The following is a 57,671-nucleotide window of genomic DNA, read 5'->3' on the forward strand; positions in this document are numbered from 1 at the left end:
GCCGTTCAAGCATAATATCATTAGCAGCGTTACTTCCAAACCGGCTGATATGTAATCTTACCTTGTCTATCCCCTCACGGTCTATTACCGCAATCCGCCAGTCAAGCATTTCAACCGGTCCGCCTGCCCGCTCAGTATGGTAGTTCCGTCCGCTGAATTTCCCTTTGGCATTGGTTTCACCATAAGGGCTGCTGAGCATAATATATACCGGCTTTAGCCCGCTGCCGTCAGGGAATACCAGAATGAAATCCGTAAAGGAGATATCATCCGGTAACGGGAAACCCGTATTCATCGGTATTACCGGTATTTCCAGCGATGTTCCTGTATGGAAAGGAAATTTCAGCTCAGGAATGGCGATCCCACCCGGAAATCCGGGCGGGACCGGCGGGTTAACCGGGTTAATAAGAATCGTTTCGGAAGATGGCAGAGACGCTTTATATACTCCGGTAACACTATCTTTTACTGCGTTAATAACCGGGATCTTCCCGTGACGATGCTGACGAACATCAAAAACGACTACCAGTTTTTCTGTGTTTTTGTCACGAACCCATAAGCCACGACAATTTCTTTCGGCAAAGCCATTCGATATTTTTATATTACCGGCAGGAACGACCACCGCCATTTGCCCTGCAATACTGTTCGTCTGTATTATTCCGGCGGAATGATAATCCGAAACATCATCTATCGAATCATTCCCGACCGTTTTTATCCCCATCAAAAAATCATGGAGCAAAAAAATTTCTTTATTTTGTTGCGGGATAATCCCACTGCCTTTCACAGAAATCTGAAGTTGCCCGGTTTTATTTCCGTTAACCAAAAAAGTATCCGAATTTTCAGTCAGTGATATCAGTCTGTTTTCAAAATTACGGATACGATGCAACCAGTCCGGCCTGGCAACAATCATTGCCAGATGTCGTTCAGCTCTGTTCTTTTGTATCTCTGCCCGCATAAAATTACGTTCCGCGCTTTTATGCTGGTTAATAACATCAAAGTGTTTATCAATGCTTTGCTGAATTTGCTCTGCATATTTTCTTTCCAAATATCCTGAACGTGACGCTATTCTCCGATAATACACAAGATTTTTTATCTGATATCCCAGATCGATTTCCCGGTGGTTCTTGCGATCAGATATGGCTTTGTTCCATAATTCCGTGGTGTTATTCAGTTCAGTTTCTGCTGATTGATATGCTCTCCGTGCCGCCTCAACCGGAAACTGTTCCTGCCAGATACGGATGGTATTTTCAGATTCAATGTCTTCAAATAGTGGCAGTTGCGTCAGGAACAGATAGACAGCTTCATGCTCACCAGAAAAATCAATAATTGCATGGTGTGTTTTAATCTCCGGATTTGCCGGAATATAATGATCTACAGGGGGTGTCAGGTTAGTTTGTTCCGTTTTGGCGATAGTATTTCGGGTATTATTTATTACTGTTATACGGACAGGAGGCATATCCGGAATTATATTGACCTGATACATTCCGGGAATATCTGTTTTCTCTGCTTTAACGACCGGAATCATTTTATCTTTTACCGGTGTAATTATTGTAGTGTGCTTCCCTTCCCGCTCACTAACAGCCAAAGACACAATCACATCTGCCGGTACAGATTTTGTTCCTGTGGATATTTCCGCTGAAGCGCCCGTGACAAGTAATGCCGGTAGTGTTGTCAGAATATAAGGGTCGTCGTCACCCTCACCATAGCTATTATCATGGTAGTATATAACCAGAGGCTCTCTTGCGATTGATGATGGCATTAATATTCCGGCAATTCCCAGCGTCCTGCCCGCGACGGGAAGCACGGTTTCCAGTGCCAGTAATAAATAGTTTTTTATCGGAATAACAATAGCGGAGATATTACGTATATCGAGAGTAAATTTCAGGGTGCTGTGATGCGGATACATTAATACTGCAAAACCGGCATGTGCCGTATGTAAATAAGGCTCGCTTGTATCCGGTTCATCCGTTCCCGTTAATTCCGTATCCGGATAATCTGGATTTACGGTTATTTCTCCTAAGTCAATTACATTTCCCGGATACGGATAAATATCCGGGGAATGCGTTATCGGAGGCAGATCAGAGAATGGGTCACCTCCGGTTCTTCTGCCACCGAACCTGCCGGGATCATAATGATAAATATCTCCGTATGGTGTATGGCTGATCCCCCAATCATGTTCAAATTCAGAAAATCTCAGATAATCCCGTTTTTCGTAATAAGTATGACTTATTTTATCAATGCCCCGTTTTTTTCTCATCATTCCTTTTTCCTTTAATAATTCGCTTATGTTCCTGCTGAGCATGCCGGTTCTGATGAGTTTACGACGTGATTTATCCGCTGTAATTTCGTTAAAAAAAACAGAGATCTGTTAATTCTGATAACCGTTATTTTACTGAATTTCAGGAAAATGGTTCCGGAATGGATAAAACTGATTATTTGATTGTCTGGTTGCCTGAATGGAATAAGTTCCTTACCATCGGAATAAATTAATCAGGATTTATGATTTTCCGGAGAAATCGTGAAAAAAATACACCTCTGTGGTTCACTGCTGTTGTTGTCTGTCTCAGTCACACCGGCTTATGCCGCTGATGACTGTAAACCCATGTCCGCGCAAACACAGCTTAACCATTACCGCCTGATGGGAATCCCCTACCTGCGCGGTCCGGTTAAATCTGTTTCGATGACGACCGAAAGAAATCCGCAAAGTGATATCCGCCTATCCTCATTCAACCGGATACACCTGAGCCCCTGCGGACACATCATCAGTTATGATTTTATGCGCAAAAATCAGGAATACGGCACGCTGACGACCACAACTGTTACCGGCGCTGAAGATGATACCGCCATCAATCTGGAATACACTTACTCAACCGGTTATATCACACAGAAAAAACCACGCCCGATGGTTTCCCGTATAACACTGGCAAAAGACGCGCAACAAGTCGTCACCGGTTACCGGACAGAGAATTTCATTAAAGGAAACAGTACGGTTCTGTCCGAAAAAGGGGAACTGAATTACCGCAACGGCGATATCGATAACATCGTGATTAACAGCGAATTGTTCGCACAAACCTACACCATGAAATATGACTATAATGATAACGGTGATATCTCACGGATTTACACAGGCACGTCGCCCATGATCGAATACACCTTTACATACAATGATAAAGGCGGGCTTGTCACCGGCTCAGACAAAACGGATATCGCCGGTATCACTGTCACCAATCACATTGAATGCACTGAGTGGGATGCACGGCAAAACTGTACATCGGGGATCTGGACAAAAACAAACAGCAACAACCAGCCCGGCATGACTGATGTTCAGGGGCAGACGATTTTTCATACAGCTTATGTATATTATGGTGATAAGTAATGAGGCCATTTACATTGTGCACGGTCATTACACTGTTAACCGCAACCGGCACGGTTCCGCTTTATGCAGCAGAAACCTGTAAAACCGCTGATGCATTAATCCTGCAAAATAACCGGATTATCCTCGGCGCCCCGCTGCTTACCGGAGCAGTAAAATCGCTCAGAGCGGTATCACTGCCTGATCCGGAAGATTTCCGGCAGTTTAGTACCACAACAGATATTGATTTCGATCCTTGCGGACAAATAACCCATTTTAAATTTATGCGCAGTGAAATCCGCAATAAGATGCAGATAACGCGGATACTGACCGCATCGGAAACAGCGGACAATGCGCTTTATACACTCAAGAACTACAGACACCGTCCGGGCAAAAAAGATCTGTATCCGATGGTTATTGATACTGTGTTTACCAAAGATGCCCGCCAACAGATAACCGGCGGTGCAGGAAAAATGTATGTTGAGAATAACGACACCGTGATGCCGGGTAATGTTCAGGTACAATTTGATAATGCACGGCTTTCAGATATCCTCACTCACTGGCCGCACCTGAAAACGGATCAGCATTTCTCATTCGGTTATGATGAAAATAACCGCCTGGCCTCAGTGAAATCAGATAACCTCTCTCTCCTGACACAAACTTATACCTATACCCAAAAAGGTTATCCGTCCACACAGGAAGAGGCATTTGATAGTGATATCGTCAGTAACCATTACCTTACGAAATGCAATGATTGGGACAATCACGGAAACTGCACCAAAGAACAGATCACACAACAGGTTATTTATGGCAACCCTGACGGGCTGAAAACAGAATCATCTGTGATTGTTCATAAAACTATCCGTTATTATCCGTAACCCGGTTATCTGATTTTAATTAAATACCGGTACTGCGGATTTTTCGCTGTTGCCGGAAGCGATGAAGGTATGCCGAAATAATCAGCACCAAATAAAAAACCGGCTCCGGTGTGTTCGTTTTCACTGACAGAATATAATGCAGGATAGCAATCAGCAGCAACGGATAAAGTAAACTGTGGATACGTTTCCACCTATCGCCCAGCCGGATGCGAACCGGGTTAAATGAACTGGCCGCCATCAGAAATAAAATAATCCAACCGGTGGTGCCCAGCATCAGATAAAATCGGGATATAATTTCACTGAAAAAAAGAGCAATGTTATTGACACCAATTTCAAAAAACAGATAGCTCGTCAGATGTAATGTTGCCCAGACAAAGCACCATAATCCGAGTAATTTCCTGGTCTGATATAAACTATTCCATTTCAGGTAATGCGCGACTGCGGGTATTACAGCAATCAGGATTAACAAACGCAGTGCGGTTATTCCCGTAAAGTGCTGAATATCTTTTGCCGGATCTGCGCTTAACTTATCAAAATTAAGTGCGTAAACCAGCCATACCAATGGCAGTAATGCCATCAGATGAAAAAATACATTAATAACCGGATAGTGGCGTAATCTGATCATCAGAAATATCTCCGCAGATCCATCCCCTTATATAAATCAGCAACCTCATCGGCGTAACCATTAAATAATAACGTCGGCTGCCTGGTTGTCCGTCCTAATCCCTCTGAGCCGATAAAACGCTCTGTCGCCTGCGACCAGCGCGGGTGATCTACCTGCGGGTTTACATTGGCATAAAAGCCATATTCACCGGGAGCTGAAAGATTCCACGTTGTTGGCGGAACAGATTCGGTTAAACGAATTTTAACTATCGATTTAATACCCTTAAAGCCATATTTCCACGGAACAACCAATCTGACAGGCGCCCCGTTTTGTTTTGGCAGTTCTTTTCCGTAAACACCGGTCGCCATAAATGTCAGGGGATGTAATGCTTCATCCAGACGTAATCCTTCAATATACGGATACGCAAGTCCGCCGCCGGTAAAACGACTTTTCTGTCCGGGCATTTGTTCCGGTGCATATAATGTTTCAAACGCTACATATTTTGCCCGGCTGTTCGGCTCTGCGGCTGCTAATAATGCAGCCAGCGGAAAACCGACCCAGGGAATAACCATTGACCATGCTTCAACACAGCGCATCCGGTAAATACGCTCTTCTGCTGTAAATTTATTACGAATATCATCGGCATTTAATATCAGCGGCCGGTTCACTTCCCCTTCAATCGTCAGCGTCCATTCATCCGTTTTCATCGTATGTGCATTTTCAGCAGGATCAGATTTATTTAAACCAAACTCATAAAAATTGTTATATCCGGTCACTTTATTTTCCGGTGTTAACACCAAGTCAGACTGATATGCAACAGGTCGTGTGAAATTCAGTTCTTTTAATATTGCATCCGGCACCGCAGGTTTTTCATCAGCAGAAAACCATGAAAGAATTCCGGCATTTACGCCGGGGCTGACCATCATTCCGGCGGCACCCGCGCCTAATAGCCGGAGCAGGTTTCTGCGCTTCATCATAAAAACAGATTCCGGCGTAATATCAGATGGTCGTATTATTTTTTTCATAGTATGTCCCTTTATTCAGAAAATCAGCAGAGCGTTTCTGTTTAATCCGTTATACCGCAGACTCTGAATTTAAAGCTGACAAGATGATGACAATTTTGTCATGTTCATACGATTTTGACCGGCAATACCAGGGTCACAACATTACGGGACTCAATACGTTCAAATCTGACTTCACCGGTATGTAATTCCATAATTGCCTGAACTATGGATAACCCCAGCCCGCTTCCTTCTGAAGTACGGGCATTGTCACCCCGCCAGAACCGTGTAAATACATCATCACTGTTTTCTATTACATCCCCTTCATTCATAACAGAAATCAGAATATTACTATCTCTGATAACCGCACGGGAAATTATTGTGGTATTAACATGTGCGTACTTGATAGCATTTGATACGATATTTATCAGTGCCCGCATTAATAGCATCCGGTCGGCGCTGACGCTGACATCTGATATTTCATTGACTAATGTTGACCCGTTCTCTTCTGCATAAGGCGATAACAGCTCATAAACATCATCCATAAGTTCAGTAACAGATACACTTTCCTGCTTCAAATTAATATTTTTATTTTCGGCTCTGGCAATAAAAAGAACGCTCCGGATTATTTGTGCCAGTTTATCCAGCTCTTCTGTATTACTGATAATAATAGCTTTATATTCATCGGCAGTACGTGATTTTTGTAATGTGATTTCATTCTGTACTTTAATCGCATGAATGGGTGTTCTTAACTCATGTGCTAAATCATCTGCTAATTGTGTCAGTCTGGTAAAATCATTTTTCAGTCTCGAGCGCATTATATTTAATGAATCCCCGAGGCTTTTCAGTTCATCCGGTAATGTGCTTATATCCACAAGCTTACCAAGGGAATGAACGCCGGTTTTCGCCGTGATCTGACTAAGCCGTGTAATATCCTGCAACCCCCGCCTGATCAGCCAGAGACTAAGAATAACCATAAATATAATGGCGATAGCAGAAACCGCTATGCTTTTTTGCAGATATCCGGTCAGAACACTATTACGATCAACTGATAGCTTTGCGATAGTGACATGTAATTTCCCGGTGGCTGATTGTATTTCAAAATTAACTGAAGAAAGGGGTATTCCGTCAGCTGTATTCTGATGTGAAATTGATTGTAAACTCAGATCTTCCGGGCTGACCGGGGAATATTGATTCTCCGGTATTATTTCCGGGTTGGTATCAACAATGATGGTGTTTTCTGCATCTGTTATTTTAATAACATCCTGGCGGACATCCATCATGCGCTGAAAATAGATTGGCAGTGATTTTATATCAATACCGCTGACAATTAATTTTGCCAGTTGATCTGCCCGGTTAACCAATAAATTATCATCCCGGGATACTAATTCATTTTTTAATGAGTGATAGAGTATCAGTGTTACAAATCCTGCATTAATGATCATCAGCAGGATAAATAATGACATGATTTTAAACCGTAATGACTGTATTTTCATGTTTCCGGCCTGTTTAAACGATATCCCATTCCGCGGACAGTTTCGATTAATTTGGTATCATAGTCACTATCTATTTTTTTTTCTCAGACGCCGTATAGCCACATCGACAATATTAGTATCACTTTCAAAATCAATTCCCCATACTTCACCGGCAATCAGGGTTCTCGGTAAAATATCGCCCGCATGCAGAGCAAAAAAGAGCAACAATGAATATTCCTGGCGTGTCAGTGTTATTTTTATTCCGCCCCGCTGTACTTCATGACGGGTAAGGTCAATCTTCAGATCAGCAATATCAATTACTGCCGATACAGATTGATGGACACGTAATTGATTTTTTACTCTTGCCAGCAGCTCAGAAAATGAAAATGGCTTAACTAAATAATCATTAGCACCCAGCTCCAGCCCTTTCACTCTGTCCGCTACCGCGTCCCGGGCGGTCAGGCAAATAACCGGTACCATTTTGGATGTACGCAGTGTTTTCAGGACTTCCCAGCCATCCATCCCCGGCAGCATAATATCTAAAATAATCAGCCGGTAGTCATTTTCAAGCGCGAGATAAAGACCATCCCTGCCGTCTGTGGTGATATCAACAATAAACCCGGTTTCTTCCAGTCCTTTTTTAACCCAGCTACCGGTTTTCTCATGATCTTCAATCAGTAATATTTTCATTTTTGCTACCCGAAAATTGTACTTATGGTATCTGTCTGTCAGTTTATTTTAATTTTGGACATAAAAAAACCGCAGACGACGAAAAGTTGTCTGCGGTTTTCAGTATCAGCGTAATTACGCGAACTTAATCATCACCATACCCAGCAGAAGCAGAACAATACCGCCCCAGCCTTTATAATTAAGTCGCTGATTAAACAAGATCCAGCCCGCAGCGACAGTTGCCACAATCCCGAATGCACCCCAGAGTGCATACGCCACGGATAACTCAATACCGCGGACCGCCAGTGCCAGGCAACTGAATGCACCTAATACTGCCAGCAGTGATAATATCCCCAGCCACACGCGTTTAAAGCCGTTTGACATCTTCAGCAGGATATTGGCCATAATCTCCAACACTACAGCCAGCAGTAAAAATGCCCCGTGCCACCATTCAAATGTCGACAACATATTACGCCCCTTTCATCATCTCGTTCAGTGGCGCATAAGACGGTTTTGCAACAGGCTGTTTTTTCTGTACTGCTTTTTTGGTACCGTACTTAATCAGGGTTATCCCTGCAATTAACAGCGCCAGACCGCCCAGTTTCATTGGCGAAAGTGATTCCTGGAACCACATCACACTGAATGTGGTAATGATGAGGATCCCAATTCCTTCCCACAGCGCATATGCCACGCCGAGAGCCACTTTTTTAACCGCCATGGACAGTAAGATATAAGATGCAGCGATCATGATATACATCACAACCATTCCTGCGGTGTCGCCTGAAACACTTGCGTATTTCATCGACAATGTTCCGATGACCTCAGTCACAATGGCTAAGCCTAAAAACATCCAGTAAATCATAGTTATTTTTCCTGATGTACAACGCATACAGGTTCACGACACACCATAAAGAAGGTGCGTGAGCGGTCGCGTTTAACGCTAAACGAAAATGTTAAATATAACAGTGCAACCAAAAGCGCAGTGGCGTTTGGCTCGTCAGACGGAAAGAGAAATAGCTATAATTCGCTGTACCAATAGTGCTCGCTTGATACGATAGCGGAAAGGAAAAGTACGTGGGTAGAACGTCGGATTTTAATCCTGCTACTACTGTCGCTTTGCATGATGTCTTTATTCTTTTGTTTGTACCCGGTCGGGTCACAACAATGAAAGAATCCTCCGGTTATTAATATTGACATCATTTTTATCACAACTAACAGCGTTCAGCAATGCCGGTGTGCATTATTTCGCAGTAAATAATTTTATTTTTTAGGTAGTTACAAAAATGGCCAGCTTCTTATTCAGAAGATGACCATATTTAAGCAGGCTCAAACCCGCCGTTCACGGGTTTTTATGCGACCAGCTGTATAATTATTCCAGTTCGTTCCATGAACGCCCGTCACGGGCCATCATGGCAATGGAGGCTATCGGTCCCCAGCTTCCCGCCTGATATGGCTTAGGCGGTTCATTGTCCAGTGACCACGCATGCATAATGGAATCCACCCACTTCCAGGCTTCCTCCACTTCGTCACGGCGGACAAACAGCGCCTGAATGCCGCGCATAGCTTCCAGCAGCAAACGTTCGTATGCATCGGCAATATGGGTCTGATTAAAAGTTTCCGAGAAACTCAGATCCAGCTTGGTCGTTTGCAGACGATGTTTATGATCCAGTCCCGGTGCCTTGTTCAGCACTTCAATATCGATACCCTCATCCGGCTGTAAACGAATAGTCAGTTTATTCGGCGGCAGATGCTGGTATGTCTCATTAAAGATATTCAGGGACGGCTGTTTGAAATACACCACCACTTCAGAGCATTTTGACGGCATACGCTTACCGGTACGCAGGTAGAACGGTACACCGGACCAGCGCCAGTCATCAATATCCGCGCGGATCGCCACAAAGGTTTCTGTCTGACTGACGGTATTCGCACCCTCTTCATCCAGATAGCCCGGCACTTTTGTGCCATGAACAAACCCGCCCGTATACTGCCCGCGAACGGTTTTCTCCCGGACATTACTGATGTCAATGGTTCGCAGCGAGCGCAGAACTTTCACTTTCTCATCACGGATGCGGTCACTGCTCAGATCATCCGGCGGCGACATCGCAATCATGGTCAGAATTTGCAGTAAATGGCTCTGCACCATATCGCGCATCTGACCGGCTTTATCGAAATAGCCCCAGCGCCCTTCAATACCCACTTCTTCCGCCACTGTTATCTGGACATGATCGATTGTCCGGTTATCCCAGTTATTCACAAACAACGAGTTGGCAAAGCGCAGCGCCAGCAGATTCAGTACCGTTTCTTTTCCGAGATAATGGTCGATGCGGTAAATCTGGCTCTCTTTAAAGTATTTTGCCACTTCGGTATTGATAGCCTGAGAAGACTCAAGATCATTACCCAGCGGTTTTTCCATCACCACACGGCTTGGCTCTTTATTCAGATGCGCTTCGCCCAGTCCTCTGCACATCGCACTGAATGTGCTTGGTGGCATGGCAAAATAATAAACAGCGGTATTTTTATTTTCCGCAATAATATTTGCCAGACTTTTAAAATGGGATAAATCATTCACATCAAGATTGCAGAATCCCAGACGGGCACTGAAACGCGCCCACAGTTCCGGGTCCAGCGGTTCATTCAGAAAGGTATTAAACGCCTCTTCCACGAACTGCTGATATTCCTCACGGGACCATTCTGCACGACCTGCGCCGATAATACGGGTTTCAGGGTGAATATTGCCTGCTTTTTCAAGCTGATATAAGGATGGAAGTAACTTGCGGCGTGCGAGATCGCCTTTGGTGCCAAAAATGACTAAATCACAAGCGGGAGCCGTTGCTGTCAACGCCATAAAAAACCTCTCCTCGTGGCAGTGGAATTGTAATTTTGTTACAGAGATAACGAATAATGTACTCGTTTGCGCCCGGTCAGTAAACATAAATGCGGGTTACAGCACATTTTTGCTGCCTTCCCGGCAGGTACAGGTCTGTGGCCACATCACAATGTGATTTTCAGCAATATGTAATAAAATTACTTTTTTGATGCAAATTTACCGGAATGAAAGTCAGACACAGCTCAAACTTTCAAAAAAAAAGCCCTGTTCTCCGCCGGTTATCCCCTGCTCTGTCCCGGTTTACGTAGTATATTTTCAGGAAATGATGACAGCCTGTTGTGTCACACAGATCAATATAAAAGGCAAAGTGGTATGAATATTTTAGACCGGCTGCGTAACAGTCTGGATTATCTGAGTAAATCTGAAAAAAAAGTGGCGGAAACAATCCTTGGTGCGCCGCAGATAGCCATCCATTCCAGCATTGCCACTCTTGCCAAAATGTCGGATGTCAGTGAACCGACGGTTAATCGTTTCTGCCGCCGTCTGGATACCAAAGGATTTCCGGATTTCAAACTGCTGCTGGCACAAAGCCTGGCTAACGGCACGCCCTATGTCAGCCGCAATGTCGATGAAAATGACTCTGTTGATGCCTATACCAGTAAGATATTTGAATCCGCTATGGCGGGGTTGGATGCGGTCAGAAGCACACTCGATATGCTGACCATTAACCGCGCTGTGGATTGCCTGACCCAGGCACGGAAAATTTCGTTTTTTGGGCTGGGGGCATCCGCTGCCGTTGCTCATGATGCCATGAATAAATTTTTCCGCTTTAACATCCCCGTTATTTATTCTGATGATATTGTCATACAGCGCATGAGTTGTATCAATAGTACCGAAGGCGATGTGGTCGTGCTGATTTCCCATACCGGGCGCACCAAAAACCTGGTTGAAATAGCCCGCATTGCCCGTGAAAATGATGCCACTGTGCTGGCAATCACATCAGAAAACTCGCCGCTTGCCGCAGAAGCCTCTGTAACTATCATACTGAATGTCCCGGAAGACACCGATATTTATATGCCGATGGTGTCACGCCTGGCACAACTGACCATTATTGATGTTCTCGCCACCGGGTTTACCCTGCGCCGTGGTCCGAAATTCCGCGATAACCTGAAACGTGTCAAAGATGCACTGAAAGACTCCCGCATTGACAAACTCTGTTAGTTTTTAATCATTTGTGTCGTTTTGACACATTTACTGCCGCTGACTGTAATTAATGTCACGAATTAGTAACATGGTGAATGATACGATATACCTGACTCACTGTTTTACGTTTGCTGACTCGATTTTTATTTTAATTACGCGATAATCAGACAGGAGTAAATCGATTTTACACTTACCAGCCGGTGAAATTATCCACCGGACGGAAGAGTGTTTTATTAACACCATTTTTACCTTATTCAGGTCAACGGAGAAATCTATGTCAACACGTCTCAGAAGAACAAAAATTGTGACGACCCTGGGTCCGGCTACGGATCGTGATAATAATCTCGAAAAAATTATTCAGGCGGGAGCAAACGTTGTCCGCATGAACTTCTCTCACGGCAGCCCGGAAGATCACGTTGAACGTGCGGTAAAAGTCCGTGAAATTGCTGCCCGCCTCGGCGTTCAGGTAGCGATTTTAGGTGACCTTCAGGGCCCGAAAATCCGCGTATCCACCTTTAAAGATAATAAAGTTTTGCTGAATGTGGGCGATAAATTCACCCTTGATGCTGAACTGGGTAAAGGTGAAGGCACCAATGAGCACGTCGGTATTGATTACAAAAAATTGCCGGAAGATGTGGTTCCCGGCGATATTCTGTTACTTGATGATGGCCGCGTTCAGCTGAAAGTGCTGGATGTAAAAGGCGCAAAAATCATGACGGAAGTGACTGTTGGTGGTTTACTTTCTAATAACAAAGGGATTAATAAACAGGGCGGCGGGCTGTCTGCTGATGCACTGACTGAAAAAGACAAAGAAGACATCAAAACAGCCGCCAGAATCAATGTTGATTACCTTGCTGTCTCCTTCCCGCGCTGCGCGGAAGATTTACATCTTGCACGCCGCCTCGCCCGTGATGCCGGTTGTGAAGCACAGATTGTCTCCAAAGTGGAGCGCGCAGAAGCGGTTGCCACTGATCAGGTAATGGATGAGATTATCCTCGCCTCTGATGTGGTGATGGTTGCCCGTGGTGATCTCGGCGTGGAAATCGGTGACCCTGAGCTTGTCGGTGTCCAGAAAAAACTGATTCGCCGCAGCCGTCAACTGAATCGTGTCGTTATCACCGCAACGCAAATGATGGAATCAATGATAACGAATCCGATGCCGACCCGCGCAGAAGTCATGGATGTGGCCAATGCCGTTCTTGATGGTACGGATGCCGTAATGCTGTCTGCTGAAACGGCGGCGGGTCAGTATCCGGCTGAAACGGTTGAAGCGATGGCGCGCGTCTGCCTGGGTGCGGAGAAAATGCCTAACGTCAATATCTCCAAACACCGCATGGACAAGACATTCGACAACCCGGAAGAAGCGATTGCGATGTCAACCATGTATGCGGCGAATCATCTCAACGGGGTGAAAGCGATTATCGCCATGACCGAGTCCGGTCGTACCGCCCGTATGATGTCCCGCATCAGTTCCGGTCTGCCAATCTTTGCTATGTCGCGTCATGAAAAAACCCTGAACCAGACAGCGCTTTACCGTGGTGTAACTCCGGTATTTTGCAGCACACACACTGACGGTCTTGCCGCAGTAACTGAAGCGGTCAGCCGTTTGCGTGAAAAAGGCTATCTTTTCCCCGGGGATCTTGTGATGGTCACTCAGGGGGATCAGATGGGTCTGGTCGGCAGCACCAATACCAGCCGTATTCTTGAAGTGAAATAATCACCTGAGATTACAAACAAAACCGCCGGTCATCTGACCGGCGGTTTTTTTATGATGTAATGAAGGCTCTGTCAGGGCAATTCTTTTCTCTTGAACCGCTGATATGGCTCTTCTTCGCCATCACGACGGGTTTTCAGCAGTTTCAGAATCCAGGTGTACTGCTCAATATTCGGGCGTACAAGTGCTTCCACTTCTTCATTCATGCGCCTTGCGATATACGGATCATCCTGCCCGTCAATATCATCCATCGGCGGACGCACATGAATATGAAACTGATGATTTTTATGATCGTACACCGGAAACAGCGGAACAATCGCGGCTTTGCAGACTTTCATCAGCCGCCCGATAGCCGGCAGTGTTGCTTTGTAAGTGCTGAAGAACGGCACAAACTCACTGTGCTCTGCACCATGATCCTGATCCGGCAGATAATAACCACTGTAACCATTACGGACACTGGCAATAAATGGCTTAATTCCGGCTTCCCGTGAATGCAGACGCCCACCGAAATGCACCCGCGCTTTGTTCCATAAATAGTCTGCAACCGGGTTTTTCTGATGGTGGAACATGCCCGCGACTTTATTTCCCTGTGCAGCAAACAACATTGCCGGTAAGTCTATCGCCCAGCCATGCGGCACCATAAAGATAATATTGCGCCCCTGCGCCTGTAAGCCATCAATAATGTCCTGCCCATGGACTTGTGTGCGGGAAATAACCCGCTGAGGATTACGCAGACAGAGCTCTGCCAGCATCACAAACGCATGAGGCGCACTGGCAAACATGTTATCCGCCAATTCCTCCCGCTCTGCCGCAGGCATGTCAGGAAAGCAGTAATAAAGATTAATCAGTGCCCTGCGACGGGCACTTTTGGCTAAGCGTCCGGCAATTTTACCAATACCGGCCAGCATAGGATCACGTAATTTAACCGGCAAAAACGTCAGCCCCGCCAGAGCGCCTGCCGCCGCCCACATTCCCCAGTATTTCGGGTGCAGATAGTGGCGGTGAAATGTCGGGATATATCCCGCTTTGCTGTCTGTATCGGTTTCTTTATACACAGATGGACACCAATATTGAATTAAACATATATATCATAGTGTTATAACTATTTTAACGTATCATTATTAATTATTTATTCACAGATGTATACCCTTATTCATTCAAACTGCAGGTTCGTTGGCCACACTCAGCCAGCCGGGTCACATACTGATGTATGCTCCCCGTCTATCTTCCCTTGCCGCCTGCCTGCATCTCGAATGACGTTGGGTATATACCTTTATTATTCATTCAAACTGCAGGTTCGTTGGGTACAATTAAAGGTACAATTAAAGGTACAATTAAAATTAGCTACAGCGGATGAACAGAACGCGGATACCTGAGTACCCGCGTTCGCAGAAGAAGATATTAATTGAAGGTCAGTTGCGGGCGCTGCTGTTTCACCACAGACAGGTAATTCGCACGATCCTTGCCGGACAATCCGCCGGAGCGTGGTAATTTAGCCGTTAACGGGTTCACAGCCTGCTCACCGTTCCAGACTTCAAAATGCAGATGCGGACCGGTTGAACGCCCGGTATTGCCGGATAATCCGACCTTGTCACCCCGTTTCACTTTCTGACCCGGCTTGACTAATAATTTACGCATGTGCATATAGCGGGTCGTGAACTGGCGTCCGTGACGGATTGCCACAAAGTTTCCGGCTGCACCGCTGAATTTCGCAACGACCACTTCCCCGTCACCGACTGCCAGCACCGGTGTACCGACCGGCATCGCGAAATCGACGCCTTTATGCGGCGCAATACGCCCGGTTACCGGGTTTACGCGACGCGGATTAAAGTGAGAAGAAACGCGGAACTGTTTGCCTGTAGGGAAACGCAGGAAACCGCGTTCCAGTCCGTCACCTTTGGCATCATAAAAACGACCATCTTCTGCACGGAATGCATAATAATCACGTCCGTTAGTATGCAGACGGATAGCCAGCATCTGGCTCTGCTCCTGTTTGCCGTCCAGCATTTCGCGGGAGGTTAACACCGTAAAGCTATCGCCGTTTTTCACCCGGCGGACATCCACCTGCCATTGTAATGCTTTTGCGATATCCCGCACTTCACTTCGGCTTAAACCGGCTTTACTGACACTGGCATTCAGGCTGCCGCTGACTTTTCCGCTGATGCGTTTTGTCTGCCATTCACCTTCACGGGTTTCTTTGGTTTCTTTAAATCCGTTACCGCTGCGGACATACGTCCTGGTTTCACGGCGGTTAACCGTCCAGTTCAGGGATTTCAGTTCACCGTCTTCGTTCAGTTCCCAGGCAAGGGTCTGCCCGATCTGAAGATTACGCAAACCTTTGTATTTATTTGATAATAATGCAACATCAGACGAATCGATACCGTATTGCGTCAGAATGGCGGACAAGCTGTCGCCATTTGCAACGGTATATTCCAGCGATGTCGGGATGACGGTATCGGTCGGTGATGACTCATCAACATCATCAGACTCTTTTGCCAGACCTTCGTCCGGTAACTGGTCGCTGCTGTCCGTAATGATATCATCGGTATCCGCATCCACCTGAATAGTGCTGAGATCCGCAGGTGGTGCAAAATCTGATTCAATATACTGTTCGTTATCGGATGTCCGCTCGTGATATACAGCAAACGGGTGCCAGACAGCGACACCCAGAGTTGCGGCAGTTAACATTCCCAGCATCATACGATGCGCTTTCGGTAACTGGTTGTATATCAGAACGGCGGATTTTGCCATTTGCTGCAATTGCACGCGTTCTGTTCCTTATTTATTGCTCCAGGCAGGATGCGTACTGCGTCGATAACCGGGAAAGGAACTGTGTATAACCGTCCCTGCCCACTGCAATTCCGCTGCCCAGCGGGTCAAGTACGCCCATCTTCGCGTTCGTACCTTTGGCTACCGCTGTAATGACTGCCGGCCTGAATTGTGGCTCAGCAAACACACATAATGTGTCTTGCTCAGCCAGCTTTAATTTGATGTTGCTGAGTGTCTGTGCACCCGGTGAAATCTCAGGATTGATCGTAAAATGCCCTGAAGGCGACAGATCGAAGCGTTTTTCAAAATAACCGTAAGCATCATGAAAAACAAAATATCCCTTATTTTTTACCGGTGCCAGCTGCTGAGTAATATTCTTCTCAGTTTCAGTAAGTTGTCCATTGAATTTACGCAGGTTTACGTCCAACGCGGATTTTTTATCCGGATAACTCTCAAGGAGTTTATTATAGACAACCAGAGCCGTTTGCCGTGCAATATCCGGCGATAACCACAGGTGCATATTATATACTCCGTGGTGATGATGTCCGTCGTCGTCGTGGTCATCATCTTCGTTGTTTTTCAGCAAAAACGGCCTGACTTGCTCAAGCTCACTGATAACAATCTGTTTTTGCACCGGAACAACCGCTAACGGCTTTTGCAAAAAGGTTTCCAGCTCCGGTCCGACCCATATAACCAAATCCGCCGACCGGATTTTTTTCAGATCAGAGGGTTTCAGTGCATAATCATGGGGCGATGCGCCATCAGGCAGTAAAATCTGTGTGTCCGTTACGCCATCCGCGATAGCGGCTGCGATTAATCCGACAGGACGTAATGATGTTAACACATCCGCACTGGCGGTTTGTGCGCTCAGACTCAAAAAAGTGGCGATAAACACCGTTTTTATACCGCGCCGTGACTGATGTAACATAATTTAAACTCCGTGACATGATTTTAGTAATGTTATATTATAACGTTTCACTCATTCTGCAAGATAACAATTTCCCATGTCAACACTTATCGCGGTAAATGATGTATCCGTTACTTTCGGCAGCAATACCGTGCTGGAAGACATTTCATTTGCATTAACACCGGGTAAAATCATCACCCTTCTCGGCCCCAACGGCGCGGGAAAATCCACGATCGTCCGTGTTGTTCTCGGGCTTATCGCGCCGTCATCAGGGTCAGTAACCCGTACACCCGGGTTAACCGTCGGCTATGTTCCGCAAAAACTGTACCTTGACCCGACTATGCCCCTGACAGTTGCCCGTTTTCTGCATCTCAAACGCGGTGTCAGCAAAGCAGATTGCCTGACGGCACTCGGACGGGTAAACGCCGCACATCTGACGGACAAACCGATGCAGCGCCTCTCGGGCGGTGAAATGCAGCGTGTACTACTGGCACGGGCACTGTTAGCCCGCCCGCAGTTGCTGGTACTGGATGAGCCGACTCAGGGTGTGGATGTGAATGGCCAGGTGGTATTGTATGATTTAATCACACAACTGCGTGATGAACTAAACTGTGCCGTATTAATGGTTTCCCACGATCTGCATCTGGTGATGGCAAAAACAGATACCGTGCTCTGTATTAACCGCCATATCTGCTGCTCAGGTGAGCCGGATATTGTTGCGGCACATCCGGAATTTACGGCGATGTTCGGCACCCGCGCCGCCACACAAATCGGCGTTTACCGTCATCATCATAACCACAGTCATGAAAATGCCGCAGCGGTTTTATCCCCTTCAGCGCCCTGCTGCGGCAACCATTCACCTGTAAGCGGGTCACCGGATACTGCCACGGAGTGCCGTCATGATTGAGTTACTGTTACCCGGCTGGCTCGCCGGCATGTTACTGGCTATTGCTGCCGGTCCGCTCGGCTCCTTTGTGGTCTGGCGGCGGATGTCCTACTTCGGGGACACTCTGGCACATGCGTCTCTGCTGGGCGTTGCGTTCGGTTTATTGCTCAATGTCAGTCCGTTTTATGCGGTGATCGCCGTCACGCTGATCCTGGCGCTGCTGCTCGCCTGGCTGGAGCGCCGCCCGCAACTGGCTGTTGATACCCTGCTGGGCATTATGGCGCACAGTGCGCTGTCACTCGGTCTGGTGGTGGTCAGTCTGATGTCGGATGTTCGTGTGGATTTGATGGCTTATCTGTTCGGTGATCTGCTGTCAGTCACTTATGAAGATCTGCTGCCGATAGCCGTCGGTGTGGTAATTGTCACCGGTTTGCTGTTATGGCAGTGGCGGAATCTACTGTCAGTAACGATCAGTCCTGAACTGGCGTTTGTTGATGGTATACAGCCCGGTCGCCTGCGGATGATGCTGATGTTAGTCACAGCACTGACTATCGGGCTGGCAATGAAGTTTGTCGGGGCTCTGATTATCACATCATTACTGATAATCCCTGCTGCTGCCGCCCGCCGTTTTGCGCGGACACCGGAACAGATGGCAGCAGGAGCAGTAATTATCGGTATAATTGCCATTACCGGCGGGTTAGCGCTTTCTGCCGTTTATGACACCCCGGCAGGTCCGTCAGTTGTACTGTCTGCAGCATGCTGTTTTATTCTGAGCCTGCTGGTTAAACCTAAAAACTAAGACACTGTATACCCTTATTCATTCAAACTGCAGGTTCGTTGGCCGCACTCAGCCTGCCTGCAGCCTGAATGACGTTGGGTATATATATAAATAAAAACCCCCGTCAGTACACACTGCGGGGGTTTTTGTTAATAACCAACGGGATGATTACAGGCCGGTCACCGGATGGATGGACCGGCGTTTTTTCGTCTTCGCCATCGGGCGGTGAACTTTCTTTTCTTCTGTTTTTTCTGTTTTGCCACTGCGGCTGACAGTGTAGCCCTGAGCTAACTTATCGAGAAATTCAATAAGCTTCTCATTCATTTCACTGTAGCTGTGACGGCGGATAGCACTCGGCGTATCAACAAAACGGAAGGTCGACGCTGATTTCAGGTCATCTTCGCTATTGAGGATCAGATATTCAACCACATCGCGGGTAAATTCCATGTGGCACTGGAAACCAAACACCTGATTGCTGTAGGCAACAATCTGTCGCGGACATCCGGCACTGAAGGCAATAATCTGCGCATTTTCAGTAAGTCCCGGCATATCATTGTGCCAGTGACCAACACCCAGAGAATCCCCGAAATTCGAGAAAAGCTGGCTGCGTTTTCCGGCATTAGTGATATGCATCGTAAACTTGCCTATCTCTTTGTCAGGGCTTTGCTCATACGGTGCCCCTAATGCCTCACCGATAAGCTGTGCGCCAAGGCAGACACCAATGACGGCTTTATTTGCCGCAATGGCGTTGGCAATAAACGCCTGCTCTTTTTTCGAATCAAAATAAGAGCATTCAGCTGTTGTTGTTGCCGGGCTTTGCGGGCCGCCCATTACAATCAGAAAATCAATACCGCTGACACTGTCAGGCAGCTTATCACCTTCATAAAGACGGGTGAATGTGACGTTGAATTTGTTCTTCCGTGCCCAATATTCGTAAGCGCCCGGCGCTTCAAAATAGTCATGAATGATAAAATGAACGCGCATAGTCAGTTCCTTTTCACTATATAGAAATTATCCTTTCTACAGTACAGGGTTACGACTGCGCATGCCAATTTTAAAATATCGAATAATCACCAATTACAGGGGATTACTCCCGGAATAATCCCCGGAAAAACCATTTAATTATCATGAATATAAAAAGGTAAGCATATAATGTTTAATTGATTAATTATCAACTAGCCCGGTTTCGTTATCCTGCTTATTGGTTTCCGTGATGTTCAATCCCGAAATGACGATAAGCGTGTATTGTTGCCAGTCGTCCGCGCGGCGTCCGCTGGATAAAACCCTGCTGAATTAAGAACGGCTCAATCACATCTTCTATGGTTTCCCGCTCTTCGCCAATGGCTGCCGCCAGGTTATCCAGCCCGACCGGACCGCCCATAAATTTATCAATAATAGTGACTAATAACTTACGGTCGAGATAGTCAAATCCGGCGGCATCCACACTCAGCATATCCAGCGCCAGCCCGGCGGTAGATTCGTCTATCGACCCGTCGCCTTTCACCTGGGCAAAATCCCGCACCCGGCGTAACAGCCGGTTGGTGATACGCGGTGTTCCGCGTGAGCGCATCGCTATCTGGCGGGCACCTTCAGCGGACATATCTACGCCCATAAAATGAGCACTGCGGCTGACAATGTGTTGTAAATCATCCACATTATAAAACTCAAGCCGCTGGACAATACCAAAACGATCACGCAGCGGAGAGGTCAGGGAGCCGGCTCTGGTTGTCGCACCAATCAGAGTAAACGGCGGCAAATCAATTTTAATCGAACGGGCAGCCGGACCTTCGCCGATCATAATATCCAGCTGGTAATCTTCCATTGCCGGATACAAAATTTCTTCGACCACCGGCGATAAGCGATGAATTTCATCGATAAATAAGACATCGTGAGGTTCGAGGTTGGTCAGCATTGCCGCCAGATCACCGGCTTTTTCCAGCACCGGACCTGATGTTGTGCGCAGATTAACACCCATTTCATTGGCAACAATGTTTGCCAGCGTGGTTTTCCCGAGTCCGGGCGGACCGAAAATCAACAGATGATCGAGGGCATCTCCACGCTGACGTGCCGCTTCGATAAAAATTTCCATCTGTGAACAGACCTGCGGCTGACCCACATATTCCGCCAGGAATTTCGGACGGATTGCGCGATCCACCACTTCATCATCCGGTAATGTTTCTGCCGTAATCAGTCTGTCTGCTTCAATCATGACCTGTCACCCCGTTCTGCCGTCATCGTCTTTTCGTTATATTTACAGCGCAGCGCGCAGTGCTTCGCGGATCAGTGTTTCACTGTCAGCACCCGGTTTGGTTACTTTCGCAATCATCCGGCTGGCTTCCTGCGGTTTATACCCCAGGGAAATCAGTGCTTCAACGGCTTCAGATTCCGCATCTGCCTGCGTATTACCCGCCTGCTGACTTGCCGGCAGTGACATTTCCGCATCGCGGAACAGGTCGCCGTTAAGCCCTTTAAAGCGGTCTTTCATTTCAACAACCAGGCGCTCGGCAATTTTTTTACCGACTCCCGGTAATTTAACAAGCTGTGCCACAGCACCCTGCTCAATCGCCGCAACAAATTGCTGCGCAGACATTCCGGAGAGGATAGCCAGCGCCAGTTTGGGTCCGACGCCGTTGACTTTGATTAACTCGCGGAACAACGCGCGTTCCTGTTTATCATTAAACCCGTACAGCAACTGTGCATCTTCGCGCACAATAAACTGGGTAAACAGGATGGCTTCCTGTCCCACGTCCGGCAGTTCATAAAAGCAGGTCATCGGCATGTGGACTTCATAGCCCACACCATTCGTTTCTAATAATACGATAGGTGGCTGTTTTTCCAGCACAATACCTCTAAGTCGTCCGATCACGCGCGTTTCCTTTATAATTACCGGCAGTGCCCGTTTATAACATAAAAAAAAGCTGGACGTATATCCAGCTATCAGAAAATTCAGTTTACCACGCACGGATACCCGGAGGTTACTCTTTCAGTCGTCCGCGCGCCATCACCAGGCGTGGTTGCCCCATCTGTATTAAATTCTGATTGAAATGACAGTGAGTAATAGCAATCGCCAGCGCATCGGCGGCATCAGCCTGCGGCGCTGCCGAGAGTTTGAGGATAGAGCGCACCATATGCTGCACCTGCGCTTTCTCTGCGGCACCCGTACCGGTAACGGACTGTTTGACCTGGCGGGCGGCATATTCAAATACCGGGATACTATTATTAACTGCGGCGAGAATAGCCACACCACGCGCCTGCCCGAGTTTCAGGGCAGAATCGGCATTTTTAGCCATAAAGACCTGCTCAATGGCAAAATTGTCAGGCTGATACTGTGTGATGATTTCGCTGACACCGGCGTAAATTTTTCCGAGCCGGGACGGGAGGTCTGCGACCTGCGTGCGGATACAGCCGCTGCCGATATACAGCAACCGGCGGCCCTGCTGGCGGATAACACCATAACCGGTCACCCGGGAACCGGGGTCAATACCCAGAATAATGGACATAGGAGAACCGCGTATTTGCAGAAAGATGACAGAGAGATACACCATGTGCATCCCTCTGTAAAGGGAAGACGATTACAGCAGCGCTGCGATTTCGTCAGAGATTTCGCCGTTGTGGTAGACTTCCTGAACATCGTCAGAGTCTTCCAGCATATCAATCAGGCGCATCAGTTTTGGTGCCGTTTCTTCGTCAAGATCTGCTTTGGTGGACGGGATCATAGATACTTCAGCTGATTCCGCGGTAAACCCGGCGGCATCCATCGCATCCTTCACATCACCAAGAGATTCCCATGCGGTATACACATCGATAGCACCGTCATCAAAGGCTTCAACATCTTCGGCACCTGATTCCAGAGCAGCTTCCATCACAGCATCTTCATCCAGACCCGGTGCATACGAAATCACACCTTTACGGGTGAAGAGATAAGCCACAGAGCCGTCAGTACCTAAGTTACCACCGGTTTTGGTGAACGCGTGACGCACATCAGAAACAGTACGTTTGCGGTTGTCAGTCAGACATTCCACCATTACCGCTGTACCACCCGGGCCGTAACCTTCGTACACAATGGATTCCATGTTATCGTTTTCATCGTTACCCGCCCCGCGTGCAACTGCACGGTTCAGGGTATCGCGGGTCATATTATTTGATAACGCTTTATCCACTGCCGCGCGCAGACGTGGGTTAGATGCAGGATCAGGACCACCAATGCGGGACGCCGTGACTAATTCACGAATAATTTTCGTGAAAATTTTACCGCGCTTAGAATCCTGAGCTGCTTTGCGGTGTTTGGTGTTGGCCCATTTACTATGACCTGCCATTCTCTAATCTCCAAATTAAGTCTTTACGACGTTCATTCATATTTATCCGCTGCCATTGCGGGAGGTTACACTGTGTGTACCCCGCCCGTCCCTGACTGACAGACGAATTCTTCAATTGCATCCCCGTTACTGGGTGAAATGGTTTTCCCTGCGGCATTTTCCGCCGGTAACCATTCATACGCCAGATGCTCCGTTAAAGGAACCGCTCTCGGCGCGGGTAAGCGTAACATAAACCAATGTTCCGTATTGTGAGTCACCGCAGGTGCATAGCGATGGCGAAAATGCGGAAAAATGGTATAGCAGACAGTGCGCTGACAATCCGTCAGCAGTAACTGCTCTGCAATAATATCAATGCCGGTTTCTTCTTTTACTTCCCGGACTGCGGCCTGCCGGGGAGTTTCTGCCGCTTCCAGACTGCCGGTGACGGACTGCCAGAAAGCAGGGTCATCACGGCGCTGTAACATCAGAACACGCCCCGTTTCCTGCTCATAAATAACCACCAGCACGGATTCAGGGCGTTTATAAGCCATCAGATTCAGTCGCTTTCTTTCTGCGTAACGGTAATCGCCAGTTCTTTCAGCGAATCCGCCGCGGCAAAGCTCGGGGCATCCGTCATCAGACAGGCTGCTGCCGTAGTTTTAGGGAATGCGATAACATCACGGATATTTTCAGTCCCGGTCAGCAGCATCACCAGGCGGTCAAGACCAAAGGCCAGACCTGCGTGTGGTGGTGTGCCGTATTGCAGTGCATCCAGCAGGAAGCCGAACTTCTGGCGCTGCTCTTCCTGAGTGATCCCCAGAATGCCGAATACAACCTGCTGCATTTCATTGCGGTGAATACGCACTGAACCGCCACCCACTTCATAGCCGTTAATGACCATGTCGTATGCATTGGCGATTGCCTCTTCCGGTGCATCTTTCAGCTCTTGCGCTGACATATCACGCGGGGACGTAAACGGATGGTGCATCGCGGTCAGACCGCCTTCACTCGTTTCTTCAAACATCGGGAAGTCAATCACCCACAGCGGACGCCAACTGTTCAGGTCAGTGATACCAAGGTCGCGGCCGGTTTTCAGACGCAGCGCACCCATTGCATCCGTCACCATTGATTTGGCACCGGCACCAAAGAAAATAATATCGCCGGACTGCGCATCAGTACGATCCAGAATCGCTTCAGCGGTATCAGCGGTCAGGAACTTGGCAACCGGAGACTGAACGCCTTCAAGACCGAGTGAGCGATCGTTGACTTTCATCCACGCCAGCCCTTTCGCGCCATAAATACCGACAAATTTGCCGTATTCATCAATCTGTTTGCGGGTCATTTCTGCCCCGCCGGTGACACACAGTGCCACAACGCGGCCTTTCGGATTGTTGGCAGCATCGGCAAAAACAGAGAATTCAGACTCTTTTACCAGATCCGCAATATCAGTTAACTCTAACGGGTTACGTAAATCCGGCTTATCAGAACCGAAACGACGCATCGCTTCCCCGAATGTCATCACAGGGAAATCACCGAGGTCGACATTAATAATGTCATTCCACAATTCGCGGATCATTTTTTCCATGACGCCACGAACCTGGTCTGCGCTCATAAAGGAGGTTTCGACATCGATCTGGGTAAATTCAGGCTGGCGGTCAGCACGTAAATCTTCATCGCGGAAACATTTCACAATCTGATAATAACGGTCAAACCCGGACATCATCAGTAATTGTTTAAAAAGCTGCGGAGACTGCGGCAACGCATAGAATTTGCCTTTATGCACACGGCTCGGTACCAGATAGTCACGCGCACCTTCCGGTGTCGCTTTGGTCAGCATCGGGGTTTCGATATCGAGGAACCCTTCGCCATCCATAAACCGGCGGACAAACCCGGTTACCCGCGCACGGGTTTTCAGGCGGGTTGCCATTTCAGTGCGGCGCAGATCCAGATAACGGTACTTCAGACGCATCTCTTCAGTATTGGTCTGATTGCTGTCGAGCGGTAATGGCTCAGACTTATTAAAAATGGTCAGACCATCTGCATGCACTTCCACACTGCCGGTCGCCATTTCTTTATTAATTTGATTTTCAGGTCGCGCGCGGACAATGCCGGTAATCTGAATACAGAATTCATTACGTAATTCTGATGCCGCGGCAAATGCGTCTTTTTGCTCAGGATCGAAAAAAACCTGAACGATGCCTTCGCGGTCACGCATATCGATAAAAATCAAACCCCCGAGATCACGACGACGGTTTACCCAACCACTAAGGGTTACTTTTTGACCGATGTGAGCACTGTTGAGCTGCCCGCAATAATTAGTACGCATACGATATCCTTTTGTCCGCTATTGTGCGTTTCTGCAAAATTTTGGCATGGTTCTTTTATGAAGAAATGTCAAAAAGGTCATCATTATAGTGGAAAACTCCTGATGAGATAAGAGCAAACCGCACATCTGCCGCAGAGAATTCTCTCACTAATTGATAATTTTCAAATAATTCACTATATACCCAACGTCATTCAGAATGCAGGCAGGTTTTACGCCGCCAACGAACCTGCAGTTTGCATGGATAAGGTATATACCCAACGTCATTCAGAATGCAGGCAGGCGGCAAGTGAAGATAAACGGGGAGCATACATCAGTATGTGACCCGGTTAGCTGAGCGTAGCCAACGAACCTGCAGTTTGAATGAATAAGGGTACAGATTAATATTATTTATTGTGACCTTATCTGCTTTGAGGTTTATCATTGTTTTGCTGTTTCAATTGACCATGAGGGAAAAAATGGTTAGTTCTCTTTACATTATACTGGGTGCGCTGTTAATTATTAAGCTGTCACTCGATGTCATAAAGTTACGGACACTTTACCGCGTTGCCTACGGCGACGGCGGGTTTTATGAATTACAGACCGCGATTCGCGTACAGGGCAATGCGATTGAATACATCCCTGTTGCGCTGCTTTTGTTACTGGTGATGGAACAAAACGGCGCACAGGTCTGGATGGTACATGTCTGCGGTATTATTTTGATCCTCGGGCGTCTTTTTCATTCATACGGATTAAAGCACCGTGAATACCGCTGGCGGCGCTCCGGAATGGTCGCCACCTTTACCTCAATGATACTGATGGTTCTGGCAAATATCTGGTATCTGCCCTGGCAGCAAATTTTTTCACCCTACATGTGAGCCGCCGGCCCGGACATAACACTTTCTGCACCGGGGCGGCTCTGTTAGAATACGCGCATCTTTTTGTACTGCAGACCCGTATTATGTCCAAAGAAATTCCGGATTTGCCGCAGGATATATTATTTGCGGCCCCCATTGCCCAGCTTGGTGACTGGACGTTTGATGAAAAAGTTGCGGATGTATTTCCCGACATGATCAAACGCTCAATTCCCGGGTATTCCAATATTATTGCGATGATCGGTATGCTTGCTGATCGTTTTGTCACGCCCGGCTCTCAGGTGTACGATCTCGGTTGCTCACGGGCTGCCGCGACGCTCTCCATCCGCCGTAACATCACAGATAAAACCGGCTGTCGTATCATCGCCGTGGATAACTCCGCGCCGATGGTTGAACATGCCCGCCGCCATATCGACGGCTATAAATCCCCTGTCCCGGTTGAGGTGATTGAGGGGGATATCCGTGATATTGCCATTGAAAATGCCTCAATGGTGGTACTCAATTTTACCCTGCAATTTCTCGCCCCGGCTGATCGCGAAACACTGTTGCATAAAATTTATCAGGGATTATTGCCCGGCGGTGTGCTCGTGCTGTCAGAGAAATTCAGCTTTGAAGATACACAGATTGGCGGATTGCTGTTCAGCATGCACCATGATTTTAAACGGGCAAACGGCTACAGTGAGCTGGAAATCAGCCAGAAACGCACCATGCTGGAAGATGTCATGCTGACCGACAGCGTGGAAACCCACAAAGCACGGCTGAAACAGGCAGGATTTGAACATTGTGAAGTCTGGTTCCAGTGCTTTAATTTCGGGTCGCTGCTGGCAGTAAAAGAGAAATAACATGATTGATTTCAGTGATTTTTATCAGTTAATTGCAAAAAATGAACGTCTGAGCTGCTGGCTGGAAACCCTCCCGGCGCAGTTGGCACAATGGCAGCGGGAGTCTCTGCACGGCTACTATCCGGGCTGGGTCAAATCCATTGAAAACCTGCCGGACATGACACCCCACACACTTGATCTCAAAAACAGCGTCACCGCAACACGCGACCCTGTGCTGAATGAGGGCGAAACCCGGCGGATAACGAATATCCTGCGTAACCTGATGCCGTGGCGCAAAGGCCCGTTCTCTCTCTATGGCGTGGAAATTGATACAGAATGGCGCTCGGATTGGAAGTGGGAACGTGTGCTGCCGCACCTCTCACCGCTGGCGGGACGCACCGTACTGGATGTCGGCTGCGGCAGTGGTTATCACATGTGGCGCATGGTAGGTGTTGGTGCGGAACTGGTGGTCGGTGTCGATCCGACACAGCTTTTTCTCTGTCAGTTTGAAGCAGTGCGTAAGCTGCTCGGCAATGATCAGCGCGCACATCTGCTGCCGCTGGGTATTCAGGAGCTTCCTGCCCTGAAAGCCTTTGATACTGTCTTCTCCATGGGTGTTCTGTACCACCGCCGTTCCCCGCTCGACCACCTCTGGCAGTTAAAAGACCAGTTGGTCAGCGGCGGTGAACTGGTGCTGGAAAGCATTGTTATTGAAGGTGATGAACACCAGTGCCTTATCCCGGGTGACCGCTACGCGCAGATGAGTAATGTGTATTTTATTCCGTCCGCGAAAATGCTCGCCGTCTGGCTGGAAAAATGCGGCTTTGTCAATGTGCGGATTGTTGATGAGTCCGTCACCGGCACAGATGAACAGCGCCGGACAGAATGGATGATCAATGAATCACTGGCGGATTATCTTGATCCTGAGAATAAACTGCTGACCGTTGAAGGTTATCCGGCTCCCCGCCGGGCGGTTCTGATCGCACAAAAACAGGAATAATCCACCGGTATCGTCATTTTATTCTGAGATACCCTGCTTTGCGGGGTATCTTATATCTGTCAAAAAAGTATCACCCCGCCCTTTATTTCGCTACTCTTTATATTCATATATACCCTTATTCATTCAAACCGCGGGTTCGTTGGCGGCATGAAGCCAGCCTTCCTGCATCTTGAATGACGTTGGGTATAATAATCAATAAAAGAAAAAATGAATGATGAAGAAAACAAAACTCCCGCTGCTGCTGAGTATCTTATTCTTTGCGCCATATGCCTCTGCAACCCTGCTTAGTGACAATAAGACACAGGTTTTTATTGATCCCGAAACACTGCTGATCACGGTCGCAGGCACCACGGTTAATCAGGGAACAGAAAAACAACCTGTTGATAAATTGACAGAAAATAATTCACACGCCACCTGGGTCTGGCCGGATAAACAGATGCAGGTGTCTGCCGAATTTACCAATGCAGAGCTGACCCTGACATTCCGGACAGGCAAAGCGCAGAGCCTTCAATGGTTCAGCCTTCCTGACTCAGGTGTATCCCAGCTGTATATGCCTCTGGGCGAAGGCAGCCGGATCCCCCTTAATAATACACAGTGGCGCAGGTATCTTGTCACTGAACAAAACAGTATTGATACCAACTGGGATCTTAAATTACCGCTCTGGAGCCAACAGCAGGATCGGGTATTCAGCTGGATTTTATTAACGCCTTTTAATAACCGGATCCGCTTTTCTGAAGATAAAAATACGCTGAAAATGACCGGGGAACACCAGTTCAGTTCGTTTAATCAGCAGCAGCCTTTTTCTGTCATATTGCATACCGGAGATACCCCTCTGGATGGTGCGTTACGTTACCGCCGCTGGTTACAGGACACACAGCAATTCTTCCCGTTACAGGATAAATTTGCACTTATACCGGACGGAAAGAAACTGATCGGTGCGACCCATATTTATCTGTGGGGAAAAGGCGTTATTGATCAGCAGGATATTAAAGACTGGACAGGTCTGAACCAGTATCTTCAGTCACCGGAAGGACAGGTTTTATGGCAGGCACTTGACCGCGACAGTCAAAAGGCTTTTCAGAAACTGAGCGGAAAAATACCGGAAAAATGGCAGCAGCCTTATCTGACAGAGTCACTGAATCAGGCACTGAAAAAGATAATACCATTGCGCGGTACCCCGGATGACACTGATTTTATGACCGCACAACGGGACCAGGCGCAGGATATAAAGCAGTGGGTAAAACAAAATACAGGCCGCTGGTTACAACCTGAATCAGAATGGGGGCAAGGTCTTTCTCTGTCGCTGCTTAACGCGCTTTCTGCCGCCGGACTGAACAAACTCTGGCTGGGTGTGGATAACTGGACAGTGACCTATTATCAGCCACAGGCCGTTAACCGGGCGAAAGAGCTGGGCTATCTTATCGGCAGTTATGACTCTTATGATACCGGGATCCCCGCTGGGAAAAACAGCGAATGGCTTACTGCACAAGTCCCCTCTTTATTACGGGAAAAATGTGCAATCGTCACCGAAAAAGCAGAAAAACTGCCGGGATTTGGCGGGGATGGTTATTACCTGAATCCGGGCTGTATGCAGCGCTATTCAGAACAGCGTATCCGGGAGTTAGTCCGCTTATCCGGGATAAACAGCTTATTTCTGGATGTCGACGGTACCGGAATGGTGTCTGATGATTATAATCCGTCCGCACGGATGAGCGCGGAAGAAATGGCGGGTGCCAGAAATAACAGGCTCCGTTGGGTGACACAGACAATGCAGATCCCGGCAGGCTCTGAAGATGGCAACGCAGTCACCGCTAAGTACCTGATGTTTGCTCACGGAATGGAAACCTGGGGATTCGGCTGGGGTGATAAAGACATTCACCGGAACAAACAGTCGCCTTATTATCTGGGCGCATGGTGGCCTGAAAGCAAACCGGCAACATTTTTTCAGCCTGCAAAACTTAAACAACCGTATCTGACAACGGAGTTTGATCCCCGCTGGAGACTACCGTTATATCAGGCGGTATTTCATGATGCGATTATCAGCACACATCACTGGACGTATGATAATTTAAAATTCCCTGAGGTGAGAATTACCAGGGAACTGCTCAGCCAACTCTATAACACGGCTCCGCTCTATAATCTCAGCCGTAATACCGTGCAGAAGCGTCTCCCGGCACTGATTCAGTCTGACCGCACATTCCGTCCGCTGCATGAGCATCTCTGGAACAAAGCACTCACAGATTTCCGCTGGCTGGATAACGCAGGATGGGTACAACAAACGCAATTCAGTGACGGAACAACCATCACCGTTAACTTTGCCGCAGATGTCCTGCTTGGTTATCCGCCACATTCTGTTAACGCAATATTGCCGGATGGACAAAATATCAATACATTATTTTGATTTATCTGTTTCCGCGTACAAATACTGTATAGGCTAAAAATGACCTCACTATACCCAACGTCATTCAAGATGCAGCCAACGAACCTGCCGTTTGAATAAACAAGGGCATATACTGAGGTCATTTTACTGCCGCCCTGTCAGTGCATAACAACACAGTGCAGATCCAGCACGCCCTTCATGGCTTCCACGGTATCCCCGTCCACGCAGGTATGTGAAAACTCATCCGTTTCACTGTCACTGCCCATCGCCACCCCGACTTTACGGTAACGCATGGTGGACGGTTTAATTTTAGAGGCGGAGCTGTGAACTTCCTGCAAACCAATATCCAGAAATTTCTGCACATTCGCCAGTCTCACACCAGCGCCCGCCATAATCAGCGGTCCCTGACTGGCTTTTTGCAGCTCTTTCAACAGAGGCAAGCCCAGTTCGGCACTCAGTTGCTGCCCGGATGTCAGGATCCGGCTGACCCCGAGATCGGTAAGCTGTTGCAGCGCCAGTAACGGGTTAGCACACATATCAAAGGCCCTGTGGAAAGTGACTGCCATATCTCCCGCCAATTTACACAGCATCTTCATCCGCGGCAGATCCACATGCCCGTCTTCATCCAGCAGCCCTGTCACCACGCCGGGAAAACCTAATTCACGGATTTTGATAATATCATTTTTCATCACGGCAAATTCGGATGTGGTATAGCAAAAATCTCCGCTGCGCGGGCGGACAATCGGGTGAACAGGGATCCGCAGACGATCAATAGTTTGTTTTAACATTCCCCAGCTGGGTGTCAATCCGCCTTCTGAGGGCGCAGCACACAATTCAATCCGGTCAGCGCCGGACTTTTCCGCAGTGAGGGCACATTCCACGCTGTAGCAACAAATTTCCAGTTTCGCCATTGATTAGCCTCATTACATAGTTACGCAGGTAAATATCGATTTAAAACGATTCAGTTATCTTGCGATACACTATTACACGCAATATAGATTAATGAATTGTTAAATATCACAAGATGCAAAATATCCGGAAGATAATCGCCCGCAAATGTCAGAATTGCAGGTCAGCGCTCACTTTCAACAATTTCCTGCAACGTAAACGGATGAAATTTAATCGTTATATTATCTCTGCTGACCGCCAGGGTCGGGTTCGGTAACCGCTCATTATCTGCATCTGCGCGCGGATGACTCTCTTTGATTATCACCCCGGACGGCAGCGGAGACGGCAGTAATGCCGCCGCGCGTTCAGTCAGTGTGGCAGGCTCTCCCGGCAGTACCAGTTCAACATGCTCCCATCCCTGATGTGCATACTGTTTGCCTTTCGGAAACGGCAGTTCAATCACCGGAATCTGCCAGTGCAACAGCGCGAGGGGCTGATGAAGCAAGAACAGATACACCGGGCGTCCGTTGATATTATTATCCGATAATACCGTTGCACACTGACGCAACCCTGCCACCCAGTGCTCTGCCAATTCAGTATCATGTGTGCGCAGTGAGATATGGTCTGCCTCATACGCGCTCAGATCTAACTGCAAATCATCAGCAAGCTGCTGTAATTTCCCGGCAAAAACCGGCAATTCCGCCACCAGCGCGGCAAGTGCCGTAATCTGTTCTGTGCTTTTCATTATGCTCACCTGTGAGAATTTACCACCCCGGAAAGGCGCTGATGGTAGCATGAGACCCCCTTTTTATGGTATAAAACCTCCCAAATTTCCCGACAACATCCCGCCCGGACGAGCCTGCTCATCCTCCGCTGTATCCGGTGTGTCATGTTGTTTTCTATATTAAGGTAATCCGGTGAATATTCAGGCAATTCTTTCCGATAAGATCCAACAGGCTCTTATCAGCGCGGGCGCACCACTTGATTGTGATGCCATCGTTAAGCAGTCTGCCAAAGTGCAGTTTGGTGACTACCAGGCCAATGGTGTCATGGCTGCGGCGAAAAAAATGGGCATGCAGCCCCGACAGCTCGCTGAGAAAGTAGTTGAACTGCTGGATCTGAACGGAATTGCTGACAAAACAGAGATTGCCGGACCCGGGTTTATCAATATTTTTCTCTCTCCTGCCTGGCTCTCGGCACAGCTTGAGGTTGCACTGGCAGATGAAAAACTGGGGCTGACCCCGGTTAAGCCGATGACCATTGCTATCGACTACTCTGCCCCGAACGTTGCCAAGCAGATGCACGTCGGTCACCTGCGCTCCACCATTATCGGTGACGCTGCGGCACGCACCCAGGAATACCTGGGTCATAATGTGATCCGCTGTAACCACGTCGGAGACTGGGGCACGCAGTTTGGTATGCTCATCGCTTACCTGGAAAAAATGCAGAATGAAGATGCCGCGGATATGGCGCTGGCTGATCTCGAAGTGTTTTACCGCGAAGCAAAAAAAATATTACGACGAAGATGAAGACTTTGCCGTACGCGCCCGTGGTTATGTGGTGAAATTACAGGGCGGCGATGAATACTGCCGTACTATGTGGCGCAAGCTGGTGGATATCACCATGCAGCAGAATCAGGAAACCTACAACCGTCTGAATGTCACTCTGACAGAAGATGATGTGATGGGTGAAAGTCTCTATAACGATATGCTGCCGGGCATCGTCAGTGACCTGATGGCACGCAAAATCGCGCAGGAAAGCGAAGGCGCGATCGTCGTTTATCTGGATGAATTTAAAAACAAAGAAGGCGACCCGATGGGGGTGATTATCCGCAAAAAAGACGGCGGATACCTCTACACCACCACTGATATTGCCTGCGCAAAATACCGCCACGATGTGCTGCACGCAGATCGCGTTCTCTATTATATCGACTCCCGCCAGCACCAGCATCTGATGCAGGCATGGACGATTGTCCGCAAAGCCGGCTATATCCCTCAGAGTATGACGCTGGAACACCACATGTTCGGGATGATGCTCGGCAAAGACGGCAAACCGTTCAAAACCCGTGCAGGTGGCACTATCCGTCTTTCTGATCTGCTGGATGAAGCGGTTGAACGCGCCGGAAAACTTATCCGCGAAAAGAACAGTGATATGGCAGAAGATGAACTGAAGCAGCTTGCGGAAGTCGTCGGTATTGGTGCGGTGAAATACGCTGACCTGTCAAAAAGCCGGACCACGGACTATATTTTCGACTGGGATAACATGCTCGCCTTTGAAGGTAATACCGCGCCCTATATGCAATATGCGTATACCCGCGTGGCATCCGTCTTTAAACGCGCCGGTATTGACAGTGCCTCACTGACACTGCCGATAATCCTCAATGATGACCGCGAGCGCCAACTTGCTGCGCGCCTGCTGCAATTTGAGGAAACCATTACCTCTGTTGCCCGTGAAGGTATGCCACACATGATGTGCAGCTACCTTTATGAACTGGCGTGTCTGTTCTCCGGCTTCTACGAGCATTGCCCTATTCTGGCAGCAGAAACAGAAGAACTGCGTCAGAGCCGCCTTAAACTGGCACTGCTGACTCAGAAAACCCTGAAAGCCGGGCTGGATACACTGGGTATCGGTACTGTCGAAAAGATGTAATATCATCCATACTGAAAAAGGGACCATCGCGGTCCCTTTTCTGTTTTTACTGCTCCGCTGCCACCGCACATTTACAGCAATACAATACACCCCGACTGCCGCAGTTTCTCAGCGACCGGAGGCTCCTTTGAAAATGCATTCCAGCGTAAATCCAGTTTTCGCAGGTTTGGTAAATCCGCCAGGCTGTCCGGCAGTGTACTCAGTTGATTAGCCCGTAAATCCAGGTGAGTCAGTGATGATAACCCGCTGAGATCGGCCGGTAATTCTGTTAATTTATTGAAGCGCAGATTGAGTGTCGTCAGATTATTCAGTGCACCGATTAACGGCGTAATGTAACTGACTTTATTATTGTTCAGATCGAGTATTTCCAGCGCAGACAGCGCTGCGATATCATCCGGTATTGATGTCACCGAATTATTCATCAGGTGAATTTCACGCGCCTTTTTCAGCCCGCTGACCGCCGCTGATAATTCTTTTATTTGATTGTTATATAGCCGGATTTCAATCAGTTCTGGCATCTGTAAGAACCACTCCGGCAGCGCCGTCAGTTTGTTGTCAGTCGCATTAAAATAAGTCAGTTTATGCAGCCCGGAAAAATCCGCCGGTAATGCAGAAAAACCATTCTCACTAAGATACAAAAACCGCAATTCATTCAGCGCACCAATTTCAGGTGCAACCTCCACGATATGGTTATGCCCCAAATCCAGCATTTCACAGCGGGTAAGCTGCGCAATCTGTGCCCGTATCTGTGTTATCTGATTACAGGAAAGGTTCAGCACCCGCAGATGATGATTCAGACACACCCCTGCCGGAAATTCACTGAGTTGATTATTATACGCACTGAGCGCCCGCAAGGCATAAGGTGGTGTGATAAAGGCATCTATTGACAGATGCCCGCCATTATCAAGGTTCAGTTCAGTATCAGACGTAATATTTTGGTGCAACATCAGGGAAGATCTCCGGCGTCAACAGGTACGGATTAGTTTTACAGATTAGTTTTCTGCTTCATGGTAACACTGTTGTCGCACGTCTATTTTATTTTGATATCCCGGACGCGAGATAGCCAGTGTTATCCTCCGCCTGACAAATAACAGGAGGTGTTATGATCGACGACAAGATATATTTTTCTGATGTAAAAATGAGCGGCGATATTGAGCTGACCACGGCGGCGGATAAATCAGTATATGGTTTTACCGGTGATAATGAGGCTGATACCAGCGCGCTGTTAACCAGTTTATTCCAGCTGCGTTATTTTTCTAACCGGGTTATTTATAATCAGCCGCGTACTGATGATATTCATCTGACGTTTAAACACTGTACTGAATATTCGCCGGTTGCACGGCAATTACACACCGACAATTATATTATCCCCGCCGGTGATGTCAAAAGTCGCTTTTTACCCTTTGTTCATGACGAAGCTGTAGTGTATCTCGCGCCTCCGGGTGATGGCATGTCTGTAACGATAAGAGATCCTGACCCGGATACTCAGATGCATTTATTACAACATTACGGCAATACGTCAGATCCGGGATTTATCTCCATGCCTATCTTAATTAATCGTATCAAAGACGGCTACAGTGAGTTTACGGATACCGAAAATCTGGCCGTGGTAGACGGTACGGTGTTTATCTGTATGCTGGAAAATCACCTGAATGCAGAATGGCTGGAACGTTGTATGTCATTACTGCAAGCTGTTTTCCCGAACACTATTTTTTATCTCACGACACAATCACCGGTTGTATTGTCACAACTGGAGGACGGTGAGGCATACCGCTTATTCCGTGATACGGATAATGTTGTCCGTTCGCAAAAACAGGTATAGAGACTCCCGCTTATTCCGGCGGTATCCTGACCGGACAAAGAGTATGGCTCGTCGGGAAATTGCCGGAATAACAGCCTGATGATAATTAGTTACACAAGTTTCCACCGGGATCTGCGTTCCCGGTGGAAACTGACGGTAGCACCCGTGAGTTTATCCCGGGCGATTTTCTGGTTTAATACAATACTGCCGTCAGTCATCCTGATACAAATCTGAAATAGGAGTGTCCATCAGCGCACTACAGGTCGCAATAATCTGACTGTCGGTAAAATAGGATTTTTTAATTGGAATTCCCCGATTCGGGTTACGGAAAAATACTACTTACACTTAACTTACATTTATATATTCTAAATAATTCGGGATGCATGTAGGCGACAAGCGAAGATAGACGAGTATACATACCGTTATTTTTCGGAGGAATTACCATCACGCTTGCTTATCAAAAAATCAATAAAAACTCTGAGGCGTAAAGGCATGAGTTTGTTACCCGGATACAAAATTGTATAAGGTCTGGTTGCACCACTGTAATCCTTTAATACTTCCACCAGGCGACCTGCTTTGATGTCCTCTTCGGCAAACAAGCGGTAAGATTGAAACAGCCCTGCTCCGTTAACAGCCAATGTTACTCCTGCCACCAAGTCTTCACTGCATCGGAAACTCCCTTTAGTATTGACCTCGCACAGACCTTCAGCAGTATTGAAAACCCAGGGTATGTTTATTCCGGTACTTGGTAATTTAAATTGAATGCAATCATGATATGCAAGGTCTTCTAATACCTGGGGGATCGGGCGGGAAGATAAATACTTTGGGGAAGCGATAATGATTAAGTCCAGATCCTCAAAATGCCTCGCAATTAATGATGAATCTGGTTGCTGTCGTACTCTGATGCTCATATCGTAACCTTCGCCAATAAAATCAACATTACGATTGCTTAGGTTTACGTCAAATAAAACATCCGGATATAAAGCCTTAAACTCGGTAAGTAACGGAAATATCCTGATATGACCATAAGTAACAGGCAGACTGATGCGTATTAATCCGGCTGGCTTATTTTGTCTTCCCATTACGCACTGTTCGGCATCAATTAATTGTGCCAGGGCTTGACTACACTGTTCAAAATACTGTTGCCCGGCATCGGTCAGGTTTACACGCCGGGTAGTGCGTGAAAATAGTTTTACCCCCATCCGGCTCTCCAGTCGTCCGATTGAACGACTCACGGCTGTTGGTGTTACACCTGCTTCAGCCGCAGCAATTGTAAAACTTTTATGCTCAGCTGCCAGACAGAACAGCTCGATGCTGCCTATCTGCATATCATTAAAATGTCTTTTCATTTATTACACCGTGTAATCATTTATGTTACATAAGTGCTATTTTTCTTACCTAATGTACCAAATATACTTAGCTTATTCCAGCCGCAGTAACACGGCTCAGTCACAACACATTTTATATAACGATTGGAGAAAAAAAATGCACGGAAACAAAGTTGCTATTGTAACAGGCGCATCTCAGGGTATCGGCAAATCAATAGTCACCGCATATCTCAATAAAGGGTATTCCGTCGTGGCGACATCCAGAAGTATTGAGCCACATGACAGTGACAATTTAATCGCTATCCCGGGCGATATTTCTTCAGCAGAAACCGTTGACCGGGTAATTGATGCCACATTAAAGAAATTTCGACGAATTGACACTTTAGTTAACAATGCTGGTGTATTTTTGACAAAACCATTTACGGAGTTTAACAGCGATGACTGGAATAAAAATATATCAACAAATCTCGGCGGTTTCTTTTACATTACTCAGCGGGCAATTGATCAAATGAAACAGCAACACGGTGGTCATGTTATACAGATAACGACCAGCCTGGTGGATCAGCCAATTAAAGGCGTTCCGAGTGTATTAGCATCTCTGACCAAGGGTGGATTAAATGCAGCAACCCGATCTTTAGCTATTGAGTATGCTGATGCCGGTATTCGTGTTAATGCCGTTTCCCCCGGGATTATCAGAACACCAATGCATCAGCAGGAAACTCATGATTTTTTCAATGCCCTGCACCCAATAGGCCGGATGGGTGAAATTGAAGATATTGTAAATGCAATTATCTTTTTAGAGGATTCTCCGTATATCACGGGTGAAATTCTGCATGTTGATGGCGGACAATCCGCTGGCAGGTGGTAATAGATATCAGTTAACAAAGAGCAGAAGCCAGAATTAATCAGCTAATTCTCCGCAATTAACGCCACCAACATAAATGAAGTAAGTACTGATAATTGGATTATACCCTTATCCATTCAAACTACAGGTTCGTTGGCTGTACTCAGCCAACCTGCATCTTGAATGACATCGGGTATAATCTGCCATATCACAAATAGTGTTAATTCAACCAGCCTGTTTTTTCATCCTTTTTGCTTTGGCTGCCTGCAACTGCATGGCAATTAACAGTAAGACCACCAGCACGACCGACAATATTAACAGTAAGGAATAGAAGCCGTTCCACTGGTAATTTTCAATCACTTTTGACAGCGGATATCCGGCAACAGATGCCCCGATATACGCAAATAAGCTGACAAACCCGGTAGATGCACCAGATGCATATTTATGGGAGTTTTCAGCCGCCGCCATCGCGATTAAAAATTGTGGTCCGAAAATAAAGAAACCGGTCATAAAGAAAAGTGCCGAGAAAACGTATTTATTGTCAATCGGTACCGCCCATAAACACAGAGCAGAAATAACGATCCCGAGAGTATAAATAACGTTCATCTGTGAACGGTTACCTTTGAATATTAAGTCTGATCCCCAACCTGCAATAATCGCACCAAAAAAACCACCGATTTCAAACATCATTACAGTGGCATTAGCAGTTAATAAGTCATAGTGGTGCGTTTCAATCAGATATAAGTTACCCCAGTCGTTGATGCCGGTACGGATGATATAAATCACCGAATAAGAGAGCGCCAATACCCAGATTATCTTATTTTTAAAGATATATTCTTTAAGGATAGTCCAGCGGGACAGCCCCATACCTTGTTCTTCGTGCGCAATTTCCACCTGGTCGTCACGCCATTCACCGACAGTCGGTAAACCCATTGAGCGCGGGCGGTCACGCAGGAAAATACAGAGGAACACCCCGACAATAATGGCAATAATACCCGGGATTATCATCCCGTAGCGCCAGCCTAACCACAGCGCCACACTGCCTGAAAGGATCGGGATAATCGCCCCGCCGATATTATGAGACGTATTCCAGATAGACCACCAGAAACCCCGTTCATTGCGCGAATACCAGGTATTCAGTATTTTAGAGCACGGTGGCCATCCCCAGCCCTGGAAGAACGCATTAACCATCCACAATGCAATAAATAACGGAATTGATGAGGTTAAACCAAACAGAATATTCACCACACCGGTCATAATCAGACCAAGTCCCATAAACCAGCGCGGATTAGAGCGGTCACCGATAATACCGGACAGAAACTTTGATGCGCCGTACGTTAAATAGAATGCGGTCCCCACCATCCCGATATCACCTTTGGTGATCCCGAGATCTGCCAGCATTTCCGGCATAACGAAGTTAAAGCTTTTCCGGGTGAAATAAAATACGGCGTAACCGATATAACTCACGATCATCAGATGTAAACGCCAATACCGATATGTTTTATCAATCTCGGGTTTACTCATGGTAACCGGTTTATCCGGCGATTCAGTAAATAGTGCCATTACGTTCTCCGCGCTGTAATAATAGGTTTTATAAATTGTTGCCAATAAATACCATTGTTTATAGAGCGGACTGTTTTAATACAGTGGGATAAATAAAGACGTGATGGTATTCAAGCTATAGTGTAAATAGGGCTATTCGCCTGAATAATGTCCGCGTTCAGTGAAATATGATTTTTCTTTATTATGAGTCAACACTGACCCATCGCGGATAATTATATTATTATTCCCGTAATGATATGATGATTCTCTGTCAGAGTTGCATTTGACGACGCTTTTACTGATATTTTAGTGTAACTATTTTAATTTTTTAGCTGAATCGATAAACCAAAAAGAAAATTTTTATTTAATTCGTTTAAAATCAAAATGATAAAGAAGAATAATCTAAAATCAACCCGTTAATAACATTAATATATTAATGTTATTAACGCCGGATCAAAAAAACCGGCGCCTGATAACAGGTGCCGGTTTCCGGTTTGATTAATATGATTTAATCAGGCTTATAAACCGCGTTGTGCAAAGTCCCGCAGACGAAAGCCCAGTGCATAGAGTGCCGCAAAATAGGCAGTCGCCCCTGCTATCACCACACCTATCAGGCGCAGCATACGCAGTGTCATACCATCCTGTGACCATTCCGGCAGCACATACAGCATCCCCAGCAGAACCACGACCATAAACAACATCGCGATAACCAGTTTCAGGAAGAATTTTCCCCAGCCCGGCAATGGCGTGAAGATATCCTGTTTGCGCAGTTGCCAGTATAGTAAAGAGGCATTAAAGCAGGCCCCGATCCCGATAGACAGCGCCAGACCGGCATGTTTAAAGGGTCCGATAAACACGAGGTTCATTAATTGGGTCAGGATCAGTGTGGCAATGGCTATTTTTACCGGCGTTTTAATGTTCTGGCGGGAATAGAAACCCGGCGCCAGCACTTTAATGACAATCATACCCATCAGCCCGACACAATATGCCATCAGCGCCTGCTGCGTCATCAGTGCATCAAAACTGGTGAAATTTTTGTACTGGAACAGACTGACAGTCAGTGCTTCTGCCAGAATTGCCAGCGCCACCGCACACGGCAGAGCCAGCAGGAAACACAGGCGCAGCCCCCAGTCCATCAGCTTGCGGTACTCTGTGGTATCCCCTTTGGTGAAACTTTTCGCCAGTGACGGCAGTAAAATTGTACCCAGCGCAACACCCAGCACACCAGACGGCAGCTCCATCAGGCGATCGGCGTAATACATCCAGGAGACGGAGCCGGACACCAGAAACGAGGCAAAAATCGTGTTGATTATCAGGGAAATCTGACTGACTGACACCCCGAGAATAGCCGGTCCCATCAGTCTCATCACCCGCCAGACACCGCTGTTGCGAAATGAGATCCGCGGTAACACCAGCATACCGATTTTTTTCAGGTGCGGAAGCTGATAGGCAATCTGCAATACGCCGCCGACCAGTACCGCCCACGCCATCGCCATAATCGGCGGGTTAAAATACGGCGCGGCAAACAGGGCAAAACCTATCATACTGACGTTAAGCAACGTCGGCGCAAATGCCGGAACAGAAAACCGGTTCCAGGTGTTAAGTATCCCGCCTGCCAGTGAGGCAATAGAAATCAGAAAGATATAGGGGAAAGTCACCCGCAGCAGATCTGTTGTCAGGACGAATTTATCCTGATCATCAACGAAACCGGGGGCGGTGATATAAATAATCCACGGCGCGGTGAATATACCGATAACCGTCACTACCGCCAGGATCAGTGTCAGCATCCCGGAAACATAGGCGATAAAGGTTTGTGTCGCCTCTTCGCCCTCCTGCGTTTTGTATTCCGATAAAATCGGTACAAATGCCTGGGAGAATGCCCCCTCAGCAAAGATTCGCCGTAACAGATTAGGCAGTTTAAAGGCGACAAAGAAGGCATCGGCTGCCATCGACGCCCCGAAAATCCGGGCAATAATTGCATCGCGGATAAAGCCGAGTACACGCGAGAACATCGTCATCGAGCTGACTGCGGCGAGAGATTTCAATAAATTCATGCTGAGTGTGCTGGTCAGATAACAAGGGCGGAAATAGTATCACGTTAATGCGGGCGGGACAGAAAAACCCGCCGTTAACGTGGCTTTACCCAATCCCGGGTGGTCAGTACGGTCAGAACATGGTCACGCCACTGCCCGTTGATCATCAGATAATCTTTCGCATAGCCCTCTTTTTCAAACCCGAGGCGCGTAAGAAGTTGCCCGCTGCGCTGATTATGCGGCATATAATTTGCCATGATGCGGTGCATACCCTGCTGGCGCTGCATAAAACGGATGGTCGGCTCCAGCGCTTCCTGCATATAATGTTTTCCCTGCCATTTTTCACCAAGTGAGTAACCCAGATAACAGGCAAAAAAGACACCGCGGATAACATTACTGTAATTTGCCACTCCCATGACTTCATTTTCTTCCGGATCCAGCAGCAGAAAATGAAATGCGCTTCCCTGACGGTGCATATCCGTCATCAGTTGCAGGCGGGAAGACCAGCCGGAAGGATGATAATGGCTGCGGTCGCGGATGGGCTCCCAGGGTTTTAGATACGCTTCATTTTCACAATAATATTCACTGATACGGTGCGTATCCCGTTCATGTGCCAGGCGGACAACCAGTCTGTCTGTCGCAAAACGAACCAGCGGAGTGTTAGCGCGATAGCCGAACAGCATAATCCCTCACTCAGAGAACCCGGTTAAAGCAGGCTTAACAACGGTTCGTCGATAAAAAAATATCATACTGAATCCGCTATCTTAATAACTGCATTCAGTAGAGAATAAAGACGATTATCATCTCCCTTTTTTCTTTCCCTTTCAACGTTTAATGTGGTGTTTAATGTCACTCGTCAGACAAGCCCGTACACTGGGTAAATATTGGTTGCTCGCGGACAATTTACTGGTTGTTCTCGGGTTCTTTGTGGTCTTTCCGCTGATATCCATCCGTTTCGTTGAACAACTGGGCTGGGCCGGGATTGTGGTGGGCTTTGCGCTGGGGCTGCGCCAGTTAGTCCAGCAGGGGCTGGGGATTTTCGGCGGCGCAATTGCTGACAGATTTGGTGCCAAGCCGATGATTGTTATCGGCATGTTTCTGCGCGCCGGCGGATTCGCACTGATGGCAATGGCGGATGAGCCCTGGATACTCTGGCTCTCCTGCGTACTGTCCGCTCTCGGCGGTACCCTGTTTGATCCGCCGCGTACCGCGCTGGTGATAAAACTGACCCGCCCGTATGAACGCGGTCGTTTTTATTCTCTGCTGCTGATGCAGGACAGCGCCGGTGCGGTAATTGGTGCGCTGCTCGGCAGTTGGTTACTGATGTATGATTTCCATCTGGTCTGCTGGGTCGGCGCGGGTATTTTTGTGATAACCGCGCTGTGTAATGCCTGGCTGCTGCCCGCGTACCGCATCTCCACCACCCGCACACCGATTAAAGAAGGGATGTCCAGGGTACTCAATGATAAAATTTTCTCCCGTTATGTATTAACGCTGACCGGCTATTTTATTCTGTCGGTTCAGGTGATGCTGATGTTCCCGATTATCGTCAATGAGCTGGCGGGCACACCGGCGGCGGTTAAATGGATGTACGCGATTGAAGCCGCCCTGTCACTGACGCTGCTTTATCCGCTGGCACGCTGGAGTGAAAAACATTTCCGGCTGGAAACCCGCCTGATGGCCGGGCTGTTTCTGATGAGCCTGAGTATGTTCCCGGTCGCCCTGACTCATTCACTGCATCTATTGTTTGTGATTATAGGTTTGTTTTACTTTGGTTCGATTATTGCCGAGCCTGCGCGTGAGACACTGAGTGCTTCGCTGGCCGATCCGCGCGCACGCGGCAGTTACATGGGTTTCAGCCGTCTGGGGCTGGCATTCGGCGGCGCTATCGGCTATACCGGCGGCGGCTGGCTTTACGATCTCGGTAAAGAAATGCAATTACCGGAACTTCCATGGTTTTTACTCGGTACAATCGGTCTTATTACGCTGTTCACTCTCTACCGCCAATTTAACCCTAAAAAAGTCAGCCCGGCGGTATTACCGGAAAATTAACCGGCATTGTGATTTTTATCATAGCGTTAACACCCAACGTCATTCAAATTGGAGACGTATTCAACAGGAGATGCCGATGAGAATGTTCCTCTGCGTTGCCGCATTAGTGTCGGCAACGGTTTTAACAGGCTGCGATAAATTAACCGAAATCAGTGTCAGCGAAGAGACCATAAACAGTGCCATTGCTGATAAAATTCATCTGACAAAACGCATTGGTGTGGACGGTGTGGCAGATGCGGATTTCACACTGGAAAAGCTGCTGGTTGAAATTGGCCGCGAAGAGCCCGGAAAAGTAAAATTAAATGGTATTGGCTCACTGAAGCTGGTATCTCTGTTCGGTTCGCGTGATTTTACCATTTCGATGACACTCAGCGCCGCCCCCTATTTTGATGCCGGAAGCGGATCTATTTATATGCGTGATATTGAAATCACCAATTACAGCCTGAACCCGGACAAATGGGATACGCTGATTTCCGCCCTGATCCCCTACCTTAACAGCACGCTGAGCACTTTCTTTGATATCACCCCGGTCTATGTGCTGAACAGCGAAAATACCGCCGAAGCCGCAGCCAAAAAATTCGCCAAAGGAATTGAAATCAAACCCGGACGGATAGTTATTCCGTTAACTGAGTGATATTCCATAAAAGTTTTTAATTGTGCGACGAAACAATTAAGTTACTGAATTATGATGCCGTTACTTACGAAAACGGCATCCGCTTCAGGTTTGCAACGAAACCGGTCTGCCCCACCTTCTTCTGTTCATCCTGTTTTCAGTACGGTAAGCCGATTTTTTTAATCACCCGCCCTCTGTGCTGCATAAAATTAATTTCTGGTTCGCAATAGGATTGCCCGCATTCTTTATTACTATTTTTAATGCGTTAACTCACAATTTATAAACAAAATTCATACACATCTTCATCTGTTCAGTAACATCATAAAATGAATTTATTTGTGATAAGGATTGTCTGATGCTGACGCTGATTGGATTACTGATCATTATTGCCATTGTCACCCTGCTGATGACCGGCAAAACCAGCCCTGTTATAGCAATGTCGGTGGTTCCGTTGCTTGGCGCACTGTTAGCGGGCTACTCTCTGACTGAAATCTCTGCTTTTTTTGACTACGGAATAAAAAAAGTGGCTAATGTCGCCACTATGTTCCTGTTTGCTATTCTGTTTTTCAGCATCATGAAAGACTTACATATTTTTAATCCTTTTATCCGCCTGATGGTCAGCCTGACACGCGGCAATGTGGTGATTGTCGCGATGGTCACTGCACTTGTTGCGGCAGTTGTGCATCTGGACGGCTCGGGCGCGGCAACATTTCTGATTATCATTCCGGCGTTCCTGCCGCTTTACCGGCGGCTGGGCATGAGCCCGTATCTGATGCTGCTGCTGATGTGCCTGAGTATGGGGGTGATGAATATGGTGCCGTGGGGCGGACCACTGGGACGGGCATCCGCCGTTACCGGAATCCCGGCCGCCGAATTATGGCAGCCGCTGATACCTGTGCAAATCATCGGGATTGTGGCATCCGTTCTGGTTGCCGGTCTGTTCGGACTGCGTGAGAAGCGCCGCATTGCGCGGGCTGCGCAGTTCGGTACCACACCTTATGAGCAGGACTCTCTGCTGAAACTGTTTGATGAAGAGAGCCATGATACCGGCACGGAAAAACCACAGCGGTTTCTTCTCAATATCAGCCTGATCCTGCTGGCGATTGTCTGCCTTGCGCTGGGCTGGTTATCGGCACCGTATATCTTTATGCTCGCCCTTTCCGCCGCCCTGGTACTGAATTATCCAAAACCCAAAGATCAGGTTGCTGTGATAAACCACCATGCGCCACAAGCATTATCTATGGCCGCCATTATTCTTTCCGCCGGGGTATTTCTCGGGGTTATGGATAAAGGCGGAATGCTGGAGTCAGTGGCGCGGGATCTGCTGCTTATTATTCCGGAAAATCTGGTCGCACAGTTTCATATTATTATCGGGCTGATAGGCGTTCCGCTGGATATTTTCACCAGCACCGATGCGTATTATTTTGCCCTGCTGCCGATTGTGCGGGATATCGTGGCGTCTGCGGGTATTCCGCCGGCTGATGTGGTGTATGCGATGGCTATCGGTAATAACGCGGGGACATTTGTCAGCCCGTTCTCACCTGCGGTCTGGCTCGCAGTGGGTATTGCGGGCGTGGATATGGGTCGCCATCTGCGCTATTCCTTTCTCTGGATCTGGCTGTTCAGTTTAGTCACCCTCGCTGCCGGTTGGTTGCTGGGTTTGTTCTGAACAACGTGGGTATGGCGGAAAATGATCAAAAAGCCCGGTGATTAAACCGGGCTGTTTCAGCATGATGTGACAACGTCACGAATTAATTATTATCTTCGCCGCCATCATTCTCTTCACTTTCACACTCTTCAGTATCACCGGCATCTTCCTGACTTTCCGCCAACTCTTCCCACAGCCCGGCAAGGGCTTCACGGGTCAGAACCGCCAGGGTGCGGTAAAATGCAGATTGTGCATGTGCCTCAGTCTTACCCAGAAAACTGTCACTCCACGGCAACAGATAATCGGCAAACAGGGCTGTCTGTGCGCTGACTTCATCTTCCTGTGACTGATCTTCCAGCCAGGAGGCTGCCAGCAACAGTGCGCCGAAACTGTCTGAAGCGGCATCCGGTACCGTCATGCCGCGCTCACTTAAAAACTGGCGGACATCATTTTCCGGCTCACCGGTGTAGTCAGAACGGTGTACAGCAACCGCGCCATCAGTAAACAACTGCTGATAGTCTGCCGTCAGTACGGCGCTGTCACACTGCTCTGCCAGACGTATCAGCAATGCATCCTGCTCCAGCGGCCAGTGCGCTTTTAGCTGTCCCTGTTTAATCATATTCAGTACCGGCAACAGTACAGGATCTGACGGCGGGCGGTTAAACAGGGTTCCGAGCAGGCGGCAAACCAGTGAAAATTCATTCATACATCAAATCCTTATTACATAATTTGCCGCTATTGTCCGGATTGCTGTTATCTCTGTAAAGAATTAATAGCCTAATTCCATATTCACCACGCCTTGCGGCGCCTCGCCCCGCTCGATCCGTTCAATATTGGCGGCAATCGCTTTCATGGCTTCTGCCGGAATAGTAAAGGCAGCAATATGCGGCGTAACATCCACACGCGGGTGCGTCCAGAACGGGTGCATTTCCGGTAACGGCTCGGTAGCAAACACATCCAGGCTGGCACCGGCAATCTGCCCGTCATCAATCGCTTCCAGTAAATCGTTCTCGACAAGATGCGATCCGCGCGCCAGGTTAATAAGATAAGAACTCTGAGGCAGTTTACTGAACAGTGACTGATTGAGTATTCCGCGGGTCTGCGGCGTATCCGGCAGCAGGTTAATCAGCAGACGGCTGTGGCTGAGGAATTCATCCAACTGGTCATCACCGTGAAAACTGGTGACGCCCGGAATTTGTTTGGCAGTCCGGCTCCAGCCATGTACTTTAAAACCAAATTCAATCAGTTTTTCCGCCACAGCGCGACCCAGTACGCCCGTACCCAGTACACCGATTTCAAATTCATCAACGGTAAACGCCGGTTGTGCTTTCCAGATCCGCTGCTCCTGCTGACGTTTATAGATATCCATTTTGCGGAAGTACCAGAGCGCTTTGACCGCAGCATACTCCTGCATCTGCGCGCCCATCCCGGTATCTTCCAGACGCACCACCGGCACACCGGCGGGCAATGTGCCCGGGTTCGCCTGCTCCTGCTTCAGAATGGCATCCACTCCTGCGCCCAGCGCAAAAATACCTTTCATGGCGGTTCTGTTCGCCAGGCATTCATGAGGCGGCAACCAGACCAGGGCATAATCAGCCGGCTGATTATCACCCGGCTGCCATTTGCGGATAGTCGCCTGCGGCAGATATTTTTTCATGCCGTTTATCCACAGATCGGAATTAAAAAAAGGATGGTAGAAAATGATATTCATGCAGCGCTCCTCTGTTTTTTTACCAGCCTGATAGCAATCCTTACATAATTCAAGCCCGGACTGATTTTCACGCTGTTAAAATGTTGTTATTGTTAACTGACCTGCATAATTTCCGGGTATCCGGTCAATCGGCAAAAATATTTTTATGATTGTTTTTCATACAACAGGTCATCACCCCCGGCAGCTTTCGCTGTGTAAATCGCCAATGTGCTGATTTTTTTAGTTAAACGCGCGAAAAAATACGTTTTTTTTTCATGTGCTGTATTGACGCATTACGTCGCTTCCCCTATAGTTACGCCCCGTTGCAGCGAGATATCAATGCAGCAGAAGTACACCGGTGAGATGTCCGAGTGGCTGAAGGAGCACGCCTGGAAAGTGTGTATACGAGAAATCGTATCGAGGGTTCGAACCCCTCTCTCACCGCCACATTAAGAGAAACGCCTGTTGAGCAATCAGCAGGCGTTTTTCATTTTATACCCTTATTCATTCAAACTGCAGGTTCGTTAGCTGCACTCAACCAGCCGGGTTACATACTGATGTATGCTCCCCGTCTGTTTTCCCTTGCCGCCTGCCTGCATCCTGGATGACGTTGGGTATATTTTGTTTTTGATTTAATCTTAATACCCTCTATCCTGCCTCATTTGATGTATCTCAGCGTAATTTATCTTTATTTTGCGTACACTATTGTACTTTGGCGTCTGTTTCTTCTCTCATTCATATAGCTAAAGGTGACAATTGTCCCGAAATGAAAATATCAATGTTTAAAGGATTACCTCTTTTTTCTGCACTAATTGACTCATGCCGGAATCAGCCTTATTCCGCAACCCGCTTACTCAAAGATACCATTGCCGGTATTACAGTCGGGATAATTGCTATCCCGCTCGCTATGGCGCTGGCTATCGGCAGCGGTGTTGCCCCTCAGTACGGCCTGTATACGGCGGCTGTCGCCGGTATTGTGATTGCCGTAACCGGTGGCTCCCGTTTCAGTGTCTCAGGCCCCACGGCCGCCTTCGTGGTTATCCTTTATCCCGTTTCCCAGCAATTTGGTCTGGCCGGTTTGCTTATTGCCACACTTATGTCAGGGTTTATCCTGCTCGCGATGGGGCTGGCACGTTTCGGCAAGCTTATCGAATATATCCCCATCTCTGTGGTACTCGGTTTTACCTCGGGGATTGCTATTACCATTGCCACCATGCAGGTAAAAGATTTTTTCGGGCTGACACTTGAGCATGTGCCTGAAAACTATGTGGATAAAGTCGTCGCGCTCTCAGGTGCTATGCCGACTATCCATCTTGCGGATACCTTAATCGGTCTGACCACACTACTGGTGCTGATTTACTGGCCTAAACTCAAAGTCCGCCTGCCGGGACACCTTCCTGCGATTATCGCCGGGATGCTGGTCATGGTTATCCTGTCATTCTTTGATCTGGATGTCGCCACCATCGGCTCACGCTTTAGTTATACCCTGCCGGACGGCACACAGGGCGCGGGAATCCCGGCGATTCTGCCGCAATTTGTTCTGCCGTGGAACTTACCCGCACCTAATGGCGCTCCTTTTGATTTGAGCTGGTCAACCATTGCCGCCCTGATGCCCGCCGCGTTTTCAATGGCCATGCTGGGCGCGATTGAATCCCTGCTTTGTGCCGTCGTGCTGGACGGTATGACCGGGAAAAAACATAACTCCAACGGGGAGTTGCTCGGTCAGGGGCTGGGAAATATCGCCGCACCGTTCTTCGGCGGGATAACCGCGACTGCCGCTATTGCCCGCTCTGCGGCTAACGTGCGCGCCGGGGCTACCTCTCCTGTTTCCGCTATTGTTCACTCCCTGCTGGTTCTGCTGACGCTGCTGGTGCTGGCGCCTGTGCTCTCTTATCTGCCGCTCGCCGCTATGTCTGCGCTGCTGCTGATGGTTGCATGGAACATGAGTGAAGCCGCTAAAGTGATTGAGTTAATCCGCCGCGCACCGAAAGACGATATTATCGTGCTGCTGCTGTGCATGAGCCTCACGGTGCTGTTTGATATGGTGATCGCCATCAGTGTCGGGATTGTCCTTGCCTCTCTGCTGTTTATGCGCCGTATCGCGAATATGACCCGCCTGAGTGAATCACCGTTCACCAATAACGACAAAGGGTTATTGGTTGTCCGCGTCAATGGTCCGTTGTTCTTTGCCGCGGCTGAGCGTATTTTTGATGATCTTAAAGTAAAAAGTGCCGGTTATCATACTATTGTCATGCAATGGGATGCAGTACCGGTACTCGATGCCGGTGGACTGAAAGCCTTCCGCCGCTTTATCGATGAAGCCGGTGTTGATACCCATATCGTGGTATGTGATATTCCGTTCCAACCACTGAAAACCCTGGTGCGGGCGCAAATTGTCCCTGTAGATAATAAAATCAGTTTCTTCCCGACTGTAACAAAAGCGCTGATTGACCTTGATCTGATGGACGGTGTGATTTCTGAGCCCTGATTGCAGGGCAGCACAAGAAATATGATACTGAGCATAGCGGCGGGCAAAAAGCACCGCCGCTATGAAAATGCAGAAATGAGGAAAAGTGATATGGCGATATTCAGATTACCGTTTATTAACTGGCTTATCCTCAACGGGCTGGCAGCGGGCTGGCTGTATCTTAAAGGCGGGCTGATATTTCAGTTCAGTAGCTGGACAGGCATTCTTGCCCTGCTTACAGGGCTGGAAAGTCTCGGCTGGATTGGTGCAGCGCTGGTGTATTTCCGCCACCACAACACCACGGTGAATCCACTCGGGGAGGCAACCAGCCTTATCACCGGCGGGCCGTTCCGGCTGTCACGCAACCCGGTGTATCTGGCGCTGACAACCGCCTGTATCGGGTTCGCTTTATTAACGCATTCCTTTTATTTTCTGGTTGCCGGGCTGATTTTCTGGCTGATAACCGATTTGTTCAGCATCCCGCAGGAGGAACAATTTCTTGCCGGACGCTTTAAAGAACAATGGACACAGTATTGTCAGCAGACCCGCCGATGGCTTTAGCATCACACGCACTGCCCTGACCGCCGTGTTCTGACAGATACTGCCAGAGTCCGTTCATACCGTGCCAGTGATTGCTGCACCAGTCAGGAGCCAGCAACGTCGGATACCGCGCGCTGGCGCAAATGCGGTGATAAACCACCTCGCGCGGTGTACGGCGGATCATCTCACCGGCAATATGAATATAGTCTTCCAGAGAAATAGTCGGTAAGCGCCCTGCGCGCCAGGCTTTTGCCATAGTACTGCCCTCCACAATATGCAGCGGATGCAGCTTGATGCCTTCTGTCCCGGTTTCCAGCACGCGTTCAAGAGTAACCAGATTGTCCTGCGCGGTTTCTCCCGGCAACCCGACAATCAGGTGGCAGCAGACATTCAGTCCGCGCGCCCGGGCAGCACGGGTTGTTGCCTGATAACAGGCAAAATCATGCCCGCGGTTAATGCGTCTGAGAGTTTTATCATGCGCGGTCTGCAATCCCAGCTCAAGCCACACTTCATAACCCTGCTGCTGATAATACTGCAACAGATCCAATACCGCTTCCGGTACACAATCCGGACGGGTGCCGACACACAGTCCCACCACATCCGCCTGAGTCAGTGCGGATTCATACATCTGACGTAACAGTTCAACTTCTGCGTATGTGCTGGTGTATGCCTGAAAATAAGCAAGATAGCGTTTTGCGCGGGTGATTTTTCCGGACTGCTGATTAAGCTGATCCTCAATAGAATCATACTGTGTGTTTTCATCAGCAAATGAGGCAACATTGCAGAACGTGCAGCCGCCGCGCCCGAGGGTGCCGTCGCGGTTAGGGCAGCTGAAACCGCCGTGAAGGGTAATTTTATGGATTTTTTCGCCATAACGGCGCTGAAGGTCAGCGCCGAACATGTTTACAACATCATGAAGCTGCATCTGTTCTTATTTTTCAGTATCCAGTACAGGGAAGCTTTTTACCAAATCATCAATCGCTTTTATCTGTTGCAGGAACGGCTCCAGTTTTGCCAGCGGCAGTGCAGACGGACCATCACAACGCGCATTATCCGGGTCCGGATGCGATTCCAGGAAAAGACCGGCAAGACCCACCGCCATTCCGGCACGCGCCAGTTCCGCAACCTGACCACGACGACCGCCTGATGCAGCACCAAACGGGTCACGGCATTGCAGTGAATGCGTTACATCAAAGATAACCGGACAGCCGCCGGAGGCTTTTTCCATCACTTTAAAGCCCAGCATATCGACAACCAGATTGTCATAACCGAAGTTTGCACCACGATCACATAAAATGATCTGGTCATTGCCGCCTTCACGGAATTTATCCGCAATATTACCAACCTGCCCCGGGCTGATAAACTGAGGTTTCTTGATATTAATGACCGCACCGGTTTTCGCCATCGCTTCCACCAGATCAGTCTGACGGGCTAAGAATGCCGGTAACTGGATAACATCAACAACTTCAGACACCGCCTGTGCCTGGCTTGCTTCATGAACATCCGTGATCGTTTTGACACCAAATGTGGCTTTGATTTCTTCAAAAATCCGCATTCCTTCCTCAAGACCCGGACCACGGTATGAATTGATAGAAGAGCGGTTAGCCTTATCAAAAGAGGCTTTGAACACATAAGGAATATTCAGCTTCTGCGTGACGGTAACGTAATGTTCGCAGATTTTCATCGCCAAATCGCGGGATTCGAGTACATTCATTCCGCCGAACAGGACAAACGGCAACTGATTGCCGACACGGATATCCCCGATATTTACGATTTTCTGTTGCATGCTATAACCTTCTGACAGAGTCAATTATACCCTTATTCATTCAAACTGCTGGTTCGTTGGAGGCGGGAAGCCAGCCTGCAATTTGAATGACGTTGGGTGTATATTGCGTTTATGGAAACGGTAAAAACAGCGCCCGCTATTTAATGCAGAACCATTTAGTGCAGAACGATGTGCTGCTGCTCATAGGTATGGATCTGCATTTTTATCATCTCAGACACCGGGTCTTTCGGGCACTGCTCAACAAAATAATTCAGGTCTGAAATCGCGATATGGCTGCAATCCAGCTGTGCATATATCAGGCCGCGATCGCGGATTTCATAAGGGTCATCCGGATCAAACAGTAAAATGGTTTCGCTGACTCTCAGCGCCTGCTCCATTTTTTTCTCTTCCATCAGGGAAACTTTAATACTCTCAAGATACTTGCGCACCACATGACTGTTTTCGGCCTCTTCCAAATCCCCGCCGGTCAGATGCTGTGCCGGACTGAGTGTGCCTTTTATCCAGACATCCAGCGTGTGCTGATCCAGTATTTCGCCGTTAATCGGATTAATAAACAGCGTTTCTTCTTCCAGATCCGCACGCAGAATCAGCTGAGTAGGAAAAACAACCGGCGCAACCGGCAGCCCGACGGACTGAGCAAGATGGATAAACAAGATCCCGAGTGAAACCGGCGAGCCGCGCTGTGTGCGCAAAACGGTGTCCAGCCAGAGGGTGTCAGACAGGGAATACACACCGCTGGCACCACCAAACTGCCATTTCTGGTAAAAGAGTGTGATGAGTGTCTGTAAACAGGTGCGGTCATCCGCTCCCGGCGGAAGGCGTTTACGGGCCTGACGGATAAGTTCATTGATATGCAATTCAGCCTGCGGCTGATCAAAATCAGGGCGGACAGTTTTTAACGCTAACAGAATACCGTTCAGTAACGACGCCCCATTGAACTCAAAATCGGCAATGCTTTTCATTTCTCTTCCCGTTGACCTAAAGTAACCCGCTCATTTCCACCATAATCGCGGCGGGTTTCCACCCGGCAAAATCCGTTTTTCCGGAACAGTTCACGGACGGCATCACCCTGCCGCCAGCCATGCTCCACGACTAACCACCCGCCGGATTGCAGATAATCTGATGACGCCTGCGCAATATCAGCTAAATCGGCAAGCCCGTTCTGTCCCGCAACCAGTGCGCTGCGCGGCTCGAAACGGACATCACCCAGTGCCAGATGTTCATCATTTTCATCAATATAAGGCGGGTTACTCACTATCATAGCAAATTGATGGATCGCCAGTGAAGCAAACCAGCAACTTTCTTTAAAGGAAACATTATTAAGTGCCAGCTGAGTGGCATTGAGACGTGCCAGTTCCACCGCACCGGGCTGAATATCCACCCCGGTGACAGTACAATCCGGGCGTTCGGATGCCAGCGCCAGCGCAATAGCCCCGGTGCCGGTGCCAAGATCGAGAATATCACAGGCACCCGCAGGCAGCAGCTCAAGTGCGGCTTCCACCAGACATTCGGTATCCGGACGCGGAATAAGTGTTGCCGGTGATACCTGTACCGGGAGCGACCAGAATTCACGTGAGCCGGTGATATATGCTACCGGCTCACCCTGTTCACGCCTTATCAGCAGCGATTCAAGGCGCTGCTGTTCATCATCACTCAGTGCAGTTTCATCAAATGCAAAAATATAGCTGCGGCTGCGCCCGGTAACATGCCCGAGCAAAATCTCCGCATCGCGTTTCGGGCTGTCACTGTGACAAAGACGTGTGATTGCGGCCGCCAGCCAGGTACGGAAAGTCATCAGTCCTGATCAGACAGCGCCGCGAGCTGATCTGCCTGATATTCATTAATCAGTGGCTGGATAAGCGCATCCAGCTTACCTTCCATCACTTCATCCAGGCGGTAAAGGGTCAGGTTGATGCGGTGATCAGTTACGCGCCCCTGCGGGAAATTATAGGTGCGGATGCGGTCAGAACGATCACCGGAGCCGAGCAGATTACGCCGCTCAGAAGCTTCCGCTTCATGGCGTTTTGCCTCTTCCGCCGCTTTGATACGTGCCGCCAGCACAGACATGGCTTTGGCTTTATTTTTGTGCTGCGAACGTTCGTCCTGGCACTCAACAACAATCCCGGACGGAATATGGGTAATACGGATAGCGGAGTCGGTGGTATTAACGTGCTGACCACCGGCACCGGATGAACGGAAGGTATCAATACGCAGATCCGCCGGGCTGATATCCGTTAACTCGGCTTCCGGCACTTCAGCCAGTACCGCGACAGTACAGGCGGAGGTATGAATACGTCCCTGTGACTCGGTTTCCGGTACGCGCTGCACACGGTGACCGCCGGATTCAAACTTCATTGTTCCGTAGGCATTATCACCGACGACTTTGAAAACAATCTCTTTATAACCGCCGTGTTCGCCGTCGTTGCTGTTCATTATTTCAATTTTCCAGCGGCGGGCTTCGGCATAACGGCTGTACATCCGGAATAAATCACCGGCAAACAGAGCAGCTTCATCCCCGCCTGTACCGGCGCGGATTTCCAGGAAGCAGTTGCGTTCATCATCCGGGTCTTTCGGCAGCAATAAAACCTGCAATTCCTGCTCTGAGGTTTCATTGCGCAGTTTTGCGTCTTTCAGCTCTTCTTGCGCCATCTCCTTCATTTCAGGATCATCAAGAAGCAATTGCGCGGTTTCGATATCATCCTGAATAGCCTGCCAGGTTTCAAAACACTTCGCAACATCGGATAATTGCGCGTATTCTTTTGATAAGGCACGGAATTTATTTTGATCAGCGATAACATCGGCGTCCGCAAGATGCGCCTGAATTTCTTCGAAACGTTCTTTTAATGCTTCCAGCTTTGCGACAATAGAAGGCTTCATTCGTAGTCTGCTACCTTAAAATAATAATAGAGGAAATTAATGGTGCTCCAGCCCGAGGCTGTCGCGTAACAGTGTCAGACGCTCAGTGTCACCGTCACCGGCAGCTTCCCGGAGTGATTTGGTCGGTGCGTGGATAAGGCGGTTGGTCAGTTGCTGTGTCATCTGGTTGATAACATCCGCGGGGTCATGCCCCTGCTGAATCAGACTGACAGCCCGTTCTGCCATCGCGGCGCGGATCTCTTCAGCCTGTTCGCGGTATTCGCGGATAGTGTTCACCGCGCCCTGACTGCGCAGCCACTCCATAAAGTGTCCGCTTTCCTGAGCAACTATTGATTCCGCCTGCTGTGCGGCAACCTGACGCTGCGCCAGGTTATGCTCAATAATAGCCTCGAGGTCATCCACAGTATAAAGATAGACGTTACTGAGCTTTTCAACATCGGCTTCGATATCACGCGGTACGGCAATATCCACCAGCAGCATCGGGCGGTTTCGCCGGGCTTTCAGCGCGCGCTCCACCATCCCTTTACCGATAATCGGCAGCGGGCTGGCTGTGGAACTGATAACAATATCCGCCTCCGCCAGCCGACTGTCGATTTCCGGCAGCGTAATCACTTCCGCATTGACTTCCTGCGCCAGAATACGGGCGCGCTCACGGGTCCGGTTGGCGATCATCATGTGTTTCACGCCGTGCTCGTTCAGATGACGGGCAACCAGTTCAATGGTTTCCCCGGCACCGACCAGCAGAATATTCAGTTTGGCTAAGGATTCAAAAATCTGACGCGCCAGCGTACAGGCGGCAAACGCTACAGAAACCGCATTTGCGCCAATGTCTGTTTCTGTCCGCACACGTTTGGCGACAGAGAATGATTTCTGAAACAGGCGTTCCAGCTCGCGGGAGAGTGACTGATGTGTCTGAGATTGCGCAAAGGCTTTTTTGACCTGCCCCAGTATCTGCGGCTCGCCGAGCACCAGCGAGTCCAGACCGCTCGCCACCCGCATCAGGTGACTGACAGCTTCATTACCCTGATGCCAGTACAGGCTGGACATCAGTTCCTGCGGATTGATATTGTGATAGCGGCACAGCCAGTTAATCAGCTGGTCGCGCTGGTCGCCCTGCTCATTCACACTGAGATAAATCTCGGTCCGGTTACACGTAGACAGCACAACGCCGCCGCTCACAGACGGCTGTTCGAGCAGATTAGCTAACGCCGCTTCCATGCTGTCCGGTGAAAACGTGACTTTCTCACGTAACGCAACAGGCGCGGTTTTGTGGTTAATGCCGAGTGCTAATAGAGTCATATCTGCAATGCGAATCAGGTAAGTGTGTGAAACACCGGCAGAGTATACCGGAAATCAACACCCTTACTAAGGATAACTGCAGGCATTTTAGCAGTCGGCTCACCGCAATTAAAGCGCTAAACCCGAATCAATGATAATAAGCAATTAATGTAGTACAGCTCAGTGCGGCCCGTCCGCTATTAATAGGCCTGATATTTGCGTAAATCAGCGTAAGAGAGGTAGGAAATAGTGGCCGGAACAGGCACAATATTCCCGTTGATTACATTGATTGCGTTTTCAGTTGTTAAAGGAAATTACAACGTGGCTCTTATACAATTACCACGCGTTATCCGGTTATTACCGTTATGCAGCCTGATCCTGGCTGCCTGTACCCTGCCGGACACGGCAGAAAAAGGGGATGTCTCCGCGACATCTGCCGGCTGGAAGAACCATGTGGAGAAAGTGAATAATCTCACCGGCTACCAGACCCGTGGTTCATTCGCCTACATCGGCGAAAACCAGAAAACTTACGCCCGCTTTTTCTGGCAGCAATATTCCGCTGACAGCTACAAGTTGCTGCTGACCAACCCGGTCGGCAGTACGGAACTGGAACTGATTGTCCGGGATGGTCAGACCCAGCTTACGGATAATAAAGGGCAAAAGCATTACAGCGATGACCCGGACAATATGATTTATCAGCTGACCGGCATGGCTATTCCGATGGAAAACCTGCGTCAGTGGATAACCGGATTGCCGGGCGATGCCCAATCCTATGCCATCAGCAATGAATACCACCTCAAAGCCCTGACCTGGTCACAAGGCATGGAGAAGTGGAAAGTCAGTTATCAGTCTTATGACGATAAAACCTCACCGCAACTGCCGAACCGCCTTGATATCGAACAAGG

Annotated in this window: 49 protein-coding genes, 1 tRNA gene and 3 pseudogenes (2 of these 53 running past the window's edge); 20 read left to right on the forward strand and 33 right to left on the reverse strand. The window is 48.3% G+C overall.

All coding sequences use genetic code 11. From position 1 onward, the window contains the following. A protein-coding gene (locus AYY16_RS19545) for a colicin-like bacteriocin tRNase domain-containing protein (protein ID WP_162271038.1) crosses the window boundary here: on the reverse strand, positions 1-2,254 show its 5' portion. The gene continues 239 nt to the left of window position 1, outside the view; only the first 2,254 of its 2,493 coding nucleotides appear in the window; its start codon is at positions 2,252-2,254; its stop codon lies beyond the left edge, outside the window. A 258-nt stretch (positions 2,255-2,512) separates the two neighbouring features. Here AYY16_RS19545 and AYY16_RS04515 point away from each other — a divergent pair, with 258 nt between their 5' ends. Together AYY16_RS04515 and AYY16_RS04520 are read left to right on the forward strand one after the other, a co-directional pair. Further along, on the forward strand, positions 2,513-3,370 hold the full coding sequence (locus AYY16_RS04515) for a hypothetical protein (RefSeq protein ID WP_067362618.1): 858 nt from the start codon (positions 2,513-2,515) through the stop codon (positions 3,368-3,370). Continuing rightward, complete coding sequence (locus AYY16_RS04520; RefSeq protein ID WP_067362621.1) at positions 3,370-4,224, forward strand: hypothetical protein; 855 nt, start codon at positions 3,370-3,372, stop codon at positions 4,222-4,224. Before AYY16_RS04515 ends, AYY16_RS04520 begins: the two co-directional genes overlap by 1 nt. A gap of 19 nt (positions 4,225-4,243) precedes the next feature. Here the strand turns inward: AYY16_RS04520 and AYY16_RS04525 are convergent, their stop codons facing one another. From AYY16_RS04525 to zwf, 7 genes and pseudogenes are all read right to left on the reverse strand, one after another. Then, complete coding sequence (locus AYY16_RS04525; protein WP_067362624.1) at positions 4,244-4,849, reverse strand: protein-methionine-sulfoxide reductase heme-binding subunit MsrQ; 606 nt, start codon at positions 4,847-4,849, stop codon at positions 4,244-4,246. Beyond that, a complete protein-coding gene (gene msrP, locus AYY16_RS04530; RefSeq protein ID WP_067362627.1) occupies positions 4,849-5,853 on the reverse strand; it encodes a protein-methionine-sulfoxide reductase catalytic subunit MsrP in 1,005 nt (334 codons plus the stop codon). The genes AYY16_RS04525 and msrP overlap by 1 nt, the downstream gene beginning before the upstream one ends. 104 nt (positions 5,854-5,957) lie before the next feature. Next, positions 5,958-7,295: an ATP-binding protein gene (locus AYY16_RS04535; RefSeq protein WP_223861142.1), complete on the reverse strand. Its 1,338-nt coding sequence runs from the start codon at positions 7,293-7,295 to the stop codon at positions 5,958-5,960. 26 nt (positions 7,296-7,321) lie between these two features. Then, positions 7,322-7,994: pseudogene (gene hprR, locus AYY16_RS04540) on the reverse strand (response regulator transcription factor HprR). Positions 7,995-8,108: 114 nt separating this feature from the next. Beyond that, positions 8,109-8,441 carry a multidrug/spermidine efflux SMR transporter subunit MdtI gene (mdtI, locus tag AYY16_RS04545; protein ID WP_067362634.1) on the reverse strand — a complete coding sequence of 111 codons (333 nt, stop codon included), beginning with the start codon at positions 8,439-8,441 and terminating at the stop codon, positions 8,109-8,111. A gap of 1 nt (position 8,442) precedes the next feature. Then, entirely contained in the window at positions 8,443-8,835 is a 393-nt protein-coding gene (gene mdtJ, locus AYY16_RS04550; protein ID WP_067362637.1) for a multidrug/spermidine efflux SMR transporter subunit MdtJ, read from the reverse strand. A 507-nt stretch (positions 8,836-9,342) separates the two neighbouring features. Further along, positions 9,343-10,818, reverse strand: a complete 1,476-nt coding sequence (gene zwf / locus AYY16_RS04555; RefSeq protein WP_067362640.1) for a glucose-6-phosphate dehydrogenase — start codon at positions 10,816-10,818, stop codon at positions 9,343-9,345. Positions 10,819-11,172: 354 nt separating this feature from the next. Here zwf and AYY16_RS04560 point away from each other — a divergent pair, with 354 nt between their 5' ends. Further along, positions 11,173-12,021, forward strand: a complete 849-nt coding sequence (locus AYY16_RS04560; protein WP_067362643.1) for a MurR/RpiR family transcriptional regulator — start codon at positions 11,173-11,175, stop codon at positions 12,019-12,021. A gap of 256 nt (positions 12,022-12,277) precedes the next feature. After that, positions 12,278-13,720, forward strand: a complete 1,443-nt coding sequence (gene pyk, locus AYY16_RS04565; protein ID WP_067362646.1) for a pyruvate kinase — start codon at positions 12,278-12,280, stop codon at positions 13,718-13,720. A gap of 71 nt (positions 13,721-13,791) precedes the next feature. Here pyk and lpxM read toward each other — a convergent pair whose 3' ends face one another. The 3 genes from lpxM to znuA all read right to left on the reverse strand — a co-directional run bounded on the left by lpxM (position 13,792) and on the right by znuA (position 17,414). Further along, entirely contained in the window at positions 13,792-14,772 is a 981-nt protein-coding gene (gene lpxM, locus AYY16_RS04570) for a lauroyl-Kdo(2)-lipid IV(A) myristoyltransferase (RefSeq protein WP_067362649.1), read from the reverse strand. Between the two features lie 346 nt (positions 14,773-15,118). Continuing rightward, complete coding sequence (mepM, locus tag AYY16_RS04575) at positions 15,119-16,477, reverse strand: murein DD-endopeptidase MepM (RefSeq protein ID WP_067364689.1); 1,359 nt, start codon at positions 16,475-16,477, stop codon at positions 15,119-15,121. A 22-nt stretch (positions 16,478-16,499) separates the two neighbouring features. Beyond that, a complete protein-coding gene (znuA, locus tag AYY16_RS04580) occupies positions 16,500-17,414 on the reverse strand; it encodes a zinc ABC transporter substrate-binding protein ZnuA (protein ID WP_067362652.1) in 915 nt (304 codons plus the stop codon). A 76-nt stretch (positions 17,415-17,490) separates the two neighbouring features. On the opposite strand from znuA, the gene znuC reads away from it, so the two are divergent. Both znuC and znuB read left to right on the forward strand, forming a co-directional pair. Next, positions 17,491-18,300 carry a zinc ABC transporter ATP-binding protein ZnuC gene (gene znuC, locus AYY16_RS04585; RefSeq protein WP_067362655.1) on the forward strand — a complete coding sequence of 270 codons (810 nt, stop codon included), beginning with the start codon at positions 17,491-17,493 and terminating at the stop codon, positions 18,298-18,300. Next, on the forward strand, positions 18,293-19,078 hold the full coding sequence (znuB, locus tag AYY16_RS04590) for a zinc ABC transporter permease subunit ZnuB (protein WP_067362658.1): 786 nt from the start codon (positions 18,293-18,295) through the stop codon (positions 19,076-19,078). The genes znuC and znuB overlap by 8 nt, the downstream gene beginning before the upstream one ends. A gap of 240 nt (positions 19,079-19,318) precedes the next feature. Here znuB and AYY16_RS04595 read toward each other — a convergent pair. The 7 genes and pseudogenes from AYY16_RS04595 to aspS all read right to left on the reverse strand — a co-directional run. Further along, positions 19,319-20,041 (reverse strand): annotated as a pseudogene (locus AYY16_RS04595) (glutamine amidotransferase-related protein); the annotation flags it as partial. Between the two features lie 214 nt (positions 20,042-20,255). Further along, complete coding sequence (gene ruvB, locus AYY16_RS04600) at positions 20,256-21,266, reverse strand: Holliday junction branch migration DNA helicase RuvB (protein WP_067362660.1); 1,011 nt, start codon at positions 21,264-21,266, stop codon at positions 20,256-20,258. A gap of 42 nt (positions 21,267-21,308) precedes the next feature. After that, positions 21,309-21,923, reverse strand: a complete 615-nt coding sequence (gene ruvA, locus AYY16_RS04605; protein ID WP_067364691.1) for a Holliday junction branch migration protein RuvA — start codon at positions 21,921-21,923, stop codon at positions 21,309-21,311. 109 nt (positions 21,924-22,032) lie between these two features. Continuing rightward, positions 22,033-22,557, reverse strand: coding sequence for a crossover junction endodeoxyribonuclease RuvC (gene ruvC, locus AYY16_RS04610; RefSeq protein WP_067364693.1), 525 nt, complete (start codon positions 22,555-22,557; stop codon positions 22,033-22,035). A 72-nt stretch (positions 22,558-22,629) separates the two neighbouring features. Further along, entirely contained in the window at positions 22,630-23,373 is a 744-nt protein-coding gene (locus AYY16_RS04615; protein WP_067362662.1) for a YebC/PmpR family DNA-binding transcriptional regulator, read from the reverse strand. 65 nt (positions 23,374-23,438) lie between these two features. Further along, positions 23,439-23,903, reverse strand: coding sequence for a dihydroneopterin triphosphate diphosphatase (gene nudB, locus AYY16_RS04620; RefSeq protein WP_067362664.1), 465 nt, complete (start codon positions 23,901-23,903; stop codon positions 23,439-23,441). A 5-nt stretch (positions 23,904-23,908) separates the two neighbouring features. Beyond that, positions 23,909-25,678 (reverse strand): aspartate--tRNA ligase, encoded by a 1,770-nt coding sequence (aspS, locus tag AYY16_RS04625; RefSeq protein WP_067362667.1) that lies wholly within the window; start codon positions 25,676-25,678, stop codon positions 23,909-23,911. Between the two features lie 455 nt (positions 25,679-26,133). Between aspS and AYY16_RS04630 the strand changes: the two genes are divergently transcribed. From AYY16_RS04630 to AYY16_RS04645, 4 genes are all read left to right on the forward strand, one after another. Further along, positions 26,134-26,532, forward strand: coding sequence for an MAPEG family protein (locus AYY16_RS04630; RefSeq protein WP_067362670.1), 399 nt, complete (start codon positions 26,134-26,136; stop codon positions 26,530-26,532). Between the two features lie 83 nt (positions 26,533-26,615). After that, complete coding sequence (cmoA, locus tag AYY16_RS04635) at positions 26,616-27,371, forward strand: carboxy-S-adenosyl-L-methionine synthase CmoA (protein WP_067364695.1); 756 nt, start codon at positions 26,616-26,618, stop codon at positions 27,369-27,371. Position 27,372: 1 nt separating this feature from the next. Continuing rightward, complete coding sequence (cmoB, locus tag AYY16_RS04640; protein ID WP_067362673.1) at positions 27,373-28,350, forward strand: tRNA 5-methoxyuridine(34)/uridine 5-oxyacetic acid(34) synthase CmoB; 978 nt, start codon at positions 27,373-27,375, stop codon at positions 28,348-28,350. 214 nt (positions 28,351-28,564) lie between these two features. Next, complete coding sequence (locus AYY16_RS04645) at positions 28,565-30,751, forward strand: glycoside hydrolase (RefSeq protein WP_067364698.1); 2,187 nt, start codon at positions 28,565-28,567, stop codon at positions 30,749-30,751. A 137-nt stretch (positions 30,752-30,888) separates the two neighbouring features. On the opposite strand, the gene cutC is transcribed toward AYY16_RS04645, so the two are convergent. Together cutC and AYY16_RS04655 are read right to left on the reverse strand one after the other, a co-directional pair. Further along, positions 30,889-31,641, reverse strand: coding sequence for a copper homeostasis protein CutC (gene cutC, locus AYY16_RS04650; RefSeq protein ID WP_067362676.1), 753 nt, complete (start codon positions 31,639-31,641; stop codon positions 30,889-30,891). A gap of 161 nt (positions 31,642-31,802) precedes the next feature. Beyond that, positions 31,803-32,363, reverse strand: a complete 561-nt coding sequence (locus tag AYY16_RS04655; protein WP_067362679.1) for a VOC family protein — start codon at positions 32,361-32,363, stop codon at positions 31,803-31,805. 172 nt (positions 32,364-32,535) lie between these two features. On the opposite strand from AYY16_RS04655, the pseudogene argS reads away from it, so the two are divergent. Then, positions 32,536-34,267 (forward strand): annotated as a pseudogene (gene argS / locus AYY16_RS04660) (arginine--tRNA ligase). 71 nt (positions 34,268-34,338) lie between these two features. On the opposite strand, the gene AYY16_RS04665 reads toward argS, so the two are convergent. Then, the gene (locus AYY16_RS04665) at positions 34,339-35,214 is read right to left on the reverse strand and encodes a leucine-rich repeat domain-containing protein (protein WP_067362682.1); all 876 of its coding nucleotides are present in this window, start codon (positions 35,212-35,214) and stop codon (positions 34,339-34,341) included. Positions 35,215-35,369: 155 nt separating this feature from the next. Between AYY16_RS04665 and AYY16_RS04670 the strand changes: the two genes are divergently transcribed. Continuing rightward, positions 35,370-36,089, forward strand: a complete 720-nt coding sequence (locus AYY16_RS04670; RefSeq protein ID WP_067362685.1) for a hypothetical protein — start codon at positions 35,370-35,372, stop codon at positions 36,087-36,089. A gap of 401 nt (positions 36,090-36,490) precedes the next feature. Here AYY16_RS04670 and AYY16_RS04675 read toward each other — a convergent pair whose 3' ends face one another. Beyond that, on the reverse strand, positions 36,491-37,417 hold the full coding sequence (locus AYY16_RS04675) for a LysR family transcriptional regulator (protein WP_067362688.1): 927 nt from the start codon (positions 37,415-37,417) through the stop codon (positions 36,491-36,493). Between the two features lie 136 nt (positions 37,418-37,553). On the opposite strand from AYY16_RS04675, the gene AYY16_RS04680 reads away from it, so the two are divergent. Beyond that, on the forward strand, positions 37,554-38,264 hold the full coding sequence (locus AYY16_RS04680; protein ID WP_067362691.1) for an SDR family NAD(P)-dependent oxidoreductase: 711 nt from the start codon (positions 37,554-37,556) through the stop codon (positions 38,262-38,264). A gap of 201 nt (positions 38,265-38,465) precedes the next feature. On the opposite strand, the gene uhpC is transcribed toward AYY16_RS04680, so the two are convergent. From uhpC to rimJ, 3 genes are all read right to left on the reverse strand, one after another. Continuing rightward, positions 38,466-39,803 carry an MFS transporter family glucose-6-phosphate receptor UhpC gene (uhpC, locus tag AYY16_RS04685; RefSeq protein WP_067362694.1) on the reverse strand — a complete coding sequence of 446 codons (1,338 nt, stop codon included), beginning with the start codon at positions 39,801-39,803 and terminating at the stop codon, positions 38,466-38,468. Positions 39,804-40,300: 497 nt separating this feature from the next. Beyond that, positions 40,301-41,836 carry a murein biosynthesis integral membrane protein MurJ gene (murJ, locus tag AYY16_RS04690; RefSeq protein WP_067362697.1) on the reverse strand — a complete coding sequence of 512 codons (1,536 nt, stop codon included), beginning with the start codon at positions 41,834-41,836 and terminating at the stop codon, positions 40,301-40,303. 74 nt (positions 41,837-41,910) lie between these two features. Continuing rightward, complete coding sequence (gene rimJ / locus AYY16_RS04695; protein WP_067364700.1) at positions 41,911-42,495, reverse strand: ribosomal protein S5-alanine N-acetyltransferase; 585 nt, start codon at positions 42,493-42,495, stop codon at positions 41,911-41,913. 166 nt (positions 42,496-42,661) lie between these two features. On the opposite strand from rimJ, the gene mdtH reads away from it, so the two are divergent. The 3 genes from mdtH to AYY16_RS04710 all read left to right on the forward strand — a co-directional run bounded on the left by mdtH (position 42,662) and on the right by AYY16_RS04710 (position 46,149). Further along, positions 42,662-43,867, forward strand: coding sequence for a multidrug efflux MFS transporter MdtH (gene mdtH, locus AYY16_RS04700; protein WP_067362700.1), 1,206 nt, complete (start codon positions 42,662-42,664; stop codon positions 43,865-43,867). Positions 43,868-43,943: 76 nt separating this feature from the next. Next, positions 43,944-44,501 carry a lipoprotein gene (locus AYY16_RS04705; protein WP_067362702.1) on the forward strand — a complete coding sequence of 186 codons (558 nt, stop codon included), beginning with the start codon at positions 43,944-43,946 and terminating at the stop codon, positions 44,499-44,501. A gap of 334 nt (positions 44,502-44,835) precedes the next feature. Continuing rightward, complete coding sequence (locus AYY16_RS04710) at positions 44,836-46,149, forward strand: CitMHS family transporter (protein WP_067362705.1); 1,314 nt, start codon at positions 44,836-44,838, stop codon at positions 46,147-46,149. A gap of 82 nt (positions 46,150-46,231) precedes the next feature. Here the strand turns inward: AYY16_RS04710 and AYY16_RS04715 are convergent, their stop codons facing one another. Together AYY16_RS04715 and ghrA are read right to left on the reverse strand one after the other, a co-directional pair. Beyond that, the gene (locus AYY16_RS04715) at positions 46,232-46,834 is read right to left on the reverse strand and encodes a TorD/DmsD family molecular chaperone (RefSeq protein ID WP_067362707.1); all 603 of its coding nucleotides are present in this window, start codon (positions 46,832-46,834) and stop codon (positions 46,232-46,234) included. Between the two features lie 63 nt (positions 46,835-46,897). Next, positions 46,898-47,839: a glyoxylate/hydroxypyruvate reductase GhrA gene (ghrA, locus tag AYY16_RS04720; protein ID WP_067362710.1), complete on the reverse strand. Its 942-nt coding sequence runs from the start codon at positions 47,837-47,839 to the stop codon at positions 46,898-46,900. 336 nt (positions 47,840-48,175) lie between these two features. On the opposite strand from ghrA, the gene AYY16_RS04725 reads away from it, so the two are divergent. The 3 genes from AYY16_RS04725 to AYY16_RS04735 all read left to right on the forward strand — a co-directional run bounded on the left by AYY16_RS04725 (position 48,176) and on the right by AYY16_RS04735 (position 50,846). Then, positions 48,176-48,265 (forward strand) — tRNA-Ser (locus AYY16_RS04725). 319 nt (positions 48,266-48,584) lie between these two features. Continuing rightward, positions 48,585-50,306, forward strand: a complete 1,722-nt coding sequence (gene dauA / locus AYY16_RS04730) for a C4-dicarboxylic acid transporter DauA (RefSeq protein WP_067362713.1) — start codon at positions 48,585-48,587, stop codon at positions 50,304-50,306. Between the two features lie 90 nt (positions 50,307-50,396). Beyond that, on the forward strand, positions 50,397-50,846 hold the full coding sequence (locus AYY16_RS04735; RefSeq protein ID WP_067364703.1) for a methyltransferase family protein: 450 nt from the start codon (positions 50,397-50,399) through the stop codon (positions 50,844-50,846). Here AYY16_RS04735 and mnmL read toward each other — a convergent pair. The 6 genes from mnmL to hemA form a co-directional block, all read right to left on the reverse strand. Continuing rightward, a complete protein-coding gene (gene mnmL, locus AYY16_RS04740; protein WP_067362716.1) occupies positions 50,797-51,750 on the reverse strand; it encodes a tRNA modification radical SAM protein MnmL/YtqA in 954 nt (317 codons plus the stop codon). The genes AYY16_RS04735 and mnmL overlap by 50 nt on opposite strands. 6 nt (positions 51,751-51,756) lie before the next feature. Further along, positions 51,757-52,611 carry a 3-deoxy-8-phosphooctulonate synthase gene (kdsA, locus tag AYY16_RS04745; protein WP_067362719.1) on the reverse strand — a complete coding sequence of 285 codons (855 nt, stop codon included), beginning with the start codon at positions 52,609-52,611 and terminating at the stop codon, positions 51,757-51,759. A 155-nt stretch (positions 52,612-52,766) separates the two neighbouring features. After that, the gene (gene sirB1 / locus AYY16_RS04750; RefSeq protein WP_067362722.1) at positions 52,767-53,573 is read right to left on the reverse strand and encodes an invasion regulator SirB1; all 807 of its coding nucleotides are present in this window, start codon (positions 53,571-53,573) and stop codon (positions 52,767-52,769) included. After that, positions 53,570-54,406, reverse strand: coding sequence for a peptide chain release factor N(5)-glutamine methyltransferase (gene prmC / locus AYY16_RS04755; RefSeq protein WP_067362726.1), 837 nt, complete (start codon positions 54,404-54,406; stop codon positions 53,570-53,572). The genes sirB1 and prmC overlap by 4 nt, the downstream gene beginning before the upstream one ends. After that, positions 54,406-55,488, reverse strand: coding sequence for a peptide chain release factor 1 (prfA, locus tag AYY16_RS04760; protein WP_067362729.1), 1,083 nt, complete (start codon positions 55,486-55,488; stop codon positions 54,406-54,408). Before prfA ends, prmC begins: the two co-directional genes overlap by 1 nt. Before the next feature lie 36 nt (positions 55,489-55,524). Then, positions 55,525-56,787 carry a glutamyl-tRNA reductase gene (gene hemA / locus AYY16_RS04765; protein ID WP_067362732.1) on the reverse strand — a complete coding sequence of 421 codons (1,263 nt, stop codon included), beginning with the start codon at positions 56,785-56,787 and terminating at the stop codon, positions 55,525-55,527. A gap of 300 nt (positions 56,788-57,087) precedes the next feature. On the opposite strand from hemA, the gene lolB reads away from it, so the two are divergent. Continuing rightward, positions 57,088-57,671, forward strand: the 5' portion of a protein-coding gene (lolB, locus tag AYY16_RS04770; protein ID WP_082970653.1) for a lipoprotein insertase outer membrane protein LolB. It continues 46 nt past the right edge of the window; 584 of the gene's 630 nt are visible here — the first part of the coding sequence; the start codon lies at positions 57,088-57,090; the stop codon falls past the right edge of the window.

Source organism: Morganella psychrotolerans, from assembly GCF_001676155.1.
In the GTDB taxonomy this organism is placed as follows: Bacteria; Pseudomonadota; Gammaproteobacteria; order Enterobacterales; family Enterobacteriaceae; genus Morganella; species Morganella psychrotolerans.

Excerpts from the sequence above, each read along its gene's own strand:
- AYY16_RS04520 (WP_067362621.1), top strand. The coding sequence starts at position 3,370 with ATGAGGCCATTTACATTGTGCACGGTCATTACACTGTTAACCGCAACC.
- AYY16_RS04525 (WP_067362624.1), bottom strand. The coding sequence starts at position 4,849 with ATGATCAGATTACGCCACTATCCGGTTATTAATGTATTTTTTCATCTG.
- msrP (WP_067362627.1), bottom strand. The coding sequence starts at position 5,853 with ATGAAAAAAATAATACGACCATCTGATATTACGCCGGAATCTGTTTTT.
- AYY16_RS04535 (WP_223861142.1), bottom strand. The coding sequence starts at position 7,295 with ATGTCATTATTTATCCTGCTGATGATCATTAATGCAGGATTTGTAACA.
- mdtI (WP_067362634.1), bottom strand. The coding sequence starts at position 8,441 with ATGTTGTCGACATTTGAATGGTGGCACGGGGCATTTTTACTGCTGGCT.
- mdtJ (WP_067362637.1), bottom strand. The coding sequence starts at position 8,835 with ATGATTTACTGGATGTTTTTAGGCTTAGCCATTGTGACTGAGGTCATC.
- zwf (WP_067362640.1), bottom strand. The coding sequence starts at position 10,818 with ATGGCGTTGACAGCAACGGCTCCCGCTTGTGATTTAGTCATTTTTGGC.
- AYY16_RS04560 (WP_067362643.1), top strand. The coding sequence starts at position 11,173 with ATGAATATTTTAGACCGGCTGCGTAACAGTCTGGATTATCTGAGTAAA.
- pyk (WP_067362646.1), top strand. The coding sequence starts at position 12,278 with ATGTCAACACGTCTCAGAAGAACAAAAATTGTGACGACCCTGGGTCCG.
- znuA (WP_067362652.1), bottom strand. The coding sequence starts at position 17,414 with ATGTTACATCAGTCACGGCGCGGTATAAAAACGGTGTTTATCGCCACT.
- znuC (WP_067362655.1), top strand. The coding sequence starts at position 17,491 with ATGTCAACACTTATCGCGGTAAATGATGTATCCGTTACTTTCGGCAGC.
- znuB (WP_067362658.1), top strand. The coding sequence starts at position 18,293 with ATGATTGAGTTACTGTTACCCGGCTGGCTCGCCGGCATGTTACTGGCT.
- ruvB (WP_067362660.1), bottom strand. The coding sequence starts at position 21,266 with ATGATTGAAGCAGACAGACTGATTACGGCAGAAACATTACCGGATGAT.
- ruvC (WP_067364693.1), bottom strand. The coding sequence starts at position 22,557 with ATGTCCATTATTCTGGGTATTGACCCCGGTTCCCGGGTGACCGGTTAT.
- AYY16_RS04615 (WP_067362662.1), bottom strand. The coding sequence starts at position 23,373 with ATGGCAGGTCATAGTAAATGGGCCAACACCAAACACCGCAAAGCAGCT.
- nudB (WP_067362664.1), bottom strand. The coding sequence starts at position 23,903 with ATGGCTTATAAACGCCCTGAATCCGTGCTGGTGGTTATTTATGAGCAG.
- aspS (WP_067362667.1), bottom strand. The coding sequence starts at position 25,678 with ATGCGTACTAATTATTGCGGGCAGCTCAACAGTGCTCACATCGGTCAA.
- AYY16_RS04630 (WP_067362670.1), top strand. The coding sequence starts at position 26,134 with ATGGTTAGTTCTCTTTACATTATACTGGGTGCGCTGTTAATTATTAAG.
- cmoA (WP_067364695.1), top strand. The coding sequence starts at position 26,616 with ATGTCCAAAGAAATTCCGGATTTGCCGCAGGATATATTATTTGCGGCC.
- cmoB (WP_067362673.1), top strand. The coding sequence starts at position 27,373 with ATGATTGATTTCAGTGATTTTTATCAGTTAATTGCAAAAAATGAACGT.
- AYY16_RS04645 (WP_067364698.1), top strand. The coding sequence starts at position 28,565 with ATGAAGAAAACAAAACTCCCGCTGCTGCTGAGTATCTTATTCTTTGCG.
- cutC (WP_067362676.1), bottom strand. The coding sequence starts at position 31,641 with ATGGCGAAACTGGAAATTTGTTGCTACAGCGTGGAATGTGCCCTCACT.
- AYY16_RS04655 (WP_067362679.1), bottom strand. The coding sequence starts at position 32,363 with ATGAAAAGCACAGAACAGATTACGGCACTTGCCGCGCTGGTGGCGGAA.
- AYY16_RS04665 (WP_067362682.1), bottom strand. The coding sequence starts at position 35,214 with ATGTTGCACCAAAATATTACGTCTGATACTGAACTGAACCTTGATAAT.
- AYY16_RS04670 (WP_067362685.1), top strand. The coding sequence starts at position 35,370 with ATGATCGACGACAAGATATATTTTTCTGATGTAAAAATGAGCGGCGAT.
- AYY16_RS04675 (WP_067362688.1), bottom strand. The coding sequence starts at position 37,417 with ATGAAAAGACATTTTAATGATATGCAGATAGGCAGCATCGAGCTGTTC.
- AYY16_RS04680 (WP_067362691.1), top strand. The coding sequence starts at position 37,554 with ATGCACGGAAACAAAGTTGCTATTGTAACAGGCGCATCTCAGGGTATC.
- uhpC (WP_067362694.1), bottom strand. The coding sequence starts at position 39,803 with ATGGCACTATTTACTGAATCGCCGGATAAACCGGTTACCATGAGTAAA.
- murJ (WP_067362697.1), bottom strand. The coding sequence starts at position 41,836 with ATGAATTTATTGAAATCTCTCGCCGCAGTCAGCTCGATGACGATGTTC.
- mdtH (WP_067362700.1), top strand. The coding sequence starts at position 42,662 with ATGTCACTCGTCAGACAAGCCCGTACACTGGGTAAATATTGGTTGCTC.
- AYY16_RS04705 (WP_067362702.1), top strand. The coding sequence starts at position 43,944 with ATGAGAATGTTCCTCTGCGTTGCCGCATTAGTGTCGGCAACGGTTTTA.
- AYY16_RS04710 (WP_067362705.1), top strand. The coding sequence starts at position 44,836 with ATGCTGACGCTGATTGGATTACTGATCATTATTGCCATTGTCACCCTG.
- AYY16_RS04715 (WP_067362707.1), bottom strand. The coding sequence starts at position 46,834 with ATGAATGAATTTTCACTGGTTTGCCGCCTGCTCGGAACCCTGTTTAAC.
- ghrA (WP_067362710.1), bottom strand. The coding sequence starts at position 47,839 with ATGAATATCATTTTCTACCATCCTTTTTTTAATTCCGATCTGTGGATA.
- dauA (WP_067362713.1), top strand. The coding sequence starts at position 48,585 with ATGAAAATATCAATGTTTAAAGGATTACCTCTTTTTTCTGCACTAATT.
- AYY16_RS04735 (WP_067364703.1), top strand. The coding sequence starts at position 50,397 with ATGGCGATATTCAGATTACCGTTTATTAACTGGCTTATCCTCAACGGG.
- mnmL (WP_067362716.1), bottom strand. The coding sequence starts at position 51,750 with ATGCAGCTTCATGATGTTGTAAACATGTTCGGCGCTGACCTTCAGCGC.
- kdsA (WP_067362719.1), bottom strand. The coding sequence starts at position 52,611 with ATGCAACAGAAAATCGTAAATATCGGGGATATCCGTGTCGGCAATCAG.
- sirB1 (WP_067362722.1), bottom strand. The coding sequence starts at position 53,573 with ATGAAAAGCATTGCCGATTTTGAGTTCAATGGGGCGTCGTTACTGAAC.
- prmC (WP_067362726.1), bottom strand. The coding sequence starts at position 54,406 with ATGACTTTCCGTACCTGGCTGGCGGCCGCAATCACACGTCTTTGTCAC.
- prfA (WP_067362729.1), bottom strand. The coding sequence starts at position 55,488 with ATGAAGCCTTCTATTGTCGCAAAGCTGGAAGCATTAAAAGAACGTTTC.
- hemA (WP_067362732.1), bottom strand. The coding sequence starts at position 56,787 with ATGACTCTATTAGCACTCGGCATTAACCACAAAACCGCGCCTGTTGCG.